Consider the following 57,261-nt stretch of genomic DNA (forward strand, 5'->3'; position numbering starts at 1 on the left):
ACAGAGCCGTACCGCCCGGCGGCGGCCGGACGGTGGTGAGGCGTCCGGCCGTGCGGCCCGGCGGCGGTGACCCGCCGGGCCTGCGGCGGGGCGGCACAGAGCCGTACCGTCCCGCGGTGCGGCCCGGCGGCGGATCACGCCGGACGGGCCGCGGCGGGTCCGGGCGCCGACCGCCCGGACCCGGTGGGCCGGGGCGTCAGCCGCCCAGGCCGGTCGTGAGGGCGGTGAAGAGGGAGCCGTTCGGGGTGTCGCCCGACATCTCCCAGATCATCGCGCCGAGCAGATGGTGCGAGGTGATGTACTGCGCCTTCTTGCCGATGGACCAGGCGTCGTCGAAGGACCACCACTGGCCGCCGCTGCCGGTGTAGCCGTACGTCGCCACCGACTGCTCGTCGTGGTAGACGGTCAGCCCCGGCACGCTCGTGACCAGGTTGTTGTAGCCGCGGGTGCCCGCCTCCTCGGCGAACTGCCCCGGCGCCGCCCCGTTCGCGGCCTGCCACACGCCGTGCACGCCGCCGTCGGTCACCTGCTGCCAGCCGCGCCCGTAGAAGGGCAGGCCGAGGGTGAGCTTGCGCGGGCTGACCCCGGCGGCGAGGTAGGTCTGGATGGCCTTGTCGGCGCTGAAGTCGTTCGGGACGGGCGAGGTCGGGTCGGCGTAGAGGTTGGCCTGGTGGCCGGTGCGGCTGGGCTCCCAGGAGTTGTCGCTGCCCGAGCCGTGGAAGTCGTAGCCCTGGACGTTCTCGATGTCCAGCGACTTCGACACCTGCGGCAGGTCCCAGCCCAGCGCGATCTTGTCGGGGTCGGCCGGGGTGAAGGCGGTCAGCAGCAGGTGGCTGCCGCCCAGCGCGTCCAGTTCGGTGCGGAACTCGGCGAGCAGCGCGGTCAGATTGGCCTTGTCGGCGGTCGAGTAGTGGTTGCCGGGGTGGCCGTCGGGCGAGCCGGGCCACTCCCAGTCGATGTCGAAGCCGTCGAAGATGCCGGCCGCGACACCGTCGCCGCCCGCGCCCTCGTAGGACGGCAGGTTGCCCTTGATGTAGGTGTCGATGCAGGACTTCACGAACTTCTTGCGGGAGGCGTCGGTCGCCGCCACGTCCGAGAAGTACTTGGAGTAGGTCCAGCCGCCGAGCGACATGACGACCTTCAGGTGCGGGTACTTCGCCTTCAGCTCCTTGAGCTGGTTGAAGTTGCCGCGCAGCTTGCCCCAGCCGTCGTCCGCCTGGCCGTTGACGGACTGGGCGGCCGGGAAGGCCCGCCCGTAGTCGGCCTCCGCGTCACCGGCGCCGTCGCCCTGGCTCGGGTCCTCCGGGTCGGCGGTGGTGGCCTTGGTGACGCCTTGCAGGCACGTCAGGTTCTTCGGATCGACGTTGCCGAAGGCGTAGTTGATGACGTCCAGCTTGGCCGCGGCGCCCGAGGTGTCGAGGTTCTTCACGAAGTACTGGCGCCCGTAGATGCCCCACTGCACGAAGTAACCGACCTTGGCGTAACCGCCGTTGCCGACCGCCTCCTGCGTGGTGACGGTGACCGCGTTGCTCGCGGGCGAGGCGTTGTCCGCCAGGTCGCGGGCCTTGACGGTGAACGTGTAGGCGGTGGAGGGGGCCAGGCCGGTCAGGGTGGCGGTGCGGGTGGCGGCCGGGGTGGACGTCACGAGCTTGCCGCCCTGGTAGACGTCGTAGGCGGCGACCCGGTTGTTGTCGGTCGCGGCGCCCCACGACAGTGCCACGGTGCTGTCGGTGACCGTGCCCGCCGTGAGGTTGCCCGGCGCGGTCGGCGGGACGGTGTCCGTGGACGGGTCGAAGGTCGCCGCGGTGACCGGGGCGCTGACGGCGCCCACGTTGCCCCGGCTGTCCTTGGCCCGCACCGTGAACTGGTAGGACGTGGCGGGCGACAGGCCCTGCACGGTGGCGCTGGTGGTGCCGCTGGAGGCCACCACCGTGCTGCCCTGGAGCACGTCGTAGGAGGCGACGGGGAAGTCGCCGATCGCGGCCGCGGTCCAGCCCAGCGTCACGGTGTGGGCGGTGGCGTCGGTGACCGTCACGCCGGTGGGCGCGTGCGGCGGCGTGGCGGGGCTGCCGTCGCACTTGGCGCCGTTGACCAGGCAGCCGGTCGGCGCCGACAGCGGACCCGAGGCGGTGAAGGTGTAGCTGTACGGGTACGTCGAACCGCCCGCCGGGACGCTCGCGTTGTAGTACGCGGGGGAGGCCACGACGTGCTGGCCGGTGACGGTGGAGGTGCCGTACGTCTCGCTGGTGATCTTCACGCCGGCCGGCAGGTCGAACTCCAGCGACCAGGTGCTGATCGCCGCGGACGTGCCGTTCTTGACGGTGTACGTGCCCGTCCAGGACGAGCCGGAGCCGGTGCTGCTGAACTCCGCGGTGACCGCGCCCGCGGCGTGCGCGGCGGGCGCGGAGATGCCGGCGAGCCCGGCGACGGCCAGGCCGGTCGTCGCGACGAGGGCGGCCAGCCGGCGGCGCAGCCGGGCGAGCGGGCGGCGGGGTGGGGGAGCGCTGGGCGAAGGTGAGCGTCTGGGGAATCGCAGTCCGGTGGACACGGCTCTCCTCGGGATGTGGGGGCGCGAGGGCGGCCCCACCAGGACAGCCGAGATCAGCGGGTACGGCAATGGCCCGGACGACAATTGGACTGGACCAATTCGGCGCACGGTGAGAACTTCGTGCGGGTCATCGCGTCGCAGAGGACTAGACCAACTTCCGCGAATTTACCTTTACTTGACCGGCGTCGGGTTGCGGGTGACGCCTCGGGGTGGAGAGGGTCGGGATGTATCGGGGACGACACTCTGTCTCGCACGCGTCCGGCGGTCCGCACGGTTGTGCGATACACCTCTCGCCCGGGATACTCGTCCCCGCAGGTTCTTTCGTGCCATGTCCCGTATGCCGTACGGATGTCGAGGAGCGACCCCGGATGACCGCCGCCCCGCAGCAGGCGCAGACCCCCGACCCGGCGGCCCTCGCCCTGGAGATGCTCGCCCCCGGCGGCCGGGAGGACCCCTACCCCCTCTACGCCCGCGCGCTGGACATGGGCCCCGTCCTCGACGTCGGCGGCGGCCTCTACCTCGTGTGCGGCTACGACGCCGTCAACCGCGCACTGCGCAACCCCGCCTTCGGCGTCACCGGCGCGCAGGTCTCCTCCGAGGACCGCGACGCGCACGACGCGATCGCCCTGCTGGCCCGCTCCGTGCTGGAGAACGACCCGCCCGAGCACACCCGCATGCGCTCCCTGATGAACTCCGTCTTCACCCCGCGCCGCGTCGCCGCCTACGAGCCGATGGTCGCCGAGGTCGTCGGCCAACTCCTGGGCGCCCTCGCCGAGTCCGGCGCGGACGGGGCGGCCGTCGACTTCATGACCGCGTTCGCCTCACCGCTGCCGCTCACCGTCATCTGCGAGATGCTCGGCGTGCCCGCGGCCGACCGGCACCTCTTCCGTACCCTCGCCGCCGACCTCACCATCGCGCTGGAGTTCGTCACCGACCCCGCGGCGCTGCTGCCCGCCGACGCCGCCGCCGTCCGGCTCGCCGACTACTTCAGCGGCCTGGTCGCCGAACGCCGGGCCCACCCGCGGGAGTCGGAGGACCTGGTCGGCGCGCTGCTCGCGGCCCGCGACGCCGACGACGGGCGGCTGTCCGAGGGCGAGCTGCTCGCCAACCTCACCCTGCTGCTCGTCGCGGGCTTCGAGACCACCACCGACCTGCTCGGCAACGGCCTGCGGCTGCTGTTCGAGCACCCCGAGGCCGCGGCGGGCCTGCGCGCCGGACGGATCGGCGTCGGCCCCTTCGTCGAGGAGGTGCTGCGCTACGAGTCGCCCGTCCAGCTCACCACCCGCATCGTGCACGCCGACGGCCAGGAGCTGGCGGGTGTGCCGCTGCCGCGCGGCGCCCAGCTCGTGCTGCTCGTCGGCGCCGCCAACCGCGACCCCGCCCGCTACCCGGACCCCGGGCGCTTCGACCCCACCCGGACCGCGAGCCGCCCGCTCAGCTTCGGCGCGGGCGCCCACATCTGCATCGGCAACGGCCTGGCCCGCCTGGAGGCCGCCGTCGCCTTCCCCCTGTTGCTGACCCGCTTCCCGCACCTCACCCCCGCAGGCCCCCCGTCGACCCGCCGCGACCGCGTCGTGCTGCGCGGCCACAGCACCCTCCCGGTCCGCGTCACAGGGGGGACGCCCGGGGCCTGACCTGGGAACGGACGCAATACGCTCGGGTCGCGGCGTTCGACCACGCCGACGGCTCGTCGGTGCGCGGCGGCGACGTCGTCCTCTTCGACGGCGCCGACCGGGGTTCCCCCGGTGTGGAGGGCGTGGCCGTCCCGCAGCCGGGCGGCTGATCCGCCCGCACCGGAGCGCCGCCCCCCGGTTACCTACCGTCAAGTCCCTGACCTGCGAGGGCGTTTGGGTCGCCGGGCGGTGCAATGGCACATCGTCACCCCGCGTTCCACAAGCGTTCAGCTTCCGGCCGGTGCAGGTGTTCTTCTTGCATCCCTAGGGTCCCATGAGGCTTCGGAAGGAAGGGACTCATGGACGCAACCGCAGTCCGGGCCCGCGGGATCACCAAGTGCTTCGGGGAGGTCGTCGCCCTCGACGGTGTCGACCTGGACGTGGCGCAGGGGCAGATCCACGGCCTGGTGGGACCGAACGGAGCCGGCAAGACGACGCTGCTCGGCCTCCTGCTGGGACTGTCCGTCGCCGACAGCGGCCGGCTGGAGATCCTGCGCACCCCCGTCGGGCGGGCGCTGACCGCCCCCGACGGCGTCGCCGGGTTCGTCGACGGCCCCGGCCTCTACCCCTCGCTCACCGCCCGGCAGAACCTCGCCGCCCTCGCCGCCCTGCGCGGCACCGGCAGCGGCGGCACGGTCATCGACGACGCGCTCGCCCAGGTCGGCCTCACCGACGTCGCCGACGACCGGGTGCGCGGCTTCTCCCTCGGCATGCGGCAGCGCCTCGGGCTCGCCGCCGCGCTGCTCACCGAGCCGCGGCTGCTGGTCCTCGACGAACCGTCCAACGGCCTGGACCCGGCGGGCAAGAAGCATGTGCACGGCGTCCTGACCCGGCTCGCCGAGGCCGGCACCAGCGTCGTCGTCTCCAGCCACCGGATGGACGACCTGGAGGCGCTGTGCTCCGAGGTCACCATCCTCGCGACCGGCCGGGTCGTCTTCTCCGGCCCGATGAGCAAGCTCGCCGCCGAGAACCGCGAGCTGGACTACCGGCTGCTCACCTCCGACGCCGCGGCCGCCCGGGAGGCCGCCGCGGCCGTCCCCGGGATCCGGGTCGTCGAGGAGTCGGTGGAGTGGCGCGGCGCCGAGGCCCTGGTCGTCCGCGCGCTGGTCCCGGCGCTGGACGAGCTGGTCGCCGCGGTGGTGTCCGCGGGAGTCGCGGTACGGGAGTTCGCCCCCGTCGTCTCGCCCCTGGAAGCGGCCTTCCTGGCGCTGACCGAGCCACCGGAGGAGCCGCGGACGACAACGCGGCAGCAGGAGAAGGAGGCCGCCCGATGACCGCCACCGCCCCCGCCCCCGTCCGGGAGCAGCCGCCGGCCGGCGCCCGCGTGCCGGTCACCCGCGGCTACCGCTTCGAGCTGGTCAAGCTGGTCTCCCAGTGGCGCATCCGGCTGCTGGTGCTGGCCTGCTGGATCGCGCCCGCGCTCTTCGTCGTCGCGGTGGGCCAGCAGAGCACGCTGCCCACCGACACCCTGTTCGGCCGGTGGATGCACGCCACCGGATGGGCCGGGTCGCTCGTCATCCTCGGCTTCTCCGGAACGTGGGCGCTGCCACTGCTCACCTCGGTCGTCGCCGGTGACGTCTTCGCGTCCGAGGACCGGCTCGGCACCTGGCGGCACCTGCTCGTCGCGGTGCGCTCGCCGCGGCGGATCTTCGTCGCCAAGGCGCTCGGCAGCCTCACCGTCATAGTGCTGATGCTCGCCGGACTGTGCGCGTCCAGCGTCGTCGGCGGCCTGATCGCCGAGGGCAACCACGCCCTCGTCGGCCTCGACGGGCATCTGCTCGCGCCCTCCGACGCCGCCGGGCACGTCCTGCTGGCCTGGGCGTGCGTGCTCGCCCCGACCCTCGCGCTCGCCGCGATCGGCCTGCTCGGCTCCATCGGGCTCGGCCGCTCCCCGATGGGCCTGCTGCTGCCCGCGCTGGTGGCACTCGCGATGCAGCTCGCGCAGATGCTGCCGCTGCCCGTCGCGGTGCGCCTGGCGCTGCCCGGCTACGCGTTCATCTCCTGGAACGGCCTGTTCACCAGCCCCGGCCAGCTCACCCCGCTGGTCGCGAGCGTCGCGGTGTCGCTGGCCTGGGCGGTCGCCGGCACCCTGCTGGCCTACCGGCTGTTCCTGCGCCGGGACTTCACCAACTCCACCGACGACGCCTCCGGGCGGCGCACCGTCACCGGCGGGTTCGTCCCGCTCGCGGTGCTGTGCGGTGTGACGGTCGGGGCCGTCGCCGTGGCCACCCCCTCGATGGGCTCGGGCATCGACCAGCCCAAGATCCAGCGCTCGGTCGCGACCGCGTTCGCCCACCTCTACCGCATCCAGACCTCCGAGCTGAACCGGCCCGCCGTCACGGAAGCACAGCTGCGGGTCTCCGCGGCCTGCAACCGCGGCGGCGGGCAGGTCTCGGCCAACGGGCCGGGCAACGACTGGCGCTGCGTCGTGACCTGGCATCTCCCTGGCGTCGCAGCCCCTGGTCAGGCCATCTACCAGCTCGACGTCACCGCGGACGGGCGGTACGTCGCCGACGGCGACGGACCGAAGGAAGTGAACGGCTACTTCCTGGTGCGCACCCCGCAGGGGGACGCGCCGAACCCGCTCTGGCAGTTCGACGGCAACGTGGAACTGCTCCACACCTCCTGAAAGGGAAACCCATGCAGGTAACGCGCAATCGCCGGCGTGTCGAGAGGGTGGGATTCCTCTCGAAACACGTCGGCCACCGCGTGCCCCTGGTAACGGCGGGGGTCACCGCGCTCGCGGTGGCCGCCACAGGAACGGCGTTCGCCACGACCAACGGGTTCGGCACCCAGCAGGTCGGGCAGGACACCAAGGACGGCACGGTCATCTCCAGTGACCAGTACCTGGCCCCGTACGGCGACCGCCTCGTCATCGACAACGGCAAGATCATGTCGTCCACGGTCAGCCCGGACGGCACCCACCTCGCCGCGTCGGTCACCGACGGCGGCGTGGCGCTCGCGATCGTGGACCTCAAGGGCGGCAAGGTCCAGCAGATCGTCGGCAACTCCGCGTCCGCGAACCTGCGGATCAAGGGCAACGACATCGGGCAGGAGGGCCCGACGTACTCGCCCGACGGCACGCAGCTGTGGCTCGGCCAGACCGACGGCTACACCAGGTTCACGGTGAACGACGACGGCACGCTGGCCGACCCGGTCACCGTCGCGATCCCGGCGGACGGCAGCAAGCACGCGCTGGCGAGCGCCGCGGTCTTCTCCGCGGACGGCTCCACCGTCTACTCGGCGGTCAACGGCCAGAACCGGGTCGTCGCCATCGACGCCGCGACCGGCGCGATCACCCGCAGCTGGGCCACCGGCAACGCGCCGCGCGGCCTGGCCCAGGTCGGCGGCAAGCTCTACGTGAGCAACGAGGGCGGCCGCACCGCCAGGCCCGGCGAGAGCACCATCAACTCCTACGGCACGCAGGTCCCGGCCAACCCGGTGACCGGTGCCACCACGACCGGCACCGTCAGCGTCATCGACGTGGCGAACCCGTCCGCGGCCGTCGGCAGCATCGACGTCGGCCTGCACCCGACGGCGCTCTACGCCCACGGCAGGACGCTGTTCGTCACCAACACCGCGACCAACAGCGTGTCCGTCATCGACACCGCCCGCGGCAAGGTCGTGCAGACCATCGCCACCCAGCCGTGGCCGCAGGCCACCGTCGGCTACGAGCCAAACGCGGTGACGCTCACCGCCGACGGCCACCTGCTGGTGACGCTGGGCCGCGCGAACGCGGTCGCCGTCTACCGCTTCACCTCCGCGCAGGAGCCGGTCAGCTACGTCGGCCTGCTGCCGACGGACTACTTCCCGGCCGAGATCGCGACCGTCGGCAACAAGATCGTGGTGTCCAACACCCGTGGCATCGACGCCCGCCGCCCCACCACCGCGGCCGGCCACGCCACCCACGACACCACGTCGAGCCTGACCACCCTCACGCTCCCCGGCGACAAGGTGATCCGCTCCGAGACGGCCAAGGTCTTCCGGCAGAACGGCTGGACCGGGGACAACGTCAAGAACGCCCCGGGCAACCACTACGGCAGGAAGCCGGTGCCCGTACCGGCCCGCCTCGGCGACCCGTCGACGATCCAGCACGTCTTCCTGATCGTCAAGGAGAACCGGACGTACGACCAGCTCTTCGGCGACATCGCCAGCGGCAACGGCGACCCGGCGCTCGCGGAGTTCGGCGAGAACGTCACACCCAACCAGCACGCCCTCACCCAGCAGTTCGGCCTGTACGACAACACGTACGACATCGGCACGAACTCCGCCGAGGGCCACAACTGGCTGATGCAGGCCGACAACCCGGAGTACACCGAGTCCTCCGCCGGTGAGTACCTGCGCAGTTACGACACCGAGGACGACGCGCTCGGCCACCAGAAGAGCGGATTCCTGTGGACCGGCGCGCAGGCGGCCGGCGACACCGTCCGCGACTTCGGCGAGTTCCAGCAGTTCCTGACCAAGCCGGCCGCGGCCACCTGGCAGAACCTGTACTGCGACGCCAAGACGATGGACGCCACCGGCGCGCCCACGCAGTACCCGCTGGACTCCTCCTCGCCGATCCCGTCGCTCAACGACGTCTCGGTGCACGGCTTCCCGAAGTTCGACACCTCCGTGCCGGACATCTACCGCGAGCAGCTGTGGGAGCAGGACTTCGCCAAGAACGGCCCGGCGAAGCTGAACATGTTCTGGCTCTCCAGCGACCACACCGGCGGCCCGGCGAACGCCGCCGCGCAGGTCGCGGACAACGACCTGGCGGTCGGCCGGATGGTCGACACCATCTCGCACAGCCCGTACTGGAAGAACTCGGCGATCTTCGTCGTCGAGGACGACTCCCAGGCCGGTCTCGACCACGTCGACGGCCACCGCGCCCCGATCCAGATCATCAGCCCGTGGGCGCAGCACGGCGCGGTCGACAGCCACTACTACTCGCAGATCACCATGATCCGCACCATCGAGCAGATCCTCGGCGTCCAGCCGATGAACCAGAAGGACACCGCGGCCACGCCGATGACCGGTGCCTTCACCGCGAAGCCGGACTACACGCCGTTCACCGCGCTGCCCAACCGCACCTCGCTGACCGCCGGTCTGGCCACCCCGCCCTCCTGCGGCGTGGACACCCCGGCCGCCCAGGACCCGGCCGCGGCTCCCGTGCCGTCCGCCGTCGTCCCGGCCGCCGAGAGGGCCACGGCCGCGCAGTGGGACCGCTGGAAGTCCAAGCAGCGGCTGACCGGCCCGAACGCGGTGCCGGACTACGCCAACCCCGCGCAGATGAACCACTTCACGTGGTACCAGACGCACGACTGGAAGAAGCCCTACCCGGGCGAGAGCCGGATCTTCGCCCCGGACGACGTCCCGGGCGCGTTCATCCCCTCCACGGAGAACGACGACTGACCTCCCGCCGACGACGGCCCCCGCCCGGCGCACCACGCGCCGGGCGGGGGCCACCGCGCTGCCCGGGACCCCGCGGGCCGGGCGGCTGTCGGTGCGGGATGCCATGATGCGAGGGTGCTGCTGACACCCGAGAACACCCTCTTCGTCCGCGGGCAGACCCCCGTGCTGCTGCTGGCCGACGCGCCCGTCCACGACGCCCTTCCGGCGGTGGGCCGGGAGATACCGCGGCCCGCGGGCTGGAGCGTGCTGCCGCGGCTGACGCTGTGCGTCGTCGACGGCCCCGGCGAGCACGGCGTCGTGATACCCGCGCTCGCCGCGCCCGTCCTGCCCGCGCTGACGGCCGCCTCTGCCGCCGCCGCGGACACGGAGGCCGACATGGGCGACTGGTGCGCGGACGCCGAGGCCGCCGGGGGCGTGCTGGTGCTGTCCCTGCCGCAGCTCCCCGCCGAACTCGACCTCGCCGCCCTGACGTCCGCGGGCTCGGCCCGCGGCGGGTTCCTGCCGCTGGCGGGCTGAGCCGCACCCGTCACGCCAGCTCGGCCAGAGCCGTACGGACCGGGGCGACGGCGTCCTCCGCGCCGATACGGCGGGCGAGGGCCGCCGCCCGCGCCGCGTACCCGGGGTCCGTCACCGCCCGGCGGACGGCCGCGCCGAGGGTGTCCGCGGTGAGCGCACGCAACGGGACGGGCACGGGGGCGACGCCGAGGGCGGTCAGGCGGCGGGACCAGAAAGCCGCGTCGAACTGCACCGGCACCGGCACCGCGGGCACCCCCGCGCGCAGCGCCGCCGCCGTCGTGCCCGCACCCGCGTGGTGGACGACCGCGGCCGTGCGCGGGAAGAGCAGCTCGTGCGGGAGGTCCCCGACGGTGAGCATGTCGCCGCCCGCCGCCTCCCCGGCGTCCAGCCCGCTCCATCCGCGCTGGATCACCCCGCGCATCCCCGCCGCGCGCAGCGCCCGCACCACCGCGGCGCTCAGCCCCGCCGGGTCCGGCACGGTGGCGCTGCCGAGCCCGACGTAGACGGGCGGCGGGCCCGCCGCGAGGAAGTCCTCGACCTCGTCCGGCAGTCGCGCGCCCGGCGCCGCCCGCGGCCACCAGTAGCCGGTGACGGTGAGCCCCGCGCGCCAGTCGGCGGGACGGGGCAGCACATGGCGGCTGAAGCCGTGGAAGACGGGCCAGTCCGCCCGCTCCCGCGCCCGCCGGGCCGCGCCCACTCCGCGCGGCGGCAGCCCCAGCCGGATCCGCAGATCCCGCGCGGCGTCCCGGAAGACGGTGTCGAGCCCGGCGTTGACGGCCCGCGCCGCCGCCCGGTTCGCCGGCCCGCCCCACGAACCCGTACCGATCACCGGCGGCGCGAACTCCCTTGTCGGCGCCAGCGGTTGCAGATACACCCCGAGGCTCGGCACCCCGAGCCCCTCCCCGATCACCTGCCCGAGCGGCGCGACGGCCCCGCCCAGCAGCAGCACCTCCGCCCCTTCGGCCGCCGCGAGCATCGCCCCGGCCATCTCCCCGACCAGCTCGCGCGCCATCGCGAACACCCGCCACAGCTTCGCGGCGGGATTGCGCGCGGCATGCAGCCCCTGCCCCGCCCGCGACGCCAGTTCGGCCCGCGGATCCACCGGCAGCCCGTGGAAGCCCACCCCGGCGTCCGCCACGATTCCCGCGAACCGCTCGTGCGTCACGACCGTCACCTCGTGCCCGCCCGCGGCGAGCCCGTGCCCCAGCCCCGTGTACGGGGCCACGTCCCCCCGCGAACCCGCCGTCATGATGACCACACGCACGGTCACCAGTATGCCGGACGGCCCCCGCCCGCGGGGCGTTCAGCGTGCCGCGCGGGCCGCCGGGGCGACCACGGGCCCGGACGCGCCGCCGTGCGCGGCCGGAGCGGTGGCGGTCAGCAGCACGGTGACGACCAGCACGGCGGTGAGCCCCGCCAGTTCACCGAGGACGGTACGGGTGACGGCGGAGGCGGCGGGCGCGGTGGACCGGCTGGACGCGGAGGAGGCGGCGGGCGCGGTGGGCACCGCGGGTGTGCGGGTGTGGCGGAGGGCCGCCGCGGCGAGGACGGCGAGGACCAGCGCGATCTTCAGCAGCAGCAGGCGGCCGTAGTGCGTGCCGGTCAGCGCGCCGAAGCTGCCGAGCAGCCGCCAGGCCTGGTACGTGCCGGTGGCGATCAGCACGGTCACCGCCGTGAGCGCGAGCCGGGTGAAACGTCGTGCGGCCACGGCGAGTTCGGGCCCGCGGTGGCCGACCAGCAGCACGGCCAGGGTCGCCACGCCGCCCGCCCACACCGCCATCGCCGTGACGTGCAGCGTGGTGACGATCACGCCGAGCGGCGCGAGCGGCTCGCTCGGGGCGTGGCTGGTCTGGCTCCACGTCAGCGCCAGCAGCAGCACCAGCGGCACCGCACCGGCCGCGCCCGCCCGCCGGTGGCGCAGGATCTGCTCACCGACCACCGCGGTCAGCGCGAGCAGCATCAGCCGGGCGACGAGCGTGTGGCCCACATGCGTGCTCAGCGTCGCCGACAGCAGCGACCGGTCACCGACCCGGGAGAGCGACGCGCCCTGCGTGGCCGGCCCGTGGACCAGCAGTTGTGCGACGGTGCCGACCAGCGCCGCCGCCCACCCCACGGCGGCCGGCCACCGCAGCCGCGCCCACGAGGGCCCGTACCCGTACCCGCTCCCGCCGGGCGGGGCGTGCACGACGTCGATCCCGACGAAGGGGCCGGGCGCGGTCCGTACGCCACCGGTGCGGGTGCGCGCGGCGACGGCGGTGCCGCCGGGGCCGGGCGGCGCCCCGCCGGGGACGTCGGCCTCCCCGCCCCCGGCCTCCTCCTCCGGCGGCCGCGGCAGGCAGGACGCGCGGACGGCGGTGAAACCGGTCATCGCGGCGAGGCCCGCGAAGCCGAGCCACACGGCGGTGTCGAGGGCCGCGCCGGTGAGGCGGTCGCCGGCGGTGGGCGTGGCGGTCGCGGGGGCGGCGGAGGCGGCGCCGACGGAGAAGGTGAGGGCGCCGGTGGTGGTGTGGCCGTCGTCGGTCGCGGTGGTGCGCCAGGTCAGGACGTACGTGCCGGGGCGCCGCTCGGGCGCGAGCCCGACCCGGATCCGGTCGCCGCCCGGCCCGGCGGCGACCGGCGCGCCCTCGTCGAGGCGCTGCCCGCCGGGGCCGATGACGTGCACGGAGCTGAGCCGCGGTGCGATCCGCTCCGAGAAGACCAGCGTCACCTGCCGGGGTTCTGCGGTGAGCACCGCCCCGTCGGCGGGCGACGACCGCACGAGGTCGGCGTGCGCCCCGGCCGCACCGGGCAGCGCGAGCAGCGCGACGACCGCGAGCGCCGCGCCCGCCACGAACCGCCGCAGCGTGCGCACGCACACCCGCCCGCCCGCGCGCGGGCCCGGCCTCAGTGGCATGACCCGCTCGCACGGCGCTGCCGGACGACGGAGTCGGCGCCGCCCCGGAAGGCGGCGAGGGTCTGCGGGTCGGGGGCGAAGCGCCAGTGCCCGGCGGTGCGGCGCAGGGTGTTGGCGCCCTGCGCACCGGCGTGCGTCCAGCTGACCCGGAAGGCGTCCGGGCCGGTGCGCGAGCCCGTACCGAGGACGTACGGGATGCCCAGCGCGGGCCGGCACTCGGTGTTGGCGCGGACGAACTCGTCCTGCGGTACGGCGTGTTGGGCGTCGGCGGTCCACAACCGCCAGGCGCCCGCCCAGTCCCCGCCGGACAGCCGGCCGAACTCCTGGCGGGCGACGGCGTAGGCCTGCTGCCTGTCGGCGGCGTCCGCGCCGCTCACGCCGTGCCCGGACCCGCCGGACCGTACGGCCGCCACGGTGGCGACCGCCGCGGCGGCCACGCCGAGGGCCACCCATCGTTTCGGTACGCGCACCACCGCGCACCCTCCTTCGTCCGTCCGTGGATGCGGCCGGGAGCGGGCGCCACACGCACCGGGCGCCCGCCCCCGGGGTCGGGGGACGGCCTGACAACAGCCGTCCTCAGGTCCTCAGTTGGTCAGGCGGTCGGTGCCGTAGTGCTCGATCAGCGACTCGTTGGCCTTGAGGTCCAGGTCGGCCGTGAACTTCAGCGAGTCGCGGATCTGGGTGTTGCTGATCGCCGAGGACGGGACCCCGCCGAAGGTGTACGTGAAGGACTGCCCCGGTGCGACCTGGCGCTCCGCGAGCGTCACGTCGTGGAAGCCGAGCCGGGCGATGTAGAACGACGTGCCGTCGCCGCGCGGCACCTCCAGGTAGTCCTGCTGCGGGTGCCCGTAGGCCTGGGTGGAGGTGTAGCTGTGGTCGTCGGAGCCGGACGGGGCCCGGAAGACCAGCACCGCGCAGTCCGTGGACAGGGTCTGCGAGGAGGTGTTGGTGAAGACGAAGTTCCAGTCGCCGTACCACTGGTTGCCGGAGAAGGTGACCTGCTCCGAGAGGCCGACGTTGCTGGTGAACTGCGTGGTCAGCGGCTCGCTGAGGACGGGGTTGGCGCCGCTGAGCGGGTGGTCGACGCCGTTGGCGCAGCGCTCCAGGGAGGAGCTGTACTGCGAGGGCTGGCCGGTCGCGGTGGCCTGCGTGAAGCTGGACGGGCCGGAGCTGACGGCGGTGGTGGTGTTCGGGTCGGCCGAGGCCGTACCGCCACCGGCGAAGGTGGCGAGCCCGGCGAGCAGGGCGACGGTGCCGAGGCCGGCGGCGACGCCGAACCCGGTGGACTTTCCGCGCATGGTGATTCCGCGCATGGTGAGGACGATCCCTTCGATCGCGAACGAGCAGGCGTGCGGCCCGCGGCGGGCACCGCGGGCCGGTGGGGGCACGGCGGCGCGGTGCGCTGCACCGGCCGCTGTTACCTCGTCGACGCGTACGGCGCTCGGGTGTCGTTTCGGGCGCGGGGGGAGGCCGGCGACGGCCGGCCGTTCCTCCGCACGGCACCCGAGCGGGGTTGCCCAGTACGGTGGCACTCGCCGCAACCCGGCGCAAGGGTCTGGACCAATCAGGTCTGGACCTTTACGTATCGTGCCTGGTTGCAGGTCTGCTCCACGTCCCGACTCCGGCTCTGCTGGCGGAAATTGGTCTACACCACGACATCCGGCAACGCCCCAGGACGGCACCCTGACAACGTCGGTCACCCGCCGGATTGGTCTGCCCGCAACGGCCGCCCGCGCGCCCACCCGCACCGTCCCGGAAGCCGCGCGGGCCCGGGAACGCGATCGCGCCACCCGCCGGCCGGCGGATGGCGCGATCCGGATCCCGCGCGGACCCCCGTCACTCGTTGCGCGCGTTCTCCGGTCCCGTGACGCGCGCCAGCAGCGGCAGCGTCGCCCCGATCACCGCGAGCGCCGCGGCGATCCCGCCGCCGACCATGGCGTAGTACTCCGGGCCCGGCGGCCGCAGCGAGTAGTCCAGCTGCGCCTTCAGGAAGAGCTGGGCGGCCAGGAACCCGGTGCCGATCGCCACCACCGCGACCGCCAGCATCGGCACCGCGCTCTCCAGCAGCACGACCTGACGCAGCGTCCGCAGCCGCACCCCGGTCAGCCGCAGCAGGCTGAAGGGCCGCTTGCGGTCACCGATCCCGCCCGCCACCGCGACCGCGAGGCTGCACCCGGCCACCGGGAAGCTCACCGCGATGACGATGTCGGCGAGCCGCCGGTAGCTGTCCAGCTCCTGCGCCGACGCGGCGCGGTTCTCGGCGAGCGTGTACGGCGGGTCGTCCTCCGGGTAGGCCCGCGCCAGCAGCGTCCGCACGGTCTCGACGGCCGGCTGCGAGCCGTCCGTGGTGACCGCGATCTGCACCACCGGCAGCCGCCGCAGCGCCTCCGGCGTGAGCGTCGCGGCGGGCCAGCGGGCGGGCCACGTCTGGTCCCTGGTCATGCCGTACACGCTGACCACGCTGTTGAACGACGAGGTCCGCGCGCCCGGCGGGCAGGCCCCGTACACCGGCACGGTGGCCAGCTGCGCGCACTCCACCAGCCCGCCGCCGAAGGGCGCGCGCGGGTCGCCGCCGCCCGGGTCGGAGTGGATGACGAGCACGCCCCCGACGCCGGGCACCGCGCGCAGCGCCGCGACCACGCTGTCCGGCGGGGTGGCCGCGGTGCCTCGGGCGTGGCCCCGCTCGAACGTCTCGTGGTCGCTCACCACCGTGTCCCGCACCGCCTTGCCCGCGCCCGGCAGCCCGCGCTCGTGCACCATCGCGTCGATGATCCCGACCGCGGTGGTCGTCACGCACAGCGCCAGGACCAGCCCGCTGACCGCCCGGAAACCCGCCTTCGGGTCGTCCGACAGCCGCCGCCCGGCGACCAGCCCGGCGGCGCGCCGGGCACGCGCGGCCATCAGCCGCGCCCCCGCCATCGTCAGCCACGGCCCGGCCACCACCAGCCCGCCCAGCACCACCAGGATGCCGGGCAGGAACGCCCGCACCTGCCCGGTGCTGGTCGCCGGGCGGTGCCCGATGAAGCACGCCAGCTCCACCAGCCCCGCCACCAGCGGGATCAGCCGGTAGGCGCGCGGCGGGCGCGGGGTGACCCGGCGGGTCACCCCGAGCGGCGAGATCCGCACCCGGCGCAGCGCGAGCCGCGCCGACACCGCCGCCGCGAGCGGCACCCCCACCGCGACCACCGCGATGTCGGCGGCGGACAGCGACAGGTCGGACAGGAAGAACGGTGTGCGGGTGAAGTCGACCCGCACCAGCAGCGGGCGCAGCAGCGCGTACAGGCCGAAGCCCGCCGCGACGCCCGCGGCCGCCGCCACCGTCGACTCGACCGTCGAGACCACCGCGATCTGCCGCGGTGTCGCCCCGACCAGCCGCATCGCGGCGAACCGCTGCTCGCGCGCGGCCGCCGACAGCCGGGTCGCGGTGCCGATGAGCACCAGCACCGGGAAGATCATGGCCGCGGCGACGACCGACAGGATCAGCTTCATACCGTTGCTGTTGGTGCCCACCGCGCAGCTCGGACCGCTGCAACTGCTCGGCGAGACACCGGTGATGGCCCTCACCTCGGTCGTACCGCGCTGCCCGGCCAGCTCGTCCGGGCGGTGGCCGACCACGATGACGAGGGAGTCCGGGCCGGGCAGCGCCGCCTTGCCGATCGTCCCGGCGAGCCGGCCCGGGTAGCGGTCGGCGAGCTGCGCGGCCGGGGTGTCGCGCAGCAGCTCGGCCATCGCGGGCGAGGCGTAGAACTCGCCCGGCCCCGGCAGCCGCGCCATGCCCGGCGGCACGGGGGAGTGCGGCCCGGTCGCGGCCACGTCGATCCGTCCGACCAGCTTGCCCTGGAAGCCGTCCGCGCCGATCCGCCACCACAGCGGGTCGGCGCCCGGCTGCGCCTCGGCCGGCACCCGGCCGGTGTTGAGCCAGCCGTTGCGGGCGTTCTGCGTGCTGGTGGCGTTGAGCGCGGCGAGCGTGGCCAGCAGCATCCCGACGCCCAGCGCGACGGCGGCCGCGATGACGAGCAGCCGCAGCAGCGCGTCCCGGCCCGTTCCGAGGGCCATCCGCAGACCCAGCCGTATCACGTCCGGCTCCCGCCGAGCGCCGGGGTGGTGACGCGGCCGTCGCGCACCATGACCTCGCGGTCGGCGCACGCGGCGACCCGGGCCTCGTGCGTCACGATGACCGCGGTGGTGCCGTTCTCCCGGGCGGTGTCGACCAGCAGCTCCATGACCTGCTCGCCGGTGAGCGAGTCCAGCGCGCCGGTCGGCTCGTCGGCGAACAGCACATCGGGGCTGCCCGCCATCGCCCGCGCCAGCGCGACCCGCTGGGCCTGACCGCCCGACAGCTCCCCGGAACGGCGCCGCTCCAGCCCGTCCAGCCCGAGCCGGGCGAACCAGCCGCGGGCCTCGGCGAGCGCGGGCCCGCGCCGCGTACCGCTCAGCAGCAGCGGCATCGCGACGTTCTCCTCCGCCGTCAGCTCGGGGACCAGCTGGCCGAACTGGAAGAGGAAGCCGAAGCGGTCCCGGCGCAGCTCACTGCGCTCCGGCTCGCGCATCCGGTCCACCCGGCGGCCGTCGAAGAGCACCTCGCCGCCGTCCGGGACGAGGATCCCGGCCAGGCAGTGCAGCAGCGTCGACTTGCCCGAACCGCTCGGCCCCATGATGGCCACGATCTCCCCGCGCCCCACCGCGAGGTCCGCGCCGCGCAGCGCGGGCGTCTGCCCGAAGGCCAGCTCCACGCCCCGCGCCTCGACGAACCCCGCGCCCTCGCCCCCGCCCCCGCTCATCCCCGCACCTCCCGCGCGAGCGCGGACAGCCGGGCCTGCGTGACGTCGATCCACCGCAGGTCGGCCTCCAGCCGGAACATGCTGTGGTCGGCGAGCAGCTTGTCGACCAGCGGCCCGGTCCGCTTGACCTCGGTCAGCTCGCGCATCCTCCGCACATGCGCGGCCCGCTGGAGGTCCAGATACGCCGACGCGTCGCGCTCCAGCATCAGCGCGAGCACGACCTTGGTGAACAGCTCCGTCTGCAGGTGCTGCTCGGTCTCCACCGGCTCGGTCAGCCACGTCTCGACCTCCGTGGCCCCCTGATCGGTGATCACATACCGCTTCCGCTCCGGCCCCGCCCCCGGCTCCGCGGCCCCCACCACCACCTTCCCGTCCCGGGCCAACCGCCCGAGCGTCGAGTACACCTGCCCCAGCAGCAGCGGCTTGCCGGGACTGAAGTACGTGTCGTAATCCCGCTTGAGGTCATATCCATGGCTCGACTGCCGTTCGAGCAGCCCGAGAAGCGTCATCGGTACGTTCACACTCGGTGTATACACTGGGTGTGCACACCGGGTCAACGCGATGCCGGACCGCCGATCGGGTAGTGCCGTGTGCGCCGACGGAGGGGCTTCGCGGCACGGCTCGGCATGGCGGGCGGGTGCGGGGAGGAGGCTCGGCGGGCGGGGAACCGTTCCGCGAACCGCCGGGCGTGCCCGGTGGGGTCCCACAGCAGGAAGGACGTCATGCCGCAGTTCGCCACGTCGAAGCCCCTGACCACCCTCGCCCTCACCGCGGGGGCCGCCGTCCTCGGCCTGTTCGGTGCCGTCGCCCCCGCGGGCGCCGCCACTGCGGGCACCCAGGCCGCGCCGGCCACCGCGCGGAACGGATACGTCGACGGGCAGGTCGTGTCCAACCTGCCGCTGACCATCCGTGCCGCCGCGACCACCAACTCCGCGGCGCTCGGCAGCTACCCGCCCGGCGCCATCGTGCACATCTCGTGCAAGGTCAACGGCCAGACCGTGGACGGCAACCCGCGCTGGTACAAGCTGCACGACCGCACCGGCTGGCTCGCCGCCCGGTACGTCGTCAACCTCGGCACCGTGCCCTGGTGCTGACCGGGCCCACGAGCACCGCGTGACCGCCGCGCACGGCGGCCGTACGTCCGACGTACGGCCACCGTGCGCGGTCGACGTATCGGCGGCGGCGGAGGAGGAGGGCCGGAAGTGGACGCGCGCAGAGGACCCGGCCGGACGGGGGCCGGGCCGCGGCGCTCGGGCGAGCGGGTGGACCGGCTCTACCGCACCCTGCTGCGGCGCCGGAAGAAGTCGCTGGGCCCGGAGGACGTCGCCGTCGCCGACCTGCCGAAGGTGCGGCTCGCGGTGGGCGCCGCCGCGCTCGGCAACACCATGGAGTGGTTCGACTTCGGCGTCTACGCCTACCTCGCCGACACCCTCGGCAAGGTCTTCTTCCCCTCCAGCTCACCCGGCACCCAGGTCATCTCCACCTTCGCGACCTTCGCCGCCGCCTTCCTCGTCCGCCCGCTCGGCGGCCTCGTCTTCGGCCCGCTCGGCGACCGCATCGGCCGCCAGCGGGTGCTGGCGATCACCATGATCATGATGGCCGCGAGCACCCTCGCGGTCGGCCTGCTCCCGACGTACGCGGCCGTGGGCTTCCTCGCGCCCGTGCTGTTGCTGGTGTGCCGGCTCGTACAGGGCTTCTCCACCGGCGGCGAGTACGCGGGCGCGACCACGTACATCGCGGAGTACGCGCCCGACCGGCGGCGCGGCTTCCTCGGCAGCTGGCTCGACTTCGGCACCTTCATCGGCTATTCGCTGGGCTCCGGCCTGGTCACCGTGCTGACCGTCACCCTCGGCTCGCAGAGCCTCCAGGACTGGGCCTGGCGCATCCCCTTCCTGGTGGCCGGGCCGCTCGGGGTGACCGGCCTCTACATGCGGCTCAAGCTGGAGGACACCCCCGCCTTCAAGGCGGAGGTCGAGGAGGCGGCCCGGTCCGTGCCGGGCGAGGGCAGCCCGGTCGACGAGGCCCGGCAGTCCGGGCGCGGGCGGCTGAAGGACATCTTCACCGGCCACTGGCAGGCCATCCTGATCTGCATCGGGCTCGTCCTGCTCTACAACGTCACCAACTACATGGTGACGTCCTACCTGCCGACGTACATGACGTCCACGCTCGACTTCGGCGACACCACCGCGCAACTGCTCGTGCTCGGCACCATGCTGCTCGTCGTGCTCACCATCACGGCGGTGGGCCGCACCTCCGACCGGTGGGGACGGCGGCCGGTGTTCATGACCGGCAGCATCGCGCTCATCGCCCTCTCCGCGCCCGCGTTCCTCCTGATCCGGCAGGGCGGCATCGTGCTGCCCGCGGTCGGCTGCGCGATCCTCGGCCTGCTGCTCGCGTCCTTCGCGGGCACCTCGGCGGCCACCCTGCCCGCCCTCTTCCCGACCCGCATCCGCTACGGGGCCCTGTCGATCGCCTTCAACCTCTCCGTCTCCCTGTTCGGCGGCACCACCCCGCTGGTCGCCTCCGCGCTGGTGGAGGCGACGGGCGACGCGATGGTCCCCGCGTACTACCTCATGATCGCGGGCGCCGTCGGCTGCGTCTCCACGCTCTACCTGCGCGAGACCGCGGGCAAACCGCTGTCCGGCTCGCGCGCGATGGTCGAGACCCCGGGCCAGGCCCGCCGCCTCGTCGCCCGCAGCCGCACGGCGGCGGGACGGCACGCCCGCGACGTCTGGCTGCGCATCCACGGCCGCCGCCGTCCGCCCGGTTAGCCCCCCGGCCGCTACCCCGGCGCCCCCGGCCGCTACCCCGGCGTACGGCGTACGGCGGCCCCCAGCGGGCGCAGCGCCCCCGCGCTCACCAGCGCCATCGCGGCCGCCGCCGCCACCGCCACGGCGAAGCCCCCGCGGGCGCCGAGCGCGTCGACCGCCCAGCCGGAGGCCGCCGCCGCGGCGGCCGAGCCCGCGGCGCTCGCCGAACCGAGCCAGGAGAAGGCCTGCGTCAGGACCAGCGGATCGACGGCGGACTCCGCCAGCAGCGAGAAGAGCGCCAGCAGCGGCGGCACCGCCGCACCGGTCACGACCACGGCGGGCGCCAGCGCGACCGGCGAACCGGCGGCGAGCAGCAGCAGCCCGCCCAGCGTCAACGCGGCGGTCGCGGCGAGCAGTTGCACGGGCGGCGCGGCCCGCCACCGGCGCAGCCCGTACAGCCACCCGGCCAGCAGCCCGCTGCCGCTGGACACCGCGAACAGCGGGGCCGCCGCGCCCGGCGCGCCGTGCTCGACCGCGAAGGCGGTCACCGACACCTGCATCGCGCCGAAGTACACACCGATGCCGAGGTTGAGGACCAGCAGGACCAGCAGCCCGCCGCCCAGCAGGGTGCGGCCCGCGCGGGCACGCGCGGCGACGTCGGCGGTGTGCGGGGGCGCGCTGCCGCGCCGGGCGGCGAGCAGCAGCCCGCCGCCGACCGTCAACGAGGTGGCCAGCGCGCTCCCCGCCGCCGGGTGCCCGGCCGCCGCGAGGGCGCTGACCAGCGCCGGGCCCACGAGGTAGGACACCGCGTTGCCGACCGACTCCAGCGCGAAGGCCGCGGGCAGCTCCGCCGCCCGGCCGCCGCGCAGCAGCGCCGCCCAGCGCGCCGCGGACATCGCCGGGAGCTGCGGCACGCTCGCCCCGACCGCCGCACCGCCCAGCGCCAGCAGCGCGCGGGGGGCGCCCGCGGACGTCAGGGCCACCAGCGCGGCCATCGCGGCGGCGTGCCCGAGCAGCGCGGGCGGCAGCACCCGCGTCTGCCCGAACCGGTCGGCGAGCCGGGCCAGTTGGGGAGCCCCCAGCGCCTCGGCCACCGCGAAGCCGCCGCTCACCACCCCGGCGGCGGCGAAGGACCCGGTCCGGTCGTGCACGAGCCAGACGATGCCCAGCCCGGTCATCGCGCCGCCGCACCGCCCCAGCAGCGCGGGCAGGAAGAACGCCGCGGCCCCGGGGGTACGCAGCAGGGCACGGTAGTTCGCCGTCGACACGGCGATTCCCTCTCGCTGCCCGGCGGGACGGCCTCCCGGGTCGCCGGTGCCCGTGCGTACCGACCCGTGGACGACCGCCTGGAACCGTCCAGTTGTGGCGCGGAGTGGGGACACACGCCCCGCACCGACTCCATCACCGGGCAGAAGTCCTGTGATCAGTTCACCGGCCCCGGAAACGGGGCCGAGCAGCATCGAAGAGCATGGCGCGGACGAAGTCAACCGCGGGTGTCGTGAGCGGGGATCGGGGGGAGCGGGCGCCGGGGCGCGGGGACCGGGTGCGCCTGGCCGTCCTCGCCCGAGCTGGCCCCCGCCCCCTACCGCGTGCCGCGCCGTCCGGCCGGTTCAGCGGTGCGGCCACCGGATCCGGCGCGGGCGCCACGGGTCGCGGTGCCGGTGCCGGTGGTGCGGCAGCGACGGCGCCGGGGGCGGGGCCGGGGCCGGTGCCCGTACCGCCGCCGGGACCGGCCGGGCGACCGGGCTCGCGGGGTGCAGGCCCTCCTCGGAGTACGGCGTCGCCGCGATGGCCTCGACCATCTGCTGCTCGTCGAAATCCTCGGAGCCGGGGATGTGCGGGACGAAGCCGATGAGGACGTTGTCGCGGAGCACCTCCGCGTCCAGCCCGCCCGCCCCGCCGACGGTCCACAGGGCCTCGCACCCGTCCGGGATGACCACGCGGAGGGCGAAGTCGTACACGCCCTCGTCGGCGCGGTGGGCCATGATGCCCCGGGCCCGCAGGGCGGACACCAGGTGATCCACCCGCTCGCGTTCCATGGCACGTACCTCCTCGGGACCTGCCGTGCGCGGTACGCGGCGGGAGGTGCCGCCACCTGCGCCGACTCCACCGTACTGCGGTGACCCGGCCGCCTCCTCCCCGCGGATTCCGGCCCCTGCGGACGGCTCGCCGACCGCCCGCCGCGAGCGGAGAAGCGGCATGCTGGAAGGAGGAAAGCAAACGCGCACACCGGTCCGCCGCCGCCCGGCGGGGGACCGGCGGGAGGCGGTGAGGGCTCATGCGGTCTCGCTTCGCACCCGACCGGCAACTGACCGTGCGGATGGGGGTCGTCCTCTTCCTGCTCGGACTGGTCTACGTGGCCTTCGTTGCCGCGCTGGTCGTCCTGCTGAAGTCCGTCGTCGTGGTCGTGCTCGTCGTGGCCGCGCTGATCGCCGCCCAGTACTGGTTCTCCGACCGGATCGCGCTGTTCGCGATGCACGCCCGCGCCGTCACGCCCGAGGAGGAGCCCGCGCTGCACGGAGCCGTCGACCGGCTGTGCGCGCTGGCCGACATGCCCAAACCGGTGGTCGCGGTGTCCGGGACCGACCTGCCCAACGCGTTCGCGACCGGGCGCAACGCCGATCACGCCGTGCTGTGCGTGACGCGGGGCCTGCTGCGCCGCCTCGACGCCGGGGAACTGGAAGGGGTGCTCGCCCACGAGCTGTCGCACGTCGCGCACAAGGACGTCGCCGTCATCACCGTGGCGTCCTTCATCGGCGTGCTGGCCGGGCTGCTCGTGCGGTTCGCCTTCTACTCCGAGCTGTTCGGCGGCCGCCGCCAGGACCAGAACACCGCCGCGCTGCTCGCCCTCGTCATGGCCGTGTCCGCGGCCGCCTACCTGCTCGGCTTCCTGCTGACGCGGGCCCTGTCCCGCTACCGCGAACTGGCCGCCGACCGCTCCGCCGCGCTGCTCACCGGTCGCCCGTCGGAGCTGGCGTCCGCGCTGGTCAAGGTCAGCGGCGACATCGCCCGCATCCCGACGGAGGACCTGCGCACCGCCCGCTCCTTCAACGCCTTCTTCTTCACCCCCGCCCTGCGGGAGGACGCGCCGCTCGCCACCGTCCTGTCCACCCACCCCAGCCTCCAGCGCCGGCTGGACGCGCTGGGCCGCATCTCCACCGAGCTGGGCCTGCACTCGTGACCGCACCGGCCGCGCCCGAGCCCTCCGGCCCCGCCGAGCCCTCCGGACCGCCCGAACCCCCGGGCCCCGCAGGACACGGCGGCCACCCGCGGGGGAGCCTGCGCGTCTACCTGGGCGCCGCCCCCGGCGTCGGCAAGACCTACGCCATGCTCGCCGAGGGGCAGCAGCGCGCCCGCAGCGGCACGGACGTCGTCGTCGCCCTCGCGGAGGACTACGGCAGGCCGCCGACCCGCGCGATGGCCGAGGGGCTGGAGACCGTACCCCGCCGGAGCGTGGAGTACCGCGGCTGCACCTTCACCGAGATGGACCTGGACGCCGTCCTGGCCCGCCGCCCGCAGACCGCGCTCGTCGACGAGCTGGCCCACACCGACGTCCCCGGCTCACGGCACGAGAAGCGCTGGCAGGACGTCGACGAACTGCTGGCCGCGGGCATCGACGTGATCTCCACCGTCAACATCCAGCACCTGGAGTCGCTCAACGACGTGACCCGGGACATCACCGGCGTCACCCAGCGCGAGACCATCCCCGACGACGTGGTCCGCGCCGCCGACCAGATCGAACTCGTCGACCTCTCGGCGGAAGCACTGCGCCGCAGGCTGCGGCAGGGCGAGATCTACCCGGCGGAGCGTATCGACGACGCGATGGCCCACTACTTCCGCGCCGGGAACCTCACCGCCCTGCGCGAGATCGCCCTGCTGTGGACGGCCGACCGCGTCGAGGAGGCGCTGCTCCGCTACCGCCGCGACCACGGCATCCAGCAGCCGTGGTCCACCCGCGAACGCGTCCTCGTCGCCCTGTCCGGCGGCCCGGAGGGCGACACCCTGGTCCGCCGCGCCAAGCGCACCGCCTCGCGCGGCGCGGGCGGCGAGTTCCTCGCCGTCCACGTCGAGCCCGACGACGCGTCCGCGGCCTGCTGCGCGGGCCTGCCCGACCACCAGCGCGCGCTGGTCGAGGAACTCGGCGGAAGCTGCCACACCGTGACCGGCGACAACACCGCGCGAGCCGTCCTGGACTTCGCCCGCTCCGTCGACGCCACGCAGATCATCATCGGCGCCACCACGCGCAGCCGCCTGCACCGGCTCTTCCGCCGCGGCGTCGGCGAATCCGTCATCGAGGGTTCGGGCGAGACGATCGACGTGCACGTCGTGACGCACGCGCACGCCGCGCACGGGCGCTTCCTGCGCAGGCGCCGGGGAGCCCGCGAGAGGGCGTGACGCACGCACGCCCGGCACAGGCAGGCCTCACCCGCGTGCCCGGCCGCGTGGATGACGCGTATCGGCGCGACGCTCCGTTAGTTTCCTGTCACGCGCCGTACCCCGCGGCCGCGCGCCCCGGACGCGAGAGGTGCCCCCGCCACGATGACGGCCCCGGTGACCGGACGACCGCGCGACGCTCCTGCCGCACGCAGTACCGGGCGCGCCCGGCCGGGGCCACGGTGAGGGGGCGCGGCGGCGGAGGCCCGTTCGTCGCCCTGCGCGAGCCGAACTTCCGGCTGTACGCGGCGGGGCAGTGCGTGAGCCTGGTCGGCACCTGGATGCAGGCCGTGGCCCAGTCCTGGCTGGTGGTGGAGCTGACCGGCTCCGGGACGGTCCTCGGGCTCGTGGTGGCCGCGCAGTTCCTGCCCGTGCTGCTGGCCGGGCCGTACGGCGGGCTGCTCGCCGACCGGGCCGACAAGCGCCGGCTGCTGCTGTGCACCCAGACCGCCCTCGGCCTGCTCGCCGGGGTGCTGGGGGTGCTGACCGTGACGCACGCCGTCCGGCTGTGGATGGTCGTGCTGCTCGCGGTCGCGCTCGGCACCGTCAACGCGGTGGACAACCCCACCCGGCAGACGTTCGTCCCCGAGATCGTCGGGCCGGGGCTGCTGCGTGCCGCCGTCGCCCTGAACAGCGTGATGACCAACGCGGCCCGCGCGGTGGGCCCGGCCGTCGCGGGCGTCCTGATCGCCTCCGTCGGGGTCGGCGTGTGCTTCCTGGCCAATGCCGCCAGCTACGCCGCCGTCCTGCTCGCGCTGCTGGCCATGCGCACCGAGCGGCTCCGCCCCGGCCCCGCGGTCGCCCGCACCTCCGGCCAGCTCACCGCCGGGCTGCGCTACGTCCGGGGCACGGCCGGGCTGTGGGCGCCACTGGCCATGATGGCGCTGATCGGCACGCTGGCCTACGAGTTCCAGGTGGTCCTGCCCCTGCTGGCCCGCTCCGGCGGCCACGACGGGGCGCGCACGTACGGCTTCATGACCTCCGTCATGGGCGCCGGGGCCGTGGTCGGGGGTCTCGCGGTGGCGGCCCGCGGCCGGGTCGGGGTGGTGCCGCTCGTCGTGGCGGCCGCGGGCTTCGCCGCCGCGCTGACCGCGGCCGCCGCGCTCCGCCCGCTGCCCCTCGAACTCGCCGCGCTGGCCTGCGTGGGCGCGTCCGGCACGGCCTTCCTCGCCACCGGCAACACCACGCTGCAACTCGTCGCCGACCCGTCCTACCGGGGCCGCGTCATGGCCCTGTGGTCGGTCACCTTCCTCGGCAGCACCCCGGTCGGCGGCCCCCTGGTCGGCCTGGTCGCCGAACACCTCGGCCCGCGCGCGGGTCTCGCCCTCGGCGCCGCCGCCTGCGCGATCGCCGCCCTGCTGGGCCTCCTCGCCCTCTCCCGCGTCCCGCCCCGGCACCGCCACCTCGACCCCCGGCCGGCGGATCCACCGCCGGAGGCGCACCACACCTGACGCGTCCGGCCCGGCCCGACGCTCAGGCGAACTGCGTCTCACCCCACGGCGTGAGCGCCCACCCGTCGAGGAAGCCGTCGTGCAGCCGGACCGCCAGCAGGCCCGCCGTGCCCGTACCCGCTTCCGCCCGCGCGGCGCCGAGGTGGAAGGTGACGAAGCGCGCCGTACGGTCACCGGCGGCGTAGCCGAGCGTCTTGGGCAGCTCCGGGTCCTCGGGCCCGAAGACGACGGACGGCGGCCCGAACGCGCCGAGCACCTCGGGCAGCGTGCGGTCGTCAGCCGCCCACGCCACCACCGCCTCGGCGAGGGCTGCGTGCTCCGCGCCCGTCAGCGTCCGGTCGAGCCGCAGCCACCCCCGCCGGTACGCGTCCTCGCCGTACTGCGACGCCACGACGTGCACGTCCGGCCCCGGAAAGGCCTCCCGCAGGAACGCCGACGGGGCGAGCCGCGCGACGGTGTCCGGTATCCACACCGCCTCCCCGGCCTCCGCCCCACCGCCGCCCGCCCCGGCCGCCGCCAGCTCGTCCAGCAGACGTGCCACGGCGGCGAGCCCGCCGTGCTCCGAGGGACGGCGTACGGCCCGGTTGAGGCGGGCGAGCAGCCGCTCGCGGGCGGGGGAGACGAGGATCCCGGTCACGGGAGCAGTGTGCCGGACGGGCGTGGCGCGCGCCGCACGTTTCCTCACCACCTGCGGTCGTGGAGCGCCCGCAGCCACGGCTCGCGGACGCACGGCATGCGCGCGAGGGTGTGCCGGAAGGCCTTGTGGGACGGCACGAAGGGCACCACCGGGTGCGGCTCCAGCGGATCGTCCCGCTCCACCCCGGCGGGCAGACCGCCGACCACCGGGAGCCGGGTGCGCTCCTGCGGGAAGGCCATGTCGGCCCACAGCGCCGCCCCCACGGGTACGGCCGCCGCACCGCCGCGCGGCCGCCACACCTCGCCGGTCTGCGGATGGACCGGTACGAGCAGCAGCTCGGCGTCCGGCTCGCCCGCCCCCGGCCCTCCCACGTCCAGCCGCAACGCGCCCTCCCCGGCGGGCAGGAGCGCGTCCTTCCCGGCGGGCAGCAGCGCCGCGACACCCCGCCCGAGGACGTCGGCGACCGGTCCGGGCCTGACGCGGACGGGCCTGCCGCCCGACGCCGCCACCAGGTGGGCGAGGGCGGCGCCCGCGGGGATGTCCTCGAAGCCGCCCAGCCCGCGCCATAGTGCCCCGTCCACGAGCAGCTCCGACCAGTCCAGGACCCGGCGTTCCGGCGGACCCGGCAGCCGTACCACCGCCTGTGGGAGCAGCCGGACGAGCTGCCAGTGCCCGCAGTCGTCGTCCCGCCCGCCGACTGGCAGCCCGCAGCCCAGGCAGCCGAGGTTCGGCCCGTAACCGCTGCTGATCCCCAGGCAGTGGCCCTCCGTCCGCCCCGCGATCAGCCCGGTGCCGCGCATGTCGCCGGGCGCGAGCAGCACGGTGCCGGCCGGACCGTCGGACACCGAGGCCACCGGGGCGTACAGCCCGCGCGCCGCCTCCTCCTCCGCCCCGAACTCCGGGCTCGGCCGCCACGGGGGGCCGTACGGTTCGGGATCGACGGCGTAGGTCCCCGCCTCCATGAGCGGCGGGTGCAGGGTCTCCCAGTGCGTGTCGCGCAGATGGACCGGCAGGTCCACCCGCGACACCGCCGCCGTGAGCACCTCCCCGCACCCGGCACACCCGAACACCGCCATGCCCCGCCTCCCCGTCGCCCCCGCCTCCCGTAGCCCCCCGCATCCCAGCGGACGGGGGACCGGGCGGCAAACCCTTTTACGCCCGCCTGCGGAAGGGCGCGAGCGTGCCGCGTACCAGCTCGGCCGCGCCCCAGTCGGGCTCGAACTGCGCGATGACGGCGAGGTGCTGGCGCAGCTGGAGGACGGGCATGCGCTCCCGCCACCCCCGGTCCAGCCCGGTCAGTTCGGCGTACAGGCCGAAGAAGGCGTCGGCCTCGGGCGGCGGCGCCGTCGTCCACAGGTGGGCGAGGTCCACCTCGGCCCATGTGTACGACACCGCGGGGTCGATGAGCGCGGGGCCCCCGTCCGGCGCGGCCATGACGTTCTGCGCCCACAGATCCCCGTGCGTCAGGCACGCGGGCGCGTCCGGCAGCAGCTCGGGCAGCCGCTCGCACAGGTGCTCCAGCGCCGCCCGGTCCCCGGCGTCCAACGCCCGCTCCACCCGCGGCTCGTCGAGCCAGCGCAGCAGCCGGTGCCGCGCGAAGAACGCGAACCCGTCGTCCTCCCAGTCGTTGACCTGCCGCCGCCGCCCCAGCCAGTTGTCCCGGTGCCACCCGAACCGTGCCTGCCGCGTACGCGTGTGCAGACGGGCGAGCCCGTGCGCGAACCGCTCCCAGAAGCCCGCGTCGTCCGGCCGGGGCCGCAGCACCGACAGCACGAGCAGATCCCGCCCGGCGAGCAGCACCTCCGGGGTGTCCACACCCCCCGCCGCCCGCAGGGCCCCGAGCCCCTCCGCCTCCGCCGCGAAGGCGTCGTCGGAGGGCGACTCCGCGAACCCCTTGACGAACACCTCCGTCCCGTCCCCCCGCCGCGCCCGCCCCGCGACCGCCGCCAGCCCCCCGGTGACCGGTTCGACGGCGCCGACGTCCCGCATCCCGGCGGCGTGGAGGCGTCGGAGCAGGAGCGACGCGGTATCCGTCATGACCGCGATGATCCCCTCCGGCCGCGGACCGTGGCAACGTCACCTCGTTCCGGCGGCGGCCCGCGCGACAGGCTGGGACTCCGGTCGATCCCCAGAACCGTGGCCCTGAGCACCGAACTCTGGTGCGGCGAAGCCGAGAGACAACCCGCCGCGCATCCCGGGGCCGACCTATACCTCGTCGGTCTGGACGAGCATCGCGAGCGGATATTCGCGGAGTTCGGCATCGACACACGCCGCGCCGGCGCGCTCGTCCTGGTCGGGTATCCGCAGGGTGATCCGGGCGTTGCGGAGGAGGACGTCAACGAGGCGCTGCGCATTCACAACTCGCATCTGAACCGGGTCGAGGTTCGCACGTACAAGGAACTCATCGACAGCGCCGAACGCGCCTTCGCGGTGGGCGATGCCGGGTAGCCGCCCGTGGCGGAGGCGCACGCCCGCGGGTGCCGGAAACTGTCGCAGTGTTTCTGACGTGGAGCCCTGGACGCGAAGCCGTTGGCAGAGCCCTACCGGGGCGTTCGAGGCCAGGGGTGCCGTCGGCCGCTGAACAGGTGCACCGCCGTGAAGCGTCCCGCCGACGCCTGCGCGGGCCCCTGGTCACAGGTGCCGTGACCGCAACGTTACCGAAGGCCGCATTGACGTCGGCGACGGGGAACCTTACGTTCCTGCGAGCAGAAACTATCGCAACTTTCCGAACGAACGTCGGTGTCGCTGTCAGACGGGAGTGTGCGCCGGAACAAGGCGTGGCCGGATCCCGCGCGCCGCAGACCCGGCGTACGGATGACGCGCGTACCGCCCCCGCCTCAGACCGCGTGGCCCGGCGACGAACCACGGCATCGACAACCGTCCCCCCGCAAGACCCGGTAACCGGCCCACCCCCCCCCACGCAGGAGCCGCCATGCTGATTCCCCGCCCCCTCCGCCGCCCCGCGGCGGTCCTCACCGCCGCCCTCCTCGCCGCCGCTGCCGCGCTGACCGCGGCGCCGCCCGCCGCGCGGGCCGACACCCCGGCCCCCCGCTCGTTGCTGGTCGGGCAGAGCAACACCGGTGCCTGGAACGACCTGACCTCGTCCACCGGCGCGGACCCGCAGGGCGGTTCGGTCTACTACAGCGTCCGCGACGGCGGCTTCTCCGGCGCCTGCGGCACGACGTGCGAGAGCACGTACGCCTCCTTCCTCGCCGACCGCGGCAAGCAGATCGAGGTCGGCGTGAGCTGGAAGGACAACCCGCCCGGCTGGGACGGCAATGACGCCGACAAGCAGACCGCCTCCCAGCAGGCCACCGCCGCGATCGCCGCGGGCGGCTATGACCAGCAGTTCGGCGCGCTGTCCTCCTTCATCGCCGCGCACCCCGCGGCCACCTTCCTCGTCCGGGTCGACTACGAGGTGAGCACCCCGTTCTTCTGCACGGGCGGCACCGACTGCACCCCGTACAAGAACGCCTTCCGGCACGTCGCCCAACTCCTGCGCGCCCAGAGCGGCGCGGGCAACCGCGTGCAGTTCGTCTACCACCCGGTGCGGGGCCAGTTCGACGCCCTCTACCCGGGCGACGACGTCACCGACTGGGTCGGCGTCAGCGTCTTCAACAACGACCTGTGCCAGCCCTACCGCGAGAACGGCACCACCTACTGGAACGGCACCGAGGACACCGCCGCCCGCACCTGCTCCGGCTACTACGACGACTACGTGAACGGCAACGTCAACGCCATCCCGCACGCCTACCCCGTCGACCTCAACATCCTGCGCATGATGTGGTGGGCCCAGCAGCACGGCAAGCCGATGCTGGTGGCCGAGTCCGGCGTGCAGCGCATGTCCGACACCCTCGCCTCCGACGGCACCCAGTCCGACGCCGACTTCACCGCCTTCATGCAGCGCCTCACCACCCTGCTCACCTACCGCGGCCCGCTCCCCAACGGCGTCATCGACGGCGCCCAGACCCACTTCACCGGCACCGCCTACGACCTCTCCCAGGTCATCCGCGCCGTCACCTACATCAACATCGACTGGCGCTACGGCTTCGACGGCCAGACGTCCCCCACCTCCCCGATCGCCCTCCCCCCGTCCAGCGGCTGGTACGTCAACTCCCTCCTCAGCCACTACCCCCAGGGCCGCACCACCTTCTGCCAACTCCTCTCGACCACCTCCTTCGCGACCACCTGCCACTGAGCCCCGCACGGCCCCCGGCCGGTCAACCAGCCTCCCGACGGTCGGGACCCCGGACGCCTCCGGGGCCCCGACCACCATGCGGGTGGTGGGCTGGCTGGGACATCGGTACGCAATTCAAGGGTCCGATGAGGCGCGTTGTCCGGGCTCCCCGTTCACCGAATTCACGGATTTCGTCAGATTCGGCCTGAGCGAGTTTCTGGACCATTGAGTGGCCCGAGGTCAGGTCGCCTCCGCGATCTCGGCTCGGCCCTACGACCTCCGTCACGCCGGGGTCCCTTCCACGCGTGGGTCAACGCTGCAGAACTACGCGTCCACGGGAAGGATCTGGACCAGACCGACGGAGGTGCGCCCATCTATTCGGATGTGGGCGGCCCGGATCGTCCACACGCCGGCAGTCAGGGGGACGGGAGCCTGTTCAGGCCGTCCGCCCCCGGGATACTCCACGGTCAGGTCGGCTCCCGCTACGGCTGAGTCCATGAGCACGGCCGGCCCGTCCGTGGCCCAGGTGCCGCACACTTCCCACGGGGTGGTGGCATCGGCCAGCACCGCTTCGACGGCGGCGACCAGATCGGCCTCGGAGTCTGCTCCAAGCCAGCGGAGGAACACTCGTTGCTCAGCGAGGAAGCAACTGGTGGCCGGCTCGTCGGCGAGTACCAGCGCCTGAGCACCGCCCTCACCCACTGCGACGACCCCGGCCAGGTCCTCCACATCGCAGGCCCGGTCGTAGTCGTCCGGAGTATCACCGTCGCCCAGGACGCTTCCGCCCTCGGTGCAGCCGCGCCACGCGCTCAGTGCCGATACGGGGACCGCGGCGAGAGGGCCACCCATTGATGCCACCCAGTTGAGATGCATACGCACAGCGTGCCCCTGGGCACTGACAACGCGGGGGAGGGGCCCGCCGGAGACCGGCCGGCCTGGCGTGCGTCCCGCGATGCCCGCCTACGTCCGGTGGACCGTTCACGATCGTCACGCTGTCACAACTCACGCTGTCACAACGTGATCGCTGGTGAACGGCCGGCGTGAGCCGGGTTCGGCTCCACACATGCGCCGACCCGGTACGGCTGTGAGGGCCGACCGGCGGCGGTCATCCCAGGAACGCGGATCGCTACGCGACCGGAAACGCCGTCTGCGCGAGGGTCCGCGCTGCGGTGCGTACGGCGTTCTCCCAGGCTCGGAGACCATCAGGGGACAGATAGTCGAGGTGGTACTCCTCGCCCACGGCCCGCACGAATTCGCACTCGGCTTCTGTCAGCGACGCGATCCCCCGCCAGACCCGAGCCGCTGCGTCCCTCGGTGACAGGACACCGGCGCACAGCTGTGCCGCGATGTGGTGCATGAGGCAGCGCCCGGCGATCTCGTCGTCGGGGACCCGGATTCCTAGCTCTTCCATCGCCCCGTCGAAGAGTTCGTCGATCGCTGCTGTCTCCGCACGCCGGGAAAGGCCGGCCAGCTCACACAACGAGGGAGAGTCGTATCCGGCAGCCAGCAGCCGGGCCGCCGCCATCGGCAGGTCCTCCGGGAAGACCACACGCGCGACGTACTGCCAGGCGACTGTGGCGGGCTGGTCCATAAGGGCATCCTGCCCGTCCCAGATGATGTCTGCCCAGCGAGTTCATGCGTGCCGTACGAGTCGGCGACGGGTGGGGCCTGGACCTGGCGAGGTACGGCTCGGACTCACGCCGTGTTCGCGCTCGCCGACGGTCAGAAAGGGTTTGCGTTTGATGGCGGTGGTCAACCAGGGGCGGTGCCTTGGTGGGCGAGGTGGGCCAGGACGGAGAACGCTTCGGCGTTCGCGGGCGGAGGCGACCAGGACTTGCCCGAGCGCGGGGGCGAAACGGATTGAGGATCCTTCCTCACCGCGACGAGGATGTCCTCGGCGGGGAGAGCCTTCGTTGTCGAGGGGGAGCGATGAGCGAATGGAACGGAGTGCGGGAGCGAGTGCTCTCGCTGGGGCCGCCGCCACGGAAAGACCGTGGACTGGGGCGCCTGCTGCGGCGACCTGTGGGGTCCACCACCTCGCTGCTGGATGATCCGCTTACCGAGGACGAGGTGTCCTCCGCCGAGCGGCAATTCGGAGTCGCATTCCCCGAGGAATACCGCGGCTTCCTCCTGGAAGTCGGCGCGGGAGGCTTCGGTCCGGGCTACGGATTGGCCACGCTCGTCTGCCATGAGGGGGCGTGGGGCTGGCCCGAGTGGGAGGCAGAGGACCCGGCGGAGCAACGGCAGCTTGCCCGTCCGTTTCCGAGTGACGAGGAGCGCGCTCGGTGGACCGAGCAGCTGCAGATTCTGGAGAACGCAACCATTACGGACGGCCAGAGCGATGATGAGGAGATCCATCGGGCCGCCTTGGCCTTCCGCGCAGCTGAGGACGAGTTCCACCCTGCGATGACCGCCAGGGCCATACGGCTGAGCCACGAAGGGTGCGGCTACTACACCTGGCTGGTCGTCACCGGCGAGGAGCGCGGCAACCTCTGGTTCGACGCGAGATGCGTGGATGAGCCGCTTGCTCCGTTGTGGCACAGGCGGCGACGTCGTACTCGATTTACCGAGTGGTATCTCGAATGGCTCGACGAACTCCAGGGACCAGCCCAGCGCTCCGGGAGATGAACCGCAGCTCCGGCGGCGCATCGTCGCAGCTCCGCCGAGGAGCCACTCCGTGACGGAGGCGCTGCACCACGGGCAGTGAGGTTGCCGTTCCGCGGAACGGGCGCCGGAATCCGTGTGCGAGGCCGTAGACGTCGGCGCGGCCCGCTCGGTTGGTGCGGCTCGGATCCAACCCCCTGTACGCGCCCGCTGACAGCCGGGTGATCGTCCGCATCACTTCTGACGCGGAGGAGCCGGCGGATGGGCAGCGAGCACGAAGAAACGCCGCTCGGCCGCCCCTTGAGCGACCGGCAGACCTTTACGCCCACCTGCCTCTCTCCCCGACCCCTCCGAGGACGAGCCGACTTCGAGCCGACGACGGACGGAGCCAGCGTGCCGAATTCCGATCAACGCGCCTGACCTTGAGCGGAGTGACGCTGTGTGCCGACGGTTGAATCGAGCGCGGCTGTGGTCGGATCCCGTGGACGGAAGTTGAGTGCCTGAGCGCTGACCTGCCGCGAGGGCCACCAAGATCATTACGTGGTCATTACGTGATCACTGACATCAGGCTGCCGTTCGGCGGTTCTCGGCTGTGCAGGGGGCAGGAAAGCAGAAAACCCCGCGTTCAGCATTTCTGCTGGTCGCGAGGTGGTTCGCTACAGTATCACTTTTGTCACCTGGGGTGCCCCCGGCAGGATTCGAACCTGCGCACACGGCTCCGGAGGCTACGGCGCCTGCCGCTGGGCTCCGGTCTCTGAGCTGGGCGCTCGGCCGGTCAGGTGACCTGGAACGGCTTGATCATTACGCTCCTATGACGTGAAGCCCCACGCAAGTGACTTGCGTGGCCCGTAGGGTCGATGGCATGGCGAGTGGCGGTGCGGGTGCGAACGTGACGGGCACGGGCGGATCGGGCTTCACGGTCGAGGCGGCGAAGCTTGCGCTGGAAGCGGCCTGCGGCGAGGTGGGTCTGGACGCCGTCGGGGCGCGGTTGATCCGGCTGGGGTCCAACGCCGTCTACGCGCTCGCCGGCGGCCACGTCATCGTTCGCATCGCCGCGCCGGAGGTGGATCTGGCCGAGGTGGAGCGAGCCGTCGCCGTAGCCAGGTGGCTTGCAGATGGTGACGTTCCGGCCAACCGCCTGGTGCCAGGCATTGCTCAGCCGCGCGTCGTCCAGGGGCACGCCGTGACGTACTGGGAGAGCGTTCAGGACGAGGAGGAGTACGCCACGCTCCCCGAACTGGCGGACCTGCTCAAGCAACTGCACTGGCTGGAGGAACCGGAGTCGCTGGGGCTGCCGTACTTCGACCCGCTGCCGAAGGTGCGAGCCGGCCTGGCGGGGCTGGGCGTCGGCGTGCGGCCGGAGGACGCCGACTTCCTCCGCGGGCGCGCGAACCACCTGGATACGGAGTACGCCCGGCTCGACTTCGTCCTGCCCTTCGGCCTGATCCACGGAGACGCGAATATCGGCAACGTGCTCCGCGACCGCGCGGGCCGGGCCGTCCTCATCGACCTCGACGGCTTCGCGCTCGCCCCGCGCGAGTGGGACCTGATCCAGACGGCGCTCTTCTACGACCGCTTCGGCTGGCACACCGCCGCCGAGTACGACTCGTTCGTCGACCACTACGGCTTCGACGTCATGAACTGGCCCGGCTACGAGGTGCTCGCCGATCTGCGCGAGCTGATGATGACGCTCTGGCTGGGCGGCAAGGCCGGAGCGGAGCCCAAGGCGGCGGAGGAGTTCGCGCGCCGTGTCGAGTCCATCCGCACCGATGGCGACCGGCGGCTCTGGCAACCGTTCTGACCTCGCGTTTTTACGTGTCGGGTGTGCTCTCAGCCGCTGTCCACAACCGGTGCTCGGCCGCTTGCTCGTGCAGGTCCCGTACGTGTGCGTTCGTCCGCACGGCTGCGAGCGCGGTGCGGAACTCCGCGAGGTAGCTGACGGCTCGGGCCGAGCGGAGCTGCCCGCCCAGGTCGAGAGCGTCCAGCGCGACGCGGCACGACTCCTCCACGTCCCCGGCCCGTAGATGGGCGTCCGCCAAGACCATCGTCGCGAAGAAGTCGCTGCGGACATGGCTCCCGCTCATGGCGTTCCCCGCGTGCTCCACGGACCGCTGGGCGCTGTTGATGTCGCGGAAGCAGTGTGCGGCCTCGGCTGACAGCTCGGCGTCGTCGAAGTAGGTGATCCATTCCGGCTCGTCGGCGTGGTTGCGGCGGTCCAGGGACCGTTCGGACTGGCTGAGCGCCTGCTGGGCCCCGCGGTGGTCGGAGGTACGCGCGAGGGCCCGCGCCTCCATCGCCCAGAACTGCGCCGTCAGCGTCGGCGTGGCCACTCCGGAAATGCCCATCCGGGCGGCTCGGGCAAGCGTCGCGGCATCGCTGAACCGGCCCACGAAGGTTGCCTGGTGACTCATCGCCGAGAGGACGCTTCCCGCGAGCCGCCGGTCATTCGCGTCCTGGGCGAGCCGGAGGGCGTGGAGGTAGTAGTGCTGGGCCAGGGCGTGGTGGCCGGCGTCGTACGACATCCAACCGGCGAGGCGCAGTGCTTCCGCGACCGTGGCGAAGAGGGCCCGTCCGACCGACTCCGTGTAGGTGCCGTGCAGCAGAGGTGCCACGTCGTGGCTGAGGTACTGGACGACGGCTCGGCGGGCGTGCCCCCCGCCAAAGCGGTCGTCGAGAGCGGCGAAGGTATCCGCCGTGGCCTTCACCATGGCGACGTCGGCCATTCCGACCCGCACCCCGCCTCGGTCGCCCGTCGTCAGGGCCTTTTGCTCCGGGGCGACCAGCCACCGTAATGAGGCGTCTGTCCACGCTCGATCCGAGACCTGCCCAGAGGGCGGGGCGTCGGCGAGATCTGCACGCCACAGTTCCGTCACGGAGGTGAGGGCGGCCTCGGAGCTGTCCGGGTACCGTGGCTCGGCGGGGGCGTTCGGACCAGGTTCCCTCAGCCCGAGTTCGGCCGGTGGAATCCCCAACGCGTCGGCCAAGAGGGCACCGTAGAACTCATCGGGCTGGCTGTGCCCGTTCTCCCAACTCGCGATGCGACGCTTCACGCTGGCGTCCGACGGAAGCACCTGCCCACGCCGGGCCGCCGTGCGCCGCAGTTCGCTCACCAGTCGAAGCTGACCCCAGCCATGCGAAAGACGGGCGCTCCGGATCACGTCGGCGACTCGGATACTCAGGTCCTCCACCGTGTCCTCCCCGCTAGCCGCGCGAGTGGCTTGGGCCATCACTGTACGCGCGTGCACGGCTACGTTTCCGCTGGTTAACGATGTCCCGCCCTTCGAGGGATGACGTGCGGACGTGTGTGGACCGGCATGTCATCCGGGCGTCACCTCTGACGTCACCCGTCGTCATCTGCCCTGCTCAGGACTACCGCCTGACGCTGGATGGCAGCGGCGGAAGGACCGTCGCCGGGTGGCATGGGGTGATGGCGCGTGCAGATGGTGACGCGACGGAGCATCGATTGGCTCTGCGAGGCTTCCGACGATCCGCAGCAGTTCCGCATGGTCTGGTCGGACGATCCGCGCCAGCCTCAAGTGGTGGCGACGGGAGCGCTGTTCGACGTCGTGGCGACGGACCAGCAGCTCGGAATTGAGGCGCTGGACCAGCTCCGGCGGCGGGGGATGCCGGTCGGCGCGGTGCTGATTGACCGCGCGGCCCGCCGCACCGGCTTCATGGTGCCGCCCGACACACAGGGCGTCTTCGAGCGGACGCTGGCCCGTGAGACGTCGAAGCCTCTGCCCTACCGCTACCTCGGCGACGGCTCGTACGTCGTCCTGCCGGGCCCCGTCCCCCTGCCCGGCGACCGCTTCGAGTGGCTGAACCCCCTGAAGCGCCCGCAGCACTGCTCGCCGCTCCAGACGGTTGCCCTCGCCGTGATGCTGGCGGCCTCCGCCGACCTGATCGCGCGGGCCGAGCAGTACGGGCTGGAGCCGGCCGGTGCGTGAGGACGACTCGGCGGCGAGGGGCGAAAGCGTGACCGCCCAGGCGATCGACAGCGCGCGATGGCGGGAGGCCCGCCAGGCAGCCACGACCTTGCGCGCATCCCTCCAGTTGGCGGGTCTGGAGAGGGATGTCCCCTACCTGCGCGCCGACCTGAACGCCTTCGGCCAGGGCTACGTGGAGCTGGGCCGCGTGGCCCCGCACACCGCCGAACGCCTCGCGGAACTCCTCCGTCGCGGCATCGCGTTCCTCGGTGCTGCCCCCGCCAAGGAGGGAGAACCGACATGACCGACCCCCGCGGCGCCTGCGCCCCACCCGCGGGCACCCTCGCCCCCGGCGTCCCCTACGTTCGCGGCTGGGTGGAGGGCAGGCGTGCTGCCGAGACCCTGGCCGAACAACTGGTCCTCGCCGACCTGGCGGACGGCTTCCCGTCCCTTCGCGCGGACGTCAACGCCCTCGGCGACGGCGTAGTGAGCCTGGGCAAGATCCTCCCGGAGACGGCTCTCCGCCTCTCGGCCCTCCTGGCTGCTGGCCTCCTTGCGGAGAAGCTAGACGAGTGGTCCGCGGAGGACGTCGCAGCCGCGGCCAGCCTCTGACTGTCTCAACAACGTAGCGGTTCGTCCTCCCGGCCGGGACCGGCGCTCCAGCGCCGCAGCCCGGACGGGAGGACGAACCGCGTAGAGAGTGATCGGTAGCTCGTGCCCGCTTGACTCCCAGATCGTCGGTTCAAGGGTTTCGGCAAGCCGGAGACGCTTTGACGCACGATCAGGCGTGCACGTGAGCTGTTGTTGTTCGTCTGTGTGCACAGCCTGTGGTTCCAAGCTGGTCCCAGCGCGCGGCTCCGGAGGCCCCGTGTCTGTCAGGGATTTTCGGCAGCTCAGAACCATGAAGTCGGCGAGCCGTCCGTGATCGGTCCACGGATGGCGAGGTTGGCTCCCGCTAGCAACCGAGGGGGGAGTCGTGTGGGAACGGGCCGAGTCGTCAGTGTGGTGAACTAGGGTCAGACCATGGCCACGAGTGTTGCGGGAATCAACCCCGGCGATGTGCGTACGCGCAGTGAAATTCGTGCAGTGTTCGGGGGGAGTCCGCAAGGTGGGATCTGTCCTTCCACGTCTGAGCGCAGCGTCAACCTGTACTCGGACCCGGACGTGGGAGAGAAGGCTGGGTACTACGACGGCTGGCTGGCTGAAGAGGACGAGATGGGTCCTGTCTTCGAGTACACCGGTGCAGGGAAGTCCGGTGACCAGACCTTCGATGGGGTCGCCGGCTCAGGGAACAGAGCGATTCTTCGACACGCGGAGCAAGACCGAGTGCTCCGCGTGTTCACACGGGTAGGCAAACTCCCCGACAGCGATACCAAGACTCATCGGTACCTCGGAGCGTTCACCCTGGATGGGGTGCAGCCGTATGTGTGGCGCAGGGTCCATGGCGAGGACCGCAACGAGCGGGACGTTCTAGTCTTCCGCCTGCGTCCTGAGGGTGCTGTTCAGCGCGCGATGCAGGACGTTATCCCTCCTGCTGAGGAGACCACTGCGGAGTTCGTGCCGTTCCAGGTTGTCACCGCGGCAACGTTTCAGACAGACCCTGCAACAAGCGGTGCGCTGCCACTTCCCAAGCAGCGGGTACGAAAGGGAAGTTCCACACGCAGGGCGGCCCCTAATCCCGAGACGAGCGGCACGTTCGTGCTCCCTGAGGCGTTCAGCACCAAGCTGAGTCTCCGGGCCGCCGCTGCCGCCACCATCGCCGTGCGCCACGAAGCGCTGCTGACTCAGGCATATAAGGCGCACTTGGACGCCGCCGGGCACCGGACCGGTGCCTTCCAGATCAAGGTGAAGGGCCTCACCTCAACACTCCGTACAGACCTTTATGACGCGACGGATCACGTGCTCTATGAGGCGAAGGGGTCAAGCTCCCGAGAGGACGTGCGGATGGCTCTCGGACAGATCCTGGACTACAGCCGCTACGTCAAATCGGCAGAGCACGAGGGTGAGCCCAAGCGCGTCATCTTGCTGCCGACCGCCCCGAGCCCCGACCTGTACTCGCTACTCGATCGGTATGAGGTCGGAGTGGTTTACCGCTCGGATGACGGGCGCTTCGTTGGAGACGTAGTCGCTCAGGTGGGCTAATAGCGCGATCTTGTCTCCGTCGCCTGCCTGTGGGGGTGGCGACGAAGAAGAATCATCGCTAACTGCTACCTAAATTATCCACCGCTTAGAGATTCTGCCGAGTGGTGTAGCACCGGAATACGGGATGAGGTCGAGTGGATTCATCCAGGCGTCAGAAAAGTGGATATTAAGGTGCAGGGCAAGCGGAAGGAGGATGTCTTGATCCGGCTCGGCGTCGACCTGAAAAAGGGCTGCGCCTGCCGTCGGAGACCTGAAAAGCGACCCGTTTCGCGGATCGCCCCACTGTAGATGGCCCTTGCCGGTAACCCAAATACTGTCTGGCCATTCGATGGGATTTCGGGTCCGACACCAGTCCACGAGATGCTTACCGATGGTATCTAGGGTAAGACTGTCGAATGCCACGATCATTCCGGATGTCGGGAAATAATCGTGAGTTACGCCGTACGCCTTAGTGGAGCGTGGAATCATCCCAGGGATTGGTCGAAATGACACTTTTGGTAGTCTTCGCATCCTGCTGATCTTGTTGCAGGCATCCGCGAGTTGGGTTCCGTCAAGTTTGGTCTTCACTTCGACCATGCCGTACACGCATTCGTTTGGGATGATCCGAAACCCGTTAAGACTTGTGAACGGTGGTGTTCCGCGGTCAATGAGAACGATGTCGCATTGTGGTGACACGTCACCATTTGCTGCGATTACTTCCGCATTGTGCACGGCTTCTACGTGGGTCGGTAGATAACCGGACAGGAACTCCTGGATGAGGACCTCGCGTGAGGTCCCAGCTTCGCCGTTATGGTTGAAGTTTTGAGACTGCTCGAAGTCAGCCCGCATCCTCTTTGCTACTGAGCTGAGGATCTTGCCTAGTTTCTCTGCGGCCATGTGTAGATCTTAGGGCTGGCCGTTCGCCACTTCGCCACAGCGACGTGTTTACCGACAGGGACGAGGGAACGGTGCTGACTCCCGGGGGTGCTGTACTTCCTCACTGTGCAGCACAAGCTTGGAAGGTCAGTGCGGTGGCCCCGTGGTGACCTCGTACGGCCACATGCAGGGCCTATGGGGCGTCCGCCCGCCCTCCCCCTCGCTCGCCCCTCTGGCGGGCACGCGGGGGACCGGCTGTCCAGCGGACTAGAACGGCCTGAACATGTCTTCGGGCCAGCCCTCCGGCAGTTTGTTCGCGAAGACCGCGTAGAGCGGGCCGTACTCGCTCTGGGTCACGAGGAGTTCCCACTGGTCCAAGTCGTGGCGCAGGTAGCGCCGGAGCATGCTCAGGAACTGACGGAACTCCTCGTCCGACAGTCGATCGGTGGCTTCCTTGCTGGGGTCCGTGGCGCGAGCGTATCCGCGCGCCGGCTGGGGCATCAGGGCTCGTCGTCCTCGTACTCCCCGACGGAGGGCGGCGCCCACGTCTGCTGGGCGCGGTCCGCCCGCCATGCCTCCTCCACCTTGGCGCTGGCCGTGGGGTGCTCGCATTCGACGGTGTGAGCGGGTAACACCATGTCGTCGGGCATGGGTTCGAGCCTGCTCATCCGTACCGCGATCATGGCGACGGGGTAGGTCGAGTGGCGGGCGGTCTTCGTCATGATGCGCCACCGGTAGCGCCGGAGTACTTCCTTGGCCCGCGCGGGGGCTGTGGAGAGGTTCACCCACCGGTCGTAGTTGGTGGGCATCGTCCGCACCTCCATGCCGCACTTGGGGCACCCCTCGGGTTCGATCCACTAGACGTCGTCCGGATCTGGCTCGGGGCTCGGCAGGGCGGTGGCGTCGTCGATCTTGGCTAGCTCGATGGCCAACCGGTTCCAGCACCGGTCGCACAGCACGACATCCAGTGATAGGGCCCCCGCCCGCACGCCGCTTAGCCTGGGTCGCGGCACTCCTCGCACACAAGGTCCCGGTTGGCACGCTCTCTCCCCGTGTGTTCGAGTGTGAGCACTTGTAGACGGAGAGTGATAGGGCGAGATCAAGCCCAACTTGCTGCACCCCTGCTACGGGCATTTGTGGTCGACAACTTCCGGGAGGTGGGGATGTGGTGCGGTGGCGGAGGTTACGACCTGCTCGGGCTGCGGACCATGAGGAACGTGCGCTGAGGTGGTCGAATTTGCAAGAGGTCGCAGGTGTGTGATTAAGTACTTCCGCGCTGTATCCCAAAATCCCGGCTTTTGCCGCAACTTCCCCCTAACGCAGCGCTGAAGGGCAGAATTGTGCCTAAGGCTCGATACGCGTTCGATCTCCCGGAGCATCGTGTCGACTACGGCGTCGAGGTTCCGATCAAGGATCTCAATATTGACCCGCAGGCGCAGCGGACGCTTAACGAGAAGCGCGCGCAGAACATCTCGGCGAATCTGGTACGCGAGGCGATCGGTTCAGTAATCCTGTCGAAGCGCCTTGATGGTGACCTCTATATCGTCGATGGACAGCACCGATGGCGTGCCTGTGCACTCGCGGGTATTCCCAGTATTATGGCCGAGGTTCACCACGACCTGAGCCAGGCGCAGGAAGCGATCCTCTTCCTGATCAAGAACCGGGAGTCCCACAAGCCGCGTCCTATCGATGAGTACCATGTTGGTCTCACCGGGGGAGTTCCCCTCTTCGTCGACACGGACAGGGTCTTGGGAAAGCACGGACTCACGCTCGGTTCCACGTCCACGAACGGTGTGGGTGCGGTCTCCGGAGTTCTGCAAATCGTCGACCGTTACGGTGCCTCTGTCTTCGACCGTACGCTCACGGTGGCTGAGGGTGCGTGGGACCGTAACGCCGAGACCTGGGACGGGATGCTCCTTGGGGGCATCGGCATGTTTCTCGGCCGGTTCGGCGATCTCGTCGACGACAGAGAGCTCGCCCGAAAGATCCTGAGCATGGGCACGGCGGCAAAGTGGCGCTCTGAGATTCTCAGCCTGTCATCCCGCGGGGGATTCAACAACAGCGGTACGGGGTCCCGTGTGACGACCGCATATCGCCTCGTCGTGACCGCCTGGAACAGGGGCCGCAAGGCCGAGAACCGCATCGAACCTTAACTCGTCGCGTAGCCGGCGCCTTCCCGGAGGCCGAGAAGGCGATAGTCCACCGGTTTGACCTGAGCGTGCGCTACCTCTTTCTGTGCCCGTTGTGTTCGTGGTGTCACAAAAGGTTGCGTCCCTGCGTAGATGGGCCTGCCTGCTTATTGGCGTACCCATTTCGATCAGGCGTCGAGTCGTCTTTGCGTCTATGTGTAAAGTCGAAGGCTGATGCTTATGTCTTGCCGACCTCACCGCAAAGGTCTGCAGTAGTGTTCTTTCAACATTTCGGTGGTACGTCCGTGGGGACCGTCATCGTTTCGGGTATTGCTTGCGCGATGCTGGCCCTGGCTAGGGTGGTCCGGAACCTTCCGAAGGACTCGATCACCAAGTTTTTCGAGCATCGTACGACCAAGTATGAAATTATCGCTAGAGATACAAAGGGCCGGGTCGCGACGGTGCAGAAGCAGCGGCTCGTGTTTCTTGCCTTCGTGTGCGTGTGCGTCGCCGTCGTCGTGCTTGTTCTCGTGAGCACGTCGGCTGACGAAGCTCATGCTCCAGTAACGCCACCCGCGGCGGCAACTACGAAGGCTCCGCCAGTAGCTTCGTAGGTTAGCGCTCCTGGCAGAGGGTGTCCTGCTTCCTTCCACGAATGGAGTGGGACACCCTGAAGCGTCCCGCACCTTCCCTCTCTCGCATCCCGTCTGCCGTCGGCCCGCACTTTTGTGGAGCGGGCCTGGTCCACCCCGGAGCCTGAGCGCCACCGCCGGAGGCATCGTCTTCACCCCGGCTGTGCAGGATCACCTCATGCCACCGGCCAGCCCATCGCGGGCGCGCGGCGCTGGCCGGGCTGTGCGGGGCGAAGACATGAGCGACGGCGCGGCCGGGCGCTGGACGCACGCCCGGCGGAGCGTCAGCGACGCCGGGAGCTTGATGGAGTAGAGAAAGTTTGGACCGCGGGGCAAATCAGAGGGGGTAGGAGAGTTCCAAATCGTCGCCGGGGAGGTGGAACTCTTCTAGGGCGAGGGGCTTCTCCGCTGGGGTGTGGGTGACGCGGAGGATGGTCAGGAGGGGGACGCCTTCGGGGAGACGGAGGGTCTGGGCCTGGTCGGGGAGGGGCATCCGCGGGCGCAGGTACTCAGTGAAGTGGAGTTCGTGGCCGAGGTCGCTCAGGGCGGTGTAAAGCTGGGGCGCCGGCGGGGGTGCTTCCGTCTCGTACCTGGTGTCGACCAGTACGGAGAACGGCACGTAGGTGCGGTGGAGTTGGCGTAGGCCGGGTGCCGCGGTCTCCAGCGCGTCATAGGTGTAGAGCGGTTCGCCGGGTGGGATACGGAGGAGGTCCGCCAGGGCGAGGGGGGCGTCCGTGCGGGTAGCCACCGGCCCCTCGTGGGCAGTCCAGGTGATGCCGTCCGCCTCCGCGTAGATGCCCTGCGGGGTGCGGCGGACGCCGCGAGGGCGGGTGAGGCTCGGGCGGCTGTGCGGGGAGCGGGCGAAGGTCCCGCGGCCCATGATGACCTCGACCAGTCCCGACGCCCGCAGCTCCGTGAGGCCCTGGCGGACGGTCGGGCGTGTCACGCCGAACTGCTTCGCCAGTGCTTCCTCGGAGGGGAGCGGCTGGCCGGCCGGGTACGTTCCGTCCAGGATGCCGCGCCGCAGGTACTCGGCGATCTGCCGGTACTTGGGCTGCGTGTTCTCCGCTGGCATCTGTCCTCCGGCGTGGCCTCGGCGGTCCGGTACTTGCTTGCGCGCAAGCAACAAGGGCCGCTATTTGCTTGCGCGCAAGTAAGACTCTCGCATCCCAACCCGCTTGACAACCCGTACTACGGGTCGCACTCTGGACTCCCACCCGTACTACGGGTTGTCAATCAGGTCGGCGTCCGCCGATCTGCCCCTGACCGCAGAGGAGTTCAGAGAAGTGGCAAGCCTTCCCATCGACACCGCCAAGTTCACGGCGATCATCTGCGCGGTGCCCCCGGCTCCGCGCGTCGCCAATCGTGAGACCGGTCAGCTCCGGGTGGACCGGGAGACCGGGCGGACGATGTTCCAGGTCGGTCTGTGCTTGATGTCCGGCGGGGCGGCTGACGTGGTGAACGTCAGCGTTGCCGGTGAGCCCAGCGGCGTGCAGCTCGGGGTGCCCGTGCAGGTGCGGGACCTCGTCGCCACGCCGTGGGAGAACGAGGGGCGGCACGGCATCGCCTTCCGGGCGGCGGAGATCCGGCCCCTCAGCGCTCCGGCGGGCTCGGGCACCGCCAGCAAGGGGGCCGCGCAGTGATCTTTTTAGCTTCGCCGTCCGCCGGGCATTCGGCGGGTGGTCTCGTCCTGGTGGCGGCGCTCGCCGTAGTCGCCGCCCTGGTGGTCGGGGGTCCACGGCTCAGCCGCCGGTACCCGGTCGCGTGGTGGCTGCTCGTCGGCTTTCCCGTCGCGTGCGTCCGCGTGAGCCGGACGTGGCGGCCCCTGATGGCCGGTTGCGGCCTCGCCGTGAGTCGCAAAGCCGCGCTCACCGTCGTGTCCGGGCTGGTCGGGAACGGGGCGCCGCCGCCCCAGCCGCGGGTGCCTCGGCGGGGTCCGATGCGTCCGACGCGGGGCGGGTTCTGGTTCGTCTTGCGGCTGCTGCCCGGCCAGCTCCCGGCCGACTTCGCCAAGGCCGCGCCCGCGATGGCGGAGACGTGGCAGGTGCACGGGGTGCGGGCCACGTCGATACGGCCGGGGTACGTGCGGCTGGACGCGTCGGCGGCGGACCCGCTTGCCGCACCGCGCATCACCGACCAGCGGGGGAGTGGGCGTCTCCTGCGGGTCGTAGTCGGCGTACTGGAGACGGGGCGGCACTGGGTGGTGGACCTGCGGGAGATACCGCACTGGCTCATCGTCGGCGCCACGCGCTCCGGCAAGTCGACGCTGATCAACGCCCTCGTGGCCGGGCTCGCGCCCCAACCCGTCGCGCTGGTCGGGATCGACTGCAAGGGCGGCATGGAGCTGTCGCTCTACGGGCCCCGACTGTCGGCGCTGGCGACCAACCGCGCGCAAGCCGTGCGCCTGCTGTCCGCACTGGTCGACCTCACCCTCGACCGCATGAGCGTCTGCCGCGCCGCACGGGTGCGGAACGTCTGGGGGTTGCCGGAGAAGCAGCAGCCCGTGCCCGTCGTCGTCATCGTGGACGAGCTGGCGGAGCTGTTCCTCGTCGCGAGCCGCGCGGAGAAGGACGAGGCGCACGCGGCCGGTACGGCGCTCATCCGGCTGGCTCAGCTCGGCGCCGCCCTCGGGGTCTTCCTCGTCGTCGCAGGCCAACGGGTCGGGTCGGACCTCGGGCCCGGCGTCACGGCCCTGCGCGCCCAGCTCGGCGGCCGGGTCTGCCATCGGGTCGCCGATCCGGGTACGGCGGAGATGGCCCTCGGCGACCTCAACCCCGATGCGCTCAAGGCCGCACAGGCGATACGCCCGGACCAGGCCGGGACGGCCGTGCTCGCCTCGGGCGACGGATGGGAGCGGGCTCGCTCGCACCTGGTGTCGGAGGCGGACGCGGAAGCAACCGCGGCGGAGTACGCCCACCTCGCGCCGGACCTGCCCGCGCTGCGGGAGGCCGTGGGGGAGACGTCCGGCCGTACGACCGTCGTCCTCGAACGCCTCGACGAAGAGGGCTGAGCCGTGCTCGTGTCGATATCGGCTGTCGTCCTGCTCGGCCTCGTGATCTGGTTCCTGCTCCGCATCCGCTACCTGCGGCTGCCCGATGTCCTGATCAGCGGCACCTTCGGCTTCCTGCTCGCCGCGACCGGAGCCGCCCCCGTCGTGAGGCTCGCGCTCGCCGGACTGGGGTCCTTCCTCGGTCAACTGCGCTTCTGACCAACCCCTTTCCATCCAACGGAGGGGACAGCCATGCCCAAATCCCTTACCGCGCCGCAGTGCGCGAACGGCTCCCAGCGGGGCGCGAAGTCGCCAAACCCGACCCCGCCGGGAGCCCACTCCAACCGCCACATGAGCAGTGAAAGGAGCACCCACACTGTGTCCAACGCCCACTCGCCGCGCAAATCCCGCGCGCCCGAATGCGAGTTGCGCGAGCCGGAACGTCCGACCTGCGTCGGCCGTGAACAGGTCGTCCTCGTCGGCTTGGACGGGTTCGAGCGCTGGCTGTGCCCGGCGCACGCCGCCGCGGTCTGGCTGACCGACCCCACGCTGAGGTTCAGCGCCAAGATGCGAATGGAAGCCATCACCGCGGTGATGTGGCAGGCGTTCGGCGGGGGCGGTGGTCGGCGATGACCTCGCTCTCGAAGGACGCTGCCGCGCTCGTCGCCCGTGCTGCTGAGCCCGACTTCGACGCCTGGCGTCGGGCCGTCGTACGGCTCAACGGCTGCACCAACCCGATTCACCTCGCCGGTGAGGGGTCGCTGGTCGACCTGGCCACCGGTGAGGAACTGCACACGTACGGGGGACGGTTGCTGGTCCACTGCGGCAACCGCCGGGCGACTGTCTGCCCGACGTGCGCGCGGACGTACCGGGCCGACACGTACCAGCTCATCCGGGCCGGGCTCGTCGGCGGCAAGTCGGCTCCCCCGTCGGTCGAGGGTCACCCGCGGGTCTTCGTGACGTTGACGGCGCCCGGGTTCGGTGCCGTGCACGGGCGGCGGGAGCGGGACGGGCGGGCGCGCGTGTGCCGGCCTCGCCGCGTGGGGGAGTGCTGCCCGCACGGGGTGCCCCTCGGCTGCCGTGAGCGGCATGCGTTTGGTGACGCCCGGCTCGGTGAACCGTTGTGCCCGCGCTGCTATGACTACGCCGGGGCGGTCGTCTGGCAGGCGTCGGCCGGTCGGCTCTGGCACCGCTTCGTGCAGGAGCTGCGGCGGGAGCTGGCCCGGCGGGCGGGCGTGCCTCGGGCGGCGCTCAGGGAGTCGGTCCGGCTGTCGTACGCGAAGGTCGCGGAGTATCAGCGGCGCGGGCTCGTCCACTTCCACGCGGTGGTGCGACTCGACGGTCCGGAGGGGCCGGAGTCGGCTCCGCCGGGTTGGGCGTCGACCGAACTGCTTGCCGACTCCGTACGGGAGGCGGTGGCTCGGGTTAGGCTGACGGCTCAGGGGCGGGCGGTGATCGGGGCGCGGGTGCTGCGCTTCGGGTCGCAGGTCGACGTGCGGCCGGTCATGGAGTTCGGCGAGGGTGCCGTGACGTCGGCGGCCGTGGCCGGCTACATCGCCAAGTACGCGACGAAGGGTGCGGAGGCGGCCGGGGCGGCTGACGGGCGTATCCGGCACGCTCGGGAGCTGGTGCTGCTGCCGGTGCGGCGGCACGTGCTGCGGATGGCGGGCACGTGCTGGTGGCTCGGAGGTCTGCCGGAGTTCGAGCCGCTGGGGCTGCGGCGGTGGGCGCACATGCTCGGGTACGGCGGGCACTTCTCGACCAAGTCCCGTTTGTACTCGACGACTTTGACGGCGTTACGCCAGGCCCGTACCGATCACCGGGCGGCGGAGCAGCGGGCCTACCTCGGCCTGGAGGACCGGCCCGCGGTCACGGTCGGGCGCTGGCGCTACGCCGGGCGCGGGTACTCGCCGGAAGCGGCTCTCCTTGCCGCCTCGGTACGGCCGGGTGGTGGTTCCGATGGCGCGTGAGCGTACGGGGGAGCTGCTGACCGTGCGGGACGTGCTCGCCGAACTCGGCGGCATCTCCCGGCGCACCTTCTACCGCTGGCGTGAGCTGGGGCTCGCCCCGGCGTGCATCCGGCTGCCGAACGGGGAGCTGCGGGTGCGGCGGTCGGTGCTGAACGCCTGGCTGGACGAGCGGGCGGAGGGCGCAGCATGAAGTCGTACAAGGTCTCCGTCTGGAAGATCAGCGTCAACAAGACGACGAAGAAGCTCACGTACATGGTGCGGTGGGTGGTCGACGGCCAGACGTTCAGCGAGTCGCACAAGACCAACGCGCTCGCCGACCGCTTCCGGGCTAAGCTGCTCCGCGCGCTGGAGAAGGGCGAGCCGTTCGACACGGTGTCGGGGCTTCCGGACTCGCTCCGAGGTGGCCGTGCCGCGCTGTCGTTCTACGAGCTGGCGGTCCGGTACGTCGATCACCGGTGGGTGGATGCCTCGGCGAAGCATCGCGACAGCATGACGGACGCGCTGGCCCTGGTGGTGCCTGTGCTCGTCAAGGCACGCCGGGGGCAGCCTTCGCCGGAGGTGCTGCGGCGGGTGCTCCGGTCGTACGTCCTGCCTCCGCCCCGGCGAGAGCGGGAGCGGCCGGCCGACATCGCGGCGGCCGTGCAGTGGATCGAGAAGGCGTCGCTGCCGGTCGTGGAACTCCAGGACATCACGCGCGTGCATGGGCTGATCGATGCGCTCGGGCGGCGGCTCGACGGCACCCCGGCGGCGACGCAGACCTATCGGCGTCGGCGGGCGGTGACGTTCAACGCGCTGGAGTACGCCGTGGAGACGGAGGTGCTGACGTCCAACCCGCTGACACGCGTACGTCGGCGTCACGGCAAGCGAGCCTTGCAGGAGATCGACCGCCGGGTCGTCGTCAACCCGCGCCAGGTTCGGGAGTTGCTGACGGCGCTCACCTACGTCGGTGCGTACGACCGGGCTTCCGGGCGGCGGCTGGTGGCCTTCTTCGGGTGCCTCTACTACGCGGCGTTGCGGCCGGGCGAGGCGCTGGGCCTGCGGCTCGACGACTGCACCTTGCCGGAGACGGGCTGGGGCCGCATCGAACTCGCCGAGACGCGCCCTTCGGCCGGGAAGACCTGGACGGACTCCGGCGAGGCCCACGATCGGCGCGGGCTCAAGCAGCGGGAGAAGGGCGAGGTGCGCGTCGTGCCGATCCCGCCGCCGCTCGTGCGGCTGCTCCGGGAGCACGTGGAGGTGTTCGGGCTGGCGGACGACGGGCGGCTGTTCCAGAGCGAATACGGCAACGTCGTGGCGGCCTCGTCGTACTCGCGGATCTGGAAGCGTGCCCGCGAACTGGCCCTGCTGCCGGGCCAGGTCACCTCCGTCATGGCGGCTCGGCCTTATGACCTGCGCCACGCCGGGGTCTCCCAGTGGCTCAACTCCGGTGTGCCCGCCCCGGAAGTCGCGGCTCGCGCCGGGCATTCCGTGGACGTGCTCCTCAGGATCTACGCCAAGTGCATTGACGGCCAGGAAGCGGAAATGAACGACCGCATCCTGCGGGGGCTCGGCGAGACCGGTGGGAACGGCGAAGGAGGGTGAACGCGGAAGCTGGTGCGTGACCGAACGACCTGAGGGCTCCGGAGGAATCCGGGGCCCTTGTCGTGCTCGTGGGGCAGGGCTGACCTGCGAGGAGGGGCGTGAAGATCAACACGCTATTACAACGTGATCACTGGCATCGGGCTGCGTTCGGCCGCTCTCGGCTGCGCACGGGCCGCGAAAGCAGAAAGCCCCGCGTTCAGCGTCGTGGCTGGTCGCGAGGCGTTTGTTCAACTATCTCAATCGTCACCTGGGTGCCCCCGGCAGGATTCGAACCTGCGCACACGGCTCCGGAGGCCGTTGCTCTATCCCCTGAGCTACGGGGGCGACGGGAAGAACACTACCAGGGTGGAGGGGGTGGGGCGGACAGGGTTTGTGGGGGGTGGCGTGGGGGTGGGCGGGGTGGGGGGAGGGGTGGGAGGGGGAGAAATGGGCAAAACGCGGACGCATCAGGAGTCGCGCGCCTACGCTTCGGGGTGTGGCGGGAGCGACCGGCCGGGTGCTTGTTGTGGATGACAACAAGGTGATCCGGCAGTTGATCAGGGTCAACCTGGAGCTGGAGGGCTTCGAGGTCGTGACCGCGGCCGATGGTGCCGAGTGCCTGGAGATAGTGCACAGCGTGCGGCCGGACGTCGTGACGCTGGATGTCGTCATGCCGCGGCTGGACGGGGTGCGGACGGCGGCGCGGCTGCGGGCGGACGCGGATCCGTGGACGCGGGGGGTCGGGATCGTCATGGTCAGCGGCGGCACCGCGCCGGAGGGGGTCGGGGGGCCGGGCGGGGCGGACGCCTTTGTCGGCAAGCCCTTCGAGCCCGCCGATCTTGTCGAGACGGTACGGCGGCTTGTCCGGCGGCGGGGTCCGGGTGCCCCTGGGGGGACGGGGGAGGCCGGTGAGCCGCGGGGGCAGGCCGCGGCCACTCCGGGTGGCGGGTGAGCCGTCCGTGGCGGGGGAGGTGACCTGGGGGAAATCCGCTCGGCGTGGGTGGGGGGTTCTCGCCTACGCTGTCCCCCGTGACCCCCGCTGAGCTGTCCTGGACCGTGCTGACCACGGTCCGGCGTGCCGTCGCGGCGGACGAACTGCGGGTGGACGTGCCCGAGAAGGTCGTCGTGCAGCGGCCGCCGCGGCCCGGGTGCGGCGACTACGCCACCAACGTCGCGCTCCAGCTCGCCGGGGCCGCCGGGCGCAGCCCGTACGAGGTCGCCGCCATCCTCGCGCCGCGGCTCGCCCGTGAACCGGGCATCGCCCAGGTCGAGATCGCCGGTGCGGGCTTCCTCAACATCACCCTCAGCGCGCGGGCCTACGCCGATGTCGTACGGCAGGTGCGGGAGCAGGGCGCGGCGGTGTACGGGCACGGGGACGGGCTCGCCGGGCAGCGCGTCACCGTCGTCCCGGACGCCGAGGGCGGGGAGGGCGGGGAGGCGGGCGTGGCTCCGCTGCGGGCCGGGGTCGTCGCGGAGGCCGTCAACGCCCTCCTGCGGGCCGCCGGCGCCGAGCCGGGGCCCCCCGAGCCCCTCCGTGTCACCGAGCCGGGCGGCGACGGTACGGCGCCGGCCCTCCGCGGCACGGGCGCCCCGTCTCCCGTCCCCGGCGGCCAGCAGGAGCCCGCCCCCAACGTCCCCGGCGGCCGCGCCGAGCCCGCCCCCAACGTCCCCCGCAGCCACGCCGAGCCCGCTCCCGGCGTCCCCGGCGGCCAGCAGGAGCCCGCCCCCAACGCCCCCGGCGTCCGCGCCGAGCCCGCCCCCGGCCCCCACCTCGGCCCCGACGCGCTGCGCTGGGCCCTGCTGCGGCCCCCCGCGGAGGACGTGCCGCGGCTCGACGCACGCACCCTGCTCGCCCAGCGCGAAGCGAATCCGCTCTTCCGGGTGCGCTACGCGCACGCCCGTACCCGCGCGCTGCTGCGCAACGCCCAGGACCTGGGCGTACGTATCGAGGACCCGGCGGACGACGACCCGTACCGGCATCCGGCCGAGACGGAGCTGCTCGGGCTCGTCGCCGATTTTCCGCGGGTCGTCGAGACCGCCGCCCGCCGCCGTGCGCCCGATCGGCTCGCCCGGCATCTGGAGCGGCTGGCCGACGCGTATCTGCGCTTCCAGGACGAGTGCCCCGTGCTGCCGAAGGGGGACGAGAAACCCTCGGCCGTCCACGCTGCCCGGACCCGCCTCGCCGACGCGACCGGCATCGTGCTCGCCGACGGCCTGCACCTGCTCGGCATCAGCGCACCCGACCACCTCTGAGAAACCGAGAGACCAGTGAGCCGTTCCGCACACCCCGCCGGGCCCCGCCACGCCGACGTCCTGCCCGAGGGGCACTACACCGCCCCGCCCGCGGACCTGAACCACCTCGAACCGCAGGTGTGGTCCCGCACCGTGACCCGTAACGCCGACGGCGCCGTCGAGGTCGGCGGGCTGGACGTGCGCGATCTCGCCGCCGAGTACGGCACGCCCGCGTACATCCTGGACGAGGCGGACTTCCGGGCCCGCTGCCGCGCCTGGCGGGCCGCCTTCGGGACGGAGGCCGACGTCTTCTACGCCGGGAAGGCCTTCCTGTCCCGCGCCGTCGTGCGCTGGATCGACGAGGAGGGGCTGAACCTCGACGTGTGCTCCGGCGGCGAGCTGGCCGTCGCGCTCGACGCGGGCATGCCCGCCGACCGGATCGCGATGCACGGCAACAACAAGAGCAGCGCCGAGATCGACCGGGCGGTCGCCGCCGGGGTCGGCCGGATCGTCGTGGACTCCTTCCAGGAGATCGTCCGGGTCGCCGCGGCCGCCGAGCGGCACGGGCGGCGGCAGCGCGTACAGATCCGCGTCACGGTCGGCGTCGAGGCGCACACCCACGAGTTCATCGCGACCGCGCACGAGGACCAGAAGTTCGGCCTGCCGCTGGCCGGCGGGCAGGCCGCGGAGGCGGTGCGCCGGGTGCTGAAGCTGGAGAGCCTGGAGCTGGTCGGGCTGCACAGCCACATCGGCTCGCAGATCTTCGACATGTCCGGCTTCGAGGTCGCCGCCCGCCGCGTGGTCGGACTGCTCGCCGAGATCCGCGACGAGCACGGGGTGCAGCTCCCGGAGATCGACCTCGGCGGCGGCCTCGGCATCGCCTACACGCCCGACGACGACCCGGCCGAGCCGCACCAGATCGCCAAGTCGCTCGCCGACATCGTCACCCGCGAGTGCGAGGCGGCCGGGCTGGAGCGCCCGCGGCTGTCGGTCGAGCCGGGCCGCGCGATCGTCGGCCCGACCGCCTTCACGCTGTACGAGGTGGGCACCGTCAAGCCGCTGGAGGCGCTGCGGACGTACGTCAGCGTCGACGGCGGCATGTCGGACAACATCCGTACCGCGCTCTACGACGCCGAGTACAGCGTGGCGCTCGTCTCGCGGCGCAGCGACGCCGCCCCGATGCTCAGCCGGGTCGTCGGCAAGCACTGCGAGAGCGGCGACATCGTCGTGAAGGACGCCTTCCTGCCCGCCGACCTGACGCCCGGCGACCTCGTCGCGGTGCCCGCCACCGGCGCGTACTGCCGCTCGATGGCCAGCAACTACAACCACGCGCTGCGCCCGCCGGTCGTCGCGGTGGCCGACGGGCAGGGGCGGGTGATCGTCCGCCGCGAGACGGAGGAGGACCTGCTGCGCCTCGACGTCGGCTGAGGCACATGGCGGCGGGCGGTCCGATGACAGGATCTGCGGTCCGGGCGCGGCGCGCGGGGCGAAATGCCGGGCGCCCGTCCGCCCCTACCGCAAATCTCACGGTCCGCCGGGACGGTCTCGCATTCCGGACAGGGCGTGGCTTCTCCCTACCGGTGGGTGAGACTGGTGGCCTCCACGCCGTACGGTCCGGGCCCGGACCGGGACCGCGCGGGGGCGACACGGGAAACCACACGGGAAACCGTACGAGAGACGAGGTCGGATGATGCGTACGCGTCCGCTGAAGGTGGCGTTGCTGGGCTGCGGTGTGGTCGGCTCCGAGGTGACGCGCATCATCACGACGCAGACGGCCGACCTCGCCGCCCGCATCGGCGCCCCGATCGAGCTGGCCGGCATCGCCGTGCGCCGCCCCAACCGGGTGCGCGCCGGGGTGCCCGCCGAGCTGCTCACCACGGACGCCACCGCGCTCGTCAAACGCGGCGACATCGACGTCGTCGTCGAGGTCATCGGCGGGATCGAGCCGGTCCGCACGCTCATCACGACCGCCTTCGAGCACGGCGCCTCCGTCGTCTCGGCCAACAAGGCGCTGCTCGCCGCGGACGGCGCGAACCTGCACGCCAAGGCCGCCGAGCACGGTGTGGACCTCTACTACGAGGCCGCCGTCGCCGGTGCCATCCCGCTGATCCGGCCGCTGCGCGAGTCGCTGGCCGGCGACAAGGTCAACCGGGTGCTCGGCATCGTCAACGGCACCACCAACTTCATCCTCGACAAGATGGACAGCACCGGCGCCGGCTACAGCGAGGCGCTGGACGAGGCCACCGCGCTGGGATACGCGGAGGCCGACCCCACCGCCGACGTCGAGGGCTTCGACGCGGCGGCCAAGGCCGCGATCCTGTCCGGGATCGCCTTCCACACCCGGGTCACCATCGACGACGTCCACCGCGAGGGCCTGACCGAGGTCACCGCGGCCGACATCGCCTCGGCGAAGAAGATGGGCTGCACCGTCAAGCTGCTGGCCATCTGCGAGCGCGCCGCCGACGGCCGCTCCGTCACGGCCAGGGTGCACCCGGCGATGATCCCCCTCAGCCACCCCCTGGCGTCCGTCCGCGGCGCCTACAACGCCGTCTTCGTCGAGGCGGAGGCGGCGGGGCAGCTGATGTTCTACGGTCCCGGCGCGGGCGGTGCACCCACCGCCTCCGCCGTACTCGGCGACCTGGTGGCCGCCTGCCGCAACAAACTGGCAGGGACCACGGGAGCCGGCGAGTCCGCGTACACGCAACTGCCGGTGAGCCCGATGGGCGATGTGGTCACCCGTTACCACATCAGCCTTGACGTGGCGGACAAACCGGGCGTCCTCGCACAGGTCGCCACGGTGTTCGCCGAGCACGACGTGTCCATCGACACGGTGCGGCAGCAGGGCAGGAGCCAGAGCGGCGGCGACACCAACGACGGTGCCGCGGCCGAGCAGCAGACCGGTGCGGTACGGCGCGCGGGCGGCGAGGCCTCGCTCGTCGTCGTCACCCACCGCGCACCGGACGCCGCACTGTCGGCGACGGTCGAGAGCCTGCGCAAACTCGACACCGTACGCGGCGTCGCCAGCATCATGCGTGTGGAAGGGGAGTAGCCCGCTATGAACGCAACCATCGACCAGCCCCGAATGTCCGGCACCCACCAGTGGCGCGGCATCATCGAGGAGTACCGCGACCGGCTCCCGGTCACCGCGGACACCCCGGTGGTCACGCTGCTGGAGGGTGGCACCCCGCTCGTCCCGGCCCAGCTGCTGTCGGAGCGCACCGGGTGCGACGTGTACCTCAAGGTCGAGGGCGCGAACCCGACCGGGTCCTTCAAGGACCGCGGCATGACCATGGCCATCACCAAGGCCAAGGAGGACGGCGCCCAGGCCGTCATCTGCGCCTCCACCGGCAACACCTCCGCCTCCGCCGCCGCCTACGCCGTCCGCGCGGGCATGGTGTGCGCGGTGCTCGTGCCGCAGGGCAAGATCGCGCTCGGCAAGATGGGCCAGGCGCTCGTCCACGGCAGCCGCATCCTCCAGGTCGACGGCAACTTCGACGACTGCCTCGACCTCGCCCGCGGCCTGAGCGAGAAGTACCCGGTCGCGCTCGTCAACTCCGTCAACCCGGTACGCATCGAGGGCCAGAAGACCGCGGCCTTCGAGGTCGTCGACGCGCTCGGCGACGCCCCCGACCTGCACCTGCTGCCGGTCGGCAACGCGGGCAACATCACCGCCTACTGGCGCGGCTACAAGGAGTACGCCGCCGACGGCGTCTCCACCCGCACCCCGCGCATGTGGGGCTTCCAGGCGGCCGGCTCCGCCCCGATCGTCAACGGCGCGCCGGTGCGCTCCCCGCAGACGATCGCGACCGCGATCCGGATCGGCAACCCCGCGTCCTGGCAGTACGCGGAGGCCGCGCGCGACGAGTCCGGCGGTCTCATCGAGGCGGTGACGGACCGGCAGATCCTCTCCGCGTACCGCCTGCTGGCGGCGAAGGAGGGCGTCTTCGTCGAGCCCGCCTCGGCCGCGTCGGTCGCGGGCCTGCTCAAGGCGGCGGAGGAGGGCAAGGTCGATCCCGGCCAGCGCATCGTCTGCACGGTCACCGGCAACGGCCTCAAGGACCCCGACTGGGCCGTCGCCGGCGCCCCGGCCCCGCTGACCGTCCCCGTCGACGCGGACGCCGCCGCCCAGAGCCTGGGCCTGGCGTAAGGGGGTTCGCCCCCTGCGTAGGGCGGTGCCCACCAGGGGCGCGGGGAACTGCGCGCGCAACCATCCACCGGCCGGTGGTCCGGAACGGACCGGACTGCCCCTTTCGGTCGGTGACGACGTGCACCACCGTGGTGGGTTGGCCGCGCAGTTCTCCCCCAGGCTCCGCCTGGGAGGTGCCCCCACGCGCCCCTAAAAACGCTCGCCCCGCGGGCGAAACGTGCCGCCCCGCGCAGCAGGGGAAACCCGGTGGGGCGCAGGGGGCGCCCGGGAAGCCACGCCGGCGAGGCGACACGCATCGCGCGCTGTGCGTGCGCCCTATGTCGCAGGAGAACCTTCCTTCGATAAGCTGGGACCCAGCGGCACCGCAGCGTGCCCCGTATCCGGCGGATGCCAACCCCGCATCGCCACTCCCGCCCCGCCGCCCGGCAATGGTGCCGCGCCCGGAGGGCGTACCGCACAAGGAGATTCGTCGAACGATGGCCGGTCCCGCGTTCCGCGCTGCCGCTGTACGAGTGCGCGTCCCCGCGACCAGCGCGAACCTCGGGCCCGGGTTCGACGCCTTCGGGCTGGCCCTCGGGCTCTACGACGACGTCGTGGTGCGGGTCGCGGATTCCGGGCTGCACGTGGACATCGCCGGCGAGGGCGCCGACACGCTCGCGCGCGACGAGAAACACCTGGTCGTCCGCTCGCTGCGGACCGCTTTCGACCTGCTCGGCGGCCAGCCGCGCGGCCTGGAGGTGGTGTGCGCCAACCGCATTCCGCACGGCCGCGGCCTCGGCTCGTCCTCGGCGGCGATCTGCGCGGGCATCATCGCCGCGCGG

General features: G+C 72.2%; 52 protein-coding genes and 1 tRNA gene (1 of these 53 only partly in view). 32 read left to right on the top strand and 21 right to left on the bottom strand.

The window, feature by feature from the left end; all coding sequences use genetic code 11:
- Window positions 1-196: 196 nt before the first annotated feature.
- Entirely contained in the window at window positions 197-2,473 is a 2,277-nt protein-coding gene (locus ACWERV_RS24315; RefSeq protein ID WP_452936688.1) for a glycosyl hydrolase family 18 protein, read from the bottom strand.
- A gap of 443 nt (window positions 2,474-2,916) precedes the next feature.
- Between ACWERV_RS24315 and ACWERV_RS24320 the strand changes: the two genes are divergently transcribed.
- The 5 genes from ACWERV_RS24320 to ACWERV_RS24340 all read left to right on the top strand — a co-directional run bounded on the left by ACWERV_RS24320 (window position 2,917) and on the right by ACWERV_RS24340 (window position 10,131).
- Entirely contained in the window at window positions 2,917-4,182 is a 1,266-nt protein-coding gene (locus ACWERV_RS24320) for a cytochrome P450 (protein WP_452936572.1), read from the top strand.
- 338 nt (window positions 4,183-4,520) lie between these two features.
- Window positions 4,521-5,495 (top strand): ABC transporter ATP-binding protein, encoded by a 975-nt coding sequence (locus ACWERV_RS24325; RefSeq protein WP_398183304.1) that lies wholly within the window; start codon window positions 4,521-4,523, stop codon window positions 5,493-5,495.
- Window positions 5,492-6,850 (top strand): ABC transporter permease, encoded by a 1,359-nt coding sequence (locus tag ACWERV_RS24330; protein ID WP_452936575.1) that lies wholly within the window; start codon window positions 5,492-5,494, stop codon window positions 6,848-6,850. Before ACWERV_RS24325 ends, ACWERV_RS24330 begins: the two co-directional genes overlap by 4 nt.
- An 11-nt stretch (window positions 6,851-6,861) precedes the next feature.
- Entirely contained in the window at window positions 6,862-9,615 is a 2,754-nt protein-coding gene (locus ACWERV_RS24335) for an alkaline phosphatase family protein (protein ID WP_452936578.1), read from the top strand.
- Between the two features lie 114 nt (window positions 9,616-9,729).
- Window positions 9,730-10,131, top strand: coding sequence for a hypothetical protein (locus tag ACWERV_RS24340; RefSeq protein WP_452936581.1), 402 nt, complete (start codon window positions 9,730-9,732; stop codon window positions 10,129-10,131).
- Between the two features lie 10 nt (window positions 10,132-10,141).
- Here ACWERV_RS24340 and ACWERV_RS24345 read toward each other — a convergent pair whose 3' ends face one another.
- The 7 genes from ACWERV_RS24345 to ACWERV_RS24375 form a co-directional block, all read right to left on the bottom strand.
- A complete protein-coding gene (locus ACWERV_RS24345) occupies window positions 10,142-11,380 on the bottom strand; it encodes a nucleotide disphospho-sugar-binding domain-containing protein (RefSeq protein WP_452936691.1) in 1,239 nt (412 codons plus the stop codon).
- A 54-nt stretch (window positions 11,381-11,434) separates the two neighbouring features.
- A complete protein-coding gene (locus ACWERV_RS24350; RefSeq protein WP_452936584.1) occupies window positions 11,435-13,024 on the bottom strand; it encodes a copper resistance CopC/CopD family protein in 1,590 nt (529 codons plus the stop codon).
- On the bottom strand, window positions 13,015-13,497 hold the full coding sequence (locus tag ACWERV_RS24355) for a hypothetical protein (protein ID WP_452936587.1): 483 nt from the start codon (window positions 13,495-13,497) through the stop codon (window positions 13,015-13,017). Before ACWERV_RS24355 ends, ACWERV_RS24350 begins: the two co-directional genes overlap by 10 nt.
- Window positions 13,498-13,608: 111 nt before the next feature.
- Window positions 13,609-14,337 carry a hypothetical protein gene (locus tag ACWERV_RS24360; protein ID WP_398183322.1) on the bottom strand — a complete coding sequence of 243 codons (729 nt, stop codon included), beginning with the start codon at window positions 14,335-14,337 and terminating at the stop codon, window positions 13,609-13,611.
- Between the two features lie 523 nt (window positions 14,338-14,860).
- Complete coding sequence (locus tag ACWERV_RS24365; RefSeq protein ID WP_452936590.1) at window positions 14,861-17,101, bottom strand: FtsX-like permease family protein; 2,241 nt, start codon at window positions 17,099-17,101, stop codon at window positions 14,861-14,863.
- Window positions 17,098-17,805, bottom strand: a complete 708-nt coding sequence (locus ACWERV_RS24370) for an ABC transporter ATP-binding protein (protein WP_452936592.1) — start codon at window positions 17,803-17,805, stop codon at window positions 17,098-17,100. The genes ACWERV_RS24365 and ACWERV_RS24370 overlap by 4 nt, the downstream gene beginning before the upstream one ends.
- Window positions 17,802-18,326, bottom strand: a complete 525-nt coding sequence (locus ACWERV_RS24375) for a PadR family transcriptional regulator (RefSeq protein WP_452936596.1) — start codon at window positions 18,324-18,326, stop codon at window positions 17,802-17,804. Before ACWERV_RS24375 ends, ACWERV_RS24370 begins: the two co-directional genes overlap by 4 nt.
- Window positions 18,327-18,527: 201 nt before the next feature.
- Here ACWERV_RS24375 and ACWERV_RS24380 point away from each other — a divergent pair, with 201 nt between their 5' ends.
- Together ACWERV_RS24380 and proP are read left to right on the top strand one after the other, a co-directional pair.
- On the top strand, window positions 18,528-18,899 hold the full coding sequence (locus ACWERV_RS24380) for an SH3 domain-containing protein (RefSeq protein ID WP_398183334.1): 372 nt from the start codon (window positions 18,528-18,530) through the stop codon (window positions 18,897-18,899).
- Between the two features lie 168 nt (window positions 18,900-19,067).
- Window positions 19,068-20,576: a glycine betaine/L-proline transporter ProP gene (gene proP / locus ACWERV_RS24385; RefSeq protein ID WP_452936694.1), complete on the top strand. Its 1,509-nt coding sequence runs from the start codon at window positions 19,068-19,070 to the stop codon at window positions 20,574-20,576.
- Window positions 20,577-20,608: 32 nt separating this feature from the next.
- On the opposite strand, the gene ACWERV_RS24390 is transcribed toward proP, so the two are convergent.
- Together ACWERV_RS24390 and ACWERV_RS24395 are read right to left on the bottom strand one after the other, a co-directional pair.
- A complete protein-coding gene (locus tag ACWERV_RS24390) occupies window positions 20,609-21,823 on the bottom strand; it encodes an MFS transporter (protein ID WP_452936599.1) in 1,215 nt (404 codons plus the stop codon).
- A 342-nt stretch (window positions 21,824-22,165) separates the two neighbouring features.
- Window positions 22,166-22,594 (bottom strand): hypothetical protein, encoded by a 429-nt coding sequence (locus tag ACWERV_RS24395; protein ID WP_452936601.1) that lies wholly within the window; start codon window positions 22,592-22,594, stop codon window positions 22,166-22,168.
- 239 nt (window positions 22,595-22,833) lie between these two features.
- Between ACWERV_RS24395 and htpX the strand changes: the two genes are divergently transcribed.
- From htpX to ACWERV_RS24410, 3 genes are all read left to right on the top strand, one after another.
- Complete coding sequence (htpX, locus tag ACWERV_RS24400) at window positions 22,834-23,736, top strand: zinc metalloprotease HtpX (protein WP_398183343.1); 903 nt, start codon at window positions 22,834-22,836, stop codon at window positions 23,734-23,736.
- Window positions 23,733-24,950 (top strand): universal stress protein, encoded by a 1,218-nt coding sequence (locus ACWERV_RS24405; RefSeq protein ID WP_452936604.1) that lies wholly within the window; start codon window positions 23,733-23,735, stop codon window positions 24,948-24,950. Before htpX ends, ACWERV_RS24405 begins: the two co-directional genes overlap by 4 nt.
- Before the next feature lie 221 nt (window positions 24,951-25,171).
- Window positions 25,172-26,440: an MFS transporter gene (locus tag ACWERV_RS24410; RefSeq protein WP_452936606.1), complete on the top strand. Its 1,269-nt coding sequence runs from the start codon at window positions 25,172-25,174 to the stop codon at window positions 26,438-26,440.
- Between the two features lie 22 nt (window positions 26,441-26,462).
- On the opposite strand, the gene ACWERV_RS24415 is transcribed toward ACWERV_RS24410, so the two are convergent.
- From ACWERV_RS24415 to ACWERV_RS24425, 3 genes are all read right to left on the bottom strand, one after another.
- Window positions 26,463-27,077, bottom strand: coding sequence for a hypothetical protein (locus ACWERV_RS24415; RefSeq protein WP_452936609.1), 615 nt, complete (start codon window positions 27,075-27,077; stop codon window positions 26,463-26,465).
- A 44-nt stretch (window positions 27,078-27,121) separates the two neighbouring features.
- Window positions 27,122-28,153, bottom strand: coding sequence for a hypothetical protein (locus ACWERV_RS24420; protein ID WP_452936610.1), 1,032 nt, complete (start codon window positions 28,151-28,153; stop codon window positions 27,122-27,124).
- Between the two features lie 76 nt (window positions 28,154-28,229).
- Window positions 28,230-29,114: a fructosamine kinase family protein gene (locus ACWERV_RS24425; RefSeq protein WP_452936612.1), complete on the bottom strand. Its 885-nt coding sequence runs from the start codon at window positions 29,112-29,114 to the stop codon at window positions 28,230-28,232.
- Between the two features lie 99 nt (window positions 29,115-29,213).
- Between ACWERV_RS24425 and ACWERV_RS24430 the strand changes: the two genes are divergently transcribed.
- Entirely contained in the window at window positions 29,214-29,525 is a 312-nt protein-coding gene (locus ACWERV_RS24430) for a hypothetical protein (protein WP_452936615.1), read from the top strand.
- 484 nt (window positions 29,526-30,009) lie between these two features.
- Window positions 30,010-31,275, top strand: coding sequence for a hypothetical protein (locus tag ACWERV_RS24435; RefSeq protein ID WP_452936617.1), 1,266 nt, complete (start codon window positions 30,010-30,012; stop codon window positions 31,273-31,275).
- 303 nt (window positions 31,276-31,578) lie between these two features.
- Here ACWERV_RS24435 and ACWERV_RS24440 read toward each other — a convergent pair whose 3' ends face one another.
- Together ACWERV_RS24440 and ACWERV_RS24445 are read right to left on the bottom strand one after the other, a co-directional pair.
- Window positions 31,579-32,127, bottom strand: a complete 549-nt coding sequence (locus tag ACWERV_RS24440) for an Imm21 family immunity protein (RefSeq protein WP_452936620.1) — start codon at window positions 32,125-32,127, stop codon at window positions 31,579-31,581.
- A 253-nt stretch (window positions 32,128-32,380) separates the two neighbouring features.
- Window positions 32,381-32,845 carry a hypothetical protein gene (locus tag ACWERV_RS24445; RefSeq protein WP_452936622.1) on the bottom strand — a complete coding sequence of 155 codons (465 nt, stop codon included), beginning with the start codon at window positions 32,843-32,845 and terminating at the stop codon, window positions 32,381-32,383.
- Window positions 32,846-33,183: 338 nt separating this feature from the next.
- Between ACWERV_RS24445 and ACWERV_RS24450 the strand changes: the two genes are divergently transcribed.
- Together ACWERV_RS24450 and ACWERV_RS24455 are read left to right on the top strand one after the other, a co-directional pair.
- Window positions 33,184-33,882, top strand: a complete 699-nt coding sequence (locus ACWERV_RS24450) for an SMI1/KNR4 family protein (protein WP_452936625.1) — start codon at window positions 33,184-33,186, stop codon at window positions 33,880-33,882.
- Between the two features lie 838 nt (window positions 33,883-34,720).
- The gene (locus ACWERV_RS24455; protein ID WP_452936628.1) at window positions 34,721-35,659 is read left to right on the top strand and encodes a phosphotransferase; all 939 of its coding nucleotides are present in this window, start codon (window positions 34,721-34,723) and stop codon (window positions 35,657-35,659) included.
- 10 nt (window positions 35,660-35,669) lie between these two features.
- Here the strand turns inward: ACWERV_RS24455 and ACWERV_RS24460 are convergent, their stop codons facing one another.
- Window positions 35,670-36,581: a regulator gene (locus ACWERV_RS24460; RefSeq protein ID WP_452936630.1), complete on the bottom strand. Its 912-nt coding sequence runs from the start codon at window positions 36,579-36,581 to the stop codon at window positions 35,670-35,672.
- A gap of 717 nt (window positions 36,582-37,298) precedes the next feature.
- Here ACWERV_RS24460 and ACWERV_RS24465 point away from each other — a divergent pair.
- The 4 genes from ACWERV_RS24465 (at window position 37,299) to ACWERV_RS24480 (ending at window position 39,926) form a co-directional block, all read left to right on the top strand.
- Window positions 37,299-37,805, top strand: a complete 507-nt coding sequence (locus ACWERV_RS24465) for a bifunctional DNA primase/polymerase (protein ID WP_452936697.1) — start codon at window positions 37,299-37,301, stop codon at window positions 37,803-37,805.
- Window positions 37,806-37,833: 28 nt separating this feature from the next.
- Entirely contained in the window at window positions 37,834-38,088 is a 255-nt protein-coding gene (locus ACWERV_RS24470) for a hypothetical protein (protein ID WP_452936699.1), read from the top strand.
- Window positions 38,085-38,396, top strand: a complete 312-nt coding sequence (locus ACWERV_RS24475) for a hypothetical protein (protein ID WP_452936633.1) — start codon at window positions 38,085-38,087, stop codon at window positions 38,394-38,396. The genes ACWERV_RS24470 and ACWERV_RS24475 overlap by 4 nt, the downstream gene beginning before the upstream one ends.
- 411 nt (window positions 38,397-38,807) lie before the next feature.
- Complete coding sequence (locus tag ACWERV_RS24480; RefSeq protein ID WP_452936635.1) at window positions 38,808-39,926, top strand: hypothetical protein; 1,119 nt, start codon at window positions 38,808-38,810, stop codon at window positions 39,924-39,926.
- A gap of 69 nt (window positions 39,927-39,995) precedes the next feature.
- Here the strand turns inward: ACWERV_RS24480 and ACWERV_RS24485 are convergent, their stop codons facing one another.
- The 3 genes from ACWERV_RS24485 to ACWERV_RS24495 all read right to left on the bottom strand — a co-directional run bounded on the left by ACWERV_RS24485 (window position 39,996) and on the right by ACWERV_RS24495 (window position 41,590).
- A complete protein-coding gene (locus ACWERV_RS24485; protein WP_452936638.1) occupies window positions 39,996-40,802 on the bottom strand; it encodes a DUF6602 domain-containing protein in 807 nt (268 codons plus the stop codon).
- A gap of 246 nt (window positions 40,803-41,048) precedes the next feature.
- The gene (locus ACWERV_RS24490) at window positions 41,049-41,282 is read right to left on the bottom strand and encodes a hypothetical protein (RefSeq protein WP_452936641.1); all 234 of its coding nucleotides are present in this window, start codon (window positions 41,280-41,282) and stop codon (window positions 41,049-41,051) included.
- The gene (locus ACWERV_RS24495; RefSeq protein ID WP_452936643.1) at window positions 41,282-41,590 is read right to left on the bottom strand and encodes a hypothetical protein; all 309 of its coding nucleotides are present in this window, start codon (window positions 41,588-41,590) and stop codon (window positions 41,282-41,284) included. Before ACWERV_RS24495 ends, ACWERV_RS24490 begins: the two co-directional genes overlap by 1 nt.
- Before the next feature lie 531 nt (window positions 41,591-42,121).
- Here ACWERV_RS24495 and ACWERV_RS24500 point away from each other — a divergent pair.
- On the top strand, window positions 42,122-42,934 hold the full coding sequence (locus ACWERV_RS24500; RefSeq protein WP_452936646.1) for a DUF6551 family protein: 813 nt from the start codon (window positions 42,122-42,124) through the stop codon (window positions 42,932-42,934).
- Window positions 42,935-43,879: 945 nt separating this feature from the next.
- Here ACWERV_RS24500 and ACWERV_RS24505 read toward each other — a convergent pair.
- Window positions 43,880-44,617 (bottom strand): GntR family transcriptional regulator, encoded by a 738-nt coding sequence (locus ACWERV_RS24505; RefSeq protein WP_452936649.1) that lies wholly within the window; start codon window positions 44,615-44,617, stop codon window positions 43,880-43,882.
- A gap of 211 nt (window positions 44,618-44,828) precedes the next feature.
- Here ACWERV_RS24505 and ACWERV_RS24510 point away from each other — a divergent pair, with 211 nt between their 5' ends.
- The 7 genes from ACWERV_RS24510 (at window position 44,829) to ACWERV_RS24540 (ending at window position 50,082) form a co-directional block, all read left to right on the top strand.
- Window positions 44,829-45,185, top strand: a complete 357-nt coding sequence (locus ACWERV_RS24510; RefSeq protein ID WP_452936651.1) for an SCO3933 family regulatory protein — start codon at window positions 44,829-44,831, stop codon at window positions 45,183-45,185.
- A gap of 206 nt (window positions 45,186-45,391) precedes the next feature.
- Window positions 45,392-46,552, top strand: coding sequence for an FtsK/SpoIIIE domain-containing protein (locus ACWERV_RS24515; protein WP_452936701.1), 1,161 nt, complete (start codon window positions 45,392-45,394; stop codon window positions 46,550-46,552).
- A 3-nt stretch (window positions 46,553-46,555) separates the two neighbouring features.
- Window positions 46,556-46,750 (top strand): hypothetical protein, encoded by a 195-nt coding sequence (locus ACWERV_RS24520; protein ID WP_452936653.1) that lies wholly within the window; start codon window positions 46,556-46,558, stop codon window positions 46,748-46,750.
- Window positions 46,751-46,909: 159 nt separating this feature from the next.
- Complete coding sequence (locus ACWERV_RS24525) at window positions 46,910-47,164, top strand: hypothetical protein (protein ID WP_452936656.1); 255 nt, start codon at window positions 46,910-46,912, stop codon at window positions 47,162-47,164.
- Entirely contained in the window at window positions 47,161-48,501 is a 1,341-nt protein-coding gene (locus ACWERV_RS24530; protein ID WP_452936659.1) for a replication initiator, read from the top strand. Before ACWERV_RS24525 ends, ACWERV_RS24530 begins: the two co-directional genes overlap by 4 nt.
- Entirely contained in the window at window positions 48,491-48,691 is a 201-nt protein-coding gene (locus ACWERV_RS24535) for a helix-turn-helix transcriptional regulator (RefSeq protein WP_452936661.1), read from the top strand. Before ACWERV_RS24530 ends, ACWERV_RS24535 begins: the two co-directional genes overlap by 11 nt.
- Window positions 48,688-50,082: a tyrosine-type recombinase/integrase gene (locus ACWERV_RS24540; protein ID WP_452936664.1), complete on the top strand. Its 1,395-nt coding sequence runs from the start codon at window positions 48,688-48,690 to the stop codon at window positions 50,080-50,082. Before ACWERV_RS24535 ends, ACWERV_RS24540 begins: the two co-directional genes overlap by 4 nt.
- Window positions 50,083-50,334: 252 nt before the next feature.
- Here ACWERV_RS24540 and ACWERV_RS24545 read toward each other — a convergent pair.
- Window positions 50,335-50,406 (bottom strand) — tRNA-Arg (locus tag ACWERV_RS24545).
- Between the two features lie 181 nt (window positions 50,407-50,587).
- On the opposite strand from ACWERV_RS24545, the gene ACWERV_RS24550 reads away from it, so the two are divergent.
- The 6 genes from ACWERV_RS24550 to thrB form a co-directional block, all read left to right on the top strand.
- Window positions 50,588-51,013, top strand: coding sequence for a response regulator transcription factor (locus ACWERV_RS24550; protein ID WP_452936667.1), 426 nt, complete (start codon window positions 50,588-50,590; stop codon window positions 51,011-51,013).
- A 77-nt stretch (window positions 51,014-51,090) separates the two neighbouring features.
- On the top strand, window positions 51,091-52,314 hold the full coding sequence (nrtL, locus tag ACWERV_RS24555) for an ArgS-related anticodon-binding protein NrtL (protein WP_452936669.1): 1,224 nt from the start codon (window positions 51,091-51,093) through the stop codon (window positions 52,312-52,314).
- A 15-nt stretch (window positions 52,315-52,329) separates the two neighbouring features.
- Window positions 52,330-53,721, top strand: coding sequence for a diaminopimelate decarboxylase (gene lysA / locus ACWERV_RS24560; RefSeq protein ID WP_398186475.1), 1,392 nt, complete (start codon window positions 52,330-52,332; stop codon window positions 53,719-53,721).
- A gap of 259 nt (window positions 53,722-53,980) precedes the next feature.
- A complete protein-coding gene (locus ACWERV_RS24565; RefSeq protein ID WP_398186472.1) occupies window positions 53,981-55,342 on the top strand; it encodes a homoserine dehydrogenase in 1,362 nt (453 codons plus the stop codon).
- A gap of 6 nt (window positions 55,343-55,348) precedes the next feature.
- Window positions 55,349-56,440, top strand: coding sequence for a threonine synthase (gene thrC, locus ACWERV_RS24570; protein ID WP_398186469.1), 1,092 nt, complete (start codon window positions 55,349-55,351; stop codon window positions 56,438-56,440).
- A gap of 476 nt (window positions 56,441-56,916) precedes the next feature.
- Window positions 56,917-57,261, top strand: partial view of a homoserine kinase gene (gene thrB / locus ACWERV_RS24575; protein WP_398186466.1) — the 5' end (the start) only. The gene runs 579 nt beyond the window's last position; 345 of the gene's 924 nt are visible here — the first part of the coding sequence; it begins with the start codon at window positions 56,917-56,919; its stop codon lies off the right edge, out of view.

It is taken from the genome of Streptomyces sp. NPDC004031, from assembly GCF_053604375.1.

Bases quoted from the DNA above. Each gene is read 5' to 3' on its own strand.
- ACWERV_RS24320 (WP_452936572.1), top strand. From the start codon at position 2,917: ATGACCGCCGCCCCGCAGCAGGCGCAGACCCCCGACCCGGCGGCCCTC.
- ACWERV_RS24325 (WP_398183304.1), top strand. From the start codon at position 4,521: ATGGACGCAACCGCAGTCCGGGCCCGCGGGATCACCAAGTGCTTCGGG.
- ACWERV_RS24330 (WP_452936575.1), top strand. From the start codon at position 5,492: ATGACCGCCACCGCCCCCGCCCCCGTCCGGGAGCAGCCGCCGGCCGGC.
- ACWERV_RS24335 (WP_452936578.1), top strand. From the start codon at position 6,862: ATGCAGGTAACGCGCAATCGCCGGCGTGTCGAGAGGGTGGGATTCCTC.
- ACWERV_RS24345 (WP_452936691.1), bottom strand. From the start codon at position 11,380: ATGACGGCGGGTTCGCGGGGGGACGTGGCCCCGTACACGGGGCTGGGG.
- ACWERV_RS24350 (WP_452936584.1), bottom strand. From the start codon at position 13,024: ATGCCACTGAGGCCGGGCCCGCGCGCGGGCGGGCGGGTGTGCGTGCGC.
- ACWERV_RS24360 (WP_398183322.1), bottom strand. From the start codon at position 14,337: ATGCGCGGAATCACCATGCGCGGAAAGTCCACCGGGTTCGGCGTCGCC.
- ACWERV_RS24370 (WP_452936592.1), bottom strand. From the start codon at position 17,805: ATGAGCGGGGGCGGGGGCGAGGGCGCGGGGTTCGTCGAGGCGCGGGGC.
- ACWERV_RS24380 (WP_398183334.1), top strand. From the start codon at position 18,528: ATGCCGCAGTTCGCCACGTCGAAGCCCCTGACCACCCTCGCCCTCACC.
- ACWERV_RS24395 (WP_452936601.1), bottom strand. From the start codon at position 22,594: ATGGAACGCGAGCGGGTGGATCACCTGGTGTCCGCCCTGCGGGCCCGG.
- htpX (WP_398183343.1), top strand. From the start codon at position 22,834: ATGCGGTCTCGCTTCGCACCCGACCGGCAACTGACCGTGCGGATGGGG.
- ACWERV_RS24420 (WP_452936610.1), bottom strand. From the start codon at position 28,153: ATGGCGGTGTTCGGGTGTGCCGGGTGCGGGGAGGTGCTCACGGCGGCG.
- ACWERV_RS24425 (WP_452936612.1), bottom strand. From the start codon at position 29,114: ATGACGGATACCGCGTCGCTCCTGCTCCGACGCCTCCACGCCGCCGGG.
- ACWERV_RS24435 (WP_452936617.1), top strand. From the start codon at position 30,010: ATGCTGATTCCCCGCCCCCTCCGCCGCCCCGCGGCGGTCCTCACCGCC.
- ACWERV_RS24440 (WP_452936620.1), bottom strand. From the start codon at position 32,127: ATGCATCTCAACTGGGTGGCATCAATGGGTGGCCCTCTCGCCGCGGTC.
- ACWERV_RS24445 (WP_452936622.1), bottom strand. From the start codon at position 32,845: ATGGACCAGCCCGCCACAGTCGCCTGGCAGTACGTCGCGCGTGTGGTC.
- ACWERV_RS24450 (WP_452936625.1), top strand. From the start codon at position 33,184: ATGAGCGAATGGAACGGAGTGCGGGAGCGAGTGCTCTCGCTGGGGCCG.
- ACWERV_RS24455 (WP_452936628.1), top strand. From the start codon at position 34,721: ATGGCGAGTGGCGGTGCGGGTGCGAACGTGACGGGCACGGGCGGATCG.
- ACWERV_RS24460 (WP_452936630.1), bottom strand. From the start codon at position 36,581: ATGGCCGACGTCGCCATGGTGAAGGCCACGGCGGATACCTTCGCCGCT.
- ACWERV_RS24465 (WP_452936697.1), top strand. From the start codon at position 37,299: ATGGTGACGCGACGGAGCATCGATTGGCTCTGCGAGGCTTCCGACGAT.
- ACWERV_RS24475 (WP_452936633.1), top strand. From the start codon at position 38,085: ATGACCGACCCCCGCGGCGCCTGCGCCCCACCCGCGGGCACCCTCGCC.
- ACWERV_RS24480 (WP_452936635.1), top strand. From the start codon at position 38,808: ATGGCCACGAGTGTTGCGGGAATCAACCCCGGCGATGTGCGTACGCGC.
- ACWERV_RS24485 (WP_452936638.1), bottom strand. From the start codon at position 40,802: ATGGCCGCAGAGAAACTAGGCAAGATCCTCAGCTCAGTAGCAAAGAGG.
- ACWERV_RS24490 (WP_452936641.1), bottom strand. From the start codon at position 41,282: ATGCCCCAGCCGGCGCGCGGATACGCTCGCGCCACGGACCCCAGCAAG.
- ACWERV_RS24495 (WP_452936643.1), bottom strand. From the start codon at position 41,590: ATGCCCACCAACTACGACCGGTGGGTGAACCTCTCCACAGCCCCCGCG.
- ACWERV_RS24505 (WP_452936649.1), bottom strand. From the start codon at position 44,617: ATGCCAGCGGAGAACACGCAGCCCAAGTACCGGCAGATCGCCGAGTAC.
- ACWERV_RS24530 (WP_452936659.1), top strand. From the start codon at position 47,161: ATGACCTCGCTCTCGAAGGACGCTGCCGCGCTCGTCGCCCGTGCTGCT.
- ACWERV_RS24535 (WP_452936661.1), top strand. From the start codon at position 48,491: ATGGCGCGTGAGCGTACGGGGGAGCTGCTGACCGTGCGGGACGTGCTC.
- ACWERV_RS24540 (WP_452936664.1), top strand. From the start codon at position 48,688: ATGAAGTCGTACAAGGTCTCCGTCTGGAAGATCAGCGTCAACAAGACG.
- ACWERV_RS24565 (WP_398186472.1), top strand. From the start codon at position 53,981: ATGATGCGTACGCGTCCGCTGAAGGTGGCGTTGCTGGGCTGCGGTGTG.
- thrC (WP_398186469.1), top strand. From the start codon at position 55,349: ATGAACGCAACCATCGACCAGCCCCGAATGTCCGGCACCCACCAGTGG.